Below are 57,671 nucleotides of genomic sequence, written 5' to 3' on the forward strand. Positions count from 1 at the left end.
GTTCTGAAATCTGGTACATCTAAGCACAGGAAAGGCTAAAGTTCTTGCATGACGATGCGGGAACTTTATTTGTATTATTTGATGTACCGCTCACCATCAAATAACAAACAAATGAACATCTACCCGCAGCGGATCTGCACGCTCAAAGAAGCCTACGAAGCCATTCACGAATTTTTCAGCTGTTATCATTGCCCCGAAGCACGGGAAGAAGTAGCACAACTGTTTGAATGGGCATGCAAAGAAAAATACTATAAAGGAGCTCCCCCGGTCAATATTGTTTTTCTTGCACAGCAATTGCACCGGTTGTTTTCGGCAGCCGAAATAATCAGCTACAGCCTCGGAAGAAAATTTTCGGCGGTATTAACCCCGGAGGTTTGGCCCCAACCTCCGGGGTTTGCCCATGGATGCCCCTTCAGCAACGAAAAATCCGATTCATCATGGGAATGCTTTCCCCGGCACCTTACCGCTGAAGAATACCTGAACCCTTATTTTGCCCTGGAAAAAATCAACCACATCCCGCAGTGGGAGCAAGTGCTGCAGGAACTGATGGAAGCTGCGCTGAGTAAAGGGAGCATTGATGGGTGGTATTCTATCGGCGAAGTGATGCAATGGAAGGAGCGGATGATGGGAGTTGTAGAGGGAGGGTGGCTGGTGGAGGAGAGGATTGCTTAATTGTTTAATTGCGAAATAGCTGACCGAAAGAGTTTCCCGCTTGGCCAGCCGCGAATTCGACTTTAAAGGGGACCGGCTGGCGAGAGGCCAGGCCGTGGGCGTTGTGAGGATGGAAATGGGCGTCAACCACGGTGAAAGATATTATGTGTTAAAAAAAGTTGTGATTAAATTTTTATTGTATTATGAATAATTAATCTAACATTCACCTCGTTTTTAAATTGTTCCATTTGTTCTTGATGTCCATATTGAAATTTCGGAAATTTTTTATTTGATAAAAAGGCTCTTCGTTTTCTTATATCAGTTAAAATATTATTTGCTGCATATAATGAAATTGTATGCTTTAATTGATCAATTCCAGCACTAATCCAGCCACCGGTTCTAATTTCCTTTAACTCTACAAAAATAATATTATTTGTATATGTTAACATTCCATCACAACGACTATCTAAATCGCCGTTCGAACGTAAGATGGTTATGCAATTATCAATAGCTGTAAAAGTAATTTCAATGCTACTTTCATTTTCTACAATGGCAATCCATTTATTTCTATCAACTGTATCAATATAAGCACGAGTATTATTTTGGTCATCGCATAAGCCAAATAAAATTTCATTTGTCAAGTCTTGGCAAGCAGCCGCATAAAAATTTATGCTCATAATAATTCTTCGATTTCTAATATATCATCAAATAATTGATTAGTTTCCGCTAATGACTGGTTTAAATAGTTTTCATCAGATGGAATTCCTTCATAATTATTTAGTTTAACAATTTTGCCATCTTCTGATAATTCATAAACAATTGCATCTTCAGAAGATATACAAGATTTTGTAGGCACAATCTTATTTAAATTAGCAATTAGTTCTAGTTGGCCTAATAAATTTCCTCTACTTGATGAGTTATTTATTTTTTTTAAAATTGAGTCAGCTTTTATAGCCAAGGTCAAATAATTAATAATATATGGACTATGGGTAGTTAATATTAGTTCACTCCCTTGCGAATAATTGGCGAATTCCAAAAGTTTAAAAAGGATTTCTTTCTGTGATTTCGGAAAGAGGTTTTGCTCAATTTCTTCAACAATATTAATAAAGCGGCTACTCTTATATCTTGCAGATAGTACTTCTAAGGCTGCTTTCTTTAGATCGTCCGATAGTTTATTATTGGATAGTATTTTTTTAATTTCTTCCCTAATTTTTTTTTCTTCTTCAATACTTATTTCTTTTCTCGAAGAATCTTTTTCTTTATTTATTGATAATGAAAGATTTCTTGATACAAGAAATAATGGAACGGAAGATTGAATTCCACTAGATGCGTCGAGTAATTTAATCTTATAATCATCGCCAATAATATTTGCTATCTTATTTAACTTTTGATATTGAAACTTTAAATTTCCAATCGGGAGGTCTAAGTTTTCTGACAATTCCTGCTGAGACCTATCAAATTCTTCCAAAAAAGTATATAGTGGAAGTGGCAAACCCTTCAATTTTTCAGGTCTACTAACTGCACTTAAAAAGTTGCGTTCAGCAGGAACATACATTATTTTAGGAATTAGAAAATTCGTATTCGAATGATTTGAAGTAATATTTAGTCTTCCAGATACATAATGAAATGAATATGCATCACCTTTGTATTCTATTTCTGTGTTTGGTTGAAAATAATCTTTCAGTCTATGATAATCACAATAGTTCTTTTCAAACTTATTTTTTCGAGTTACTTCATTTTCCGAAACATCTCCCCGATATAGAGCTTTTTCCAACCATGTGAACGTCGAAATCAACTTGGCGATACTACTTTTACCTGTTCCTTGGTTGCCAATAAAAACAGTTACTTTTTTTATAGATAAAAACCCACTATTTTCTGTGAATCCTATTTTTATTGGTCCAAAATCTTTTATTTTAATTCTTGCCATTAAGCTGTGATATTAAATTTAGTTGCTTTGTAAAGATAACATTTGTTTAATAATATTTAGATGACCGTTTCTAGGCAGATAAGCTAAATAAAATGATTTAAATCTAAGGTTTTTCAAATTGGTGGCAAACTCCCTAGGTTTTATAGATATTCTTGTCGGGTTATAATTGAAATAATTCCGAAAAACTGAAAACCTATTTTATTTTATTGGTAAATAAGATTCAGTGTAAGACAGCTTATAGTTAGTATACCACAAATCCCCCAACTAATATCATCTGTTCTCTTCATTCTTCCCAAACCCTTTCCCATAAACTCCTCTCCTCCCCACCCCAAAAAATCCCTACCTTCGTCCTCCAAATTCCACTTACATTTAATCAACCAAAAACAACCACCATGCAGGCTTGGAAAGATTACCAGGAAAAGAATAAAGACCGTTTTTTAGAAGAGCTGTTGGAGCTCCTCCGCATACCCAGCATCAGTGCCAAAAGCGAACATAAAGCAGACATGCTTAAATGCGCCGAAGCGGTGAAGGACAGGCTGCTGAAAGCAGGTGCAGACAAAGTAGAAATATTTGAAACAGAAGGCCACCCGGTAGTGTATGGCGAAAAGATCATCGACTCGGCAAAGCCTACCGTACTGGTATACGGCCATTACGATGTGCAACCCGCCGAACCGCTCGACCTCTGGAAAAGCGGGCCATTTGAGCCGGTGATCATCGATGGCAAAATATTCGCACGCGGCAGCTGCGACGATAAAGGGCAGTTTTACATGCACGTGAAAGCGCTGGAGATACTCACGCAGACCGGCACGCTCAACAACAATGTAAAATTCATCATTGAAGGCGAAGAAGAAGTAGGCTCGCCCAACCTGGCAAAATTTGTTTCCACGCACAAGGAACTCCTTAAATCGGATGTGATCCTCATCAGCGATACCGCCCTCATCAGCCTCGATACCCCCAGCCTCGACATAGGCGTACGCGGGCTCAGCTACATCGAAGTGGAAGTAACCGGCCCCAACCGCGACCTTCACAGTGGTGTGTACGGAGGCGCAGTTGCCAACCCCATCACCATACTGGCAAAAATGATCGCCAGCCTGCACGACGAGAATAATCACATCACCATCCCGGGTTTTTATGATGATGTGGCCGTGGCTACCGACGAAGAACGCAAACTGATGGCGCAGGCCCCGTTTGACGAAGAAGAATATAAAAAAGACCTTGGCGTAAAAGAACTCTGGGGCGAAAAAGGGTTCAGCACCAACGAACGCACCGGCATCCGCCCTACCCTCGAGCTCAACGGCATCTGGGGTGGCTACACCGGCGAAGGCGCCAAAACGGTGTTGCCTAGCAAGGCATTCGCAAAAATATCGGCCCGGCTGGTACCCGACCAGGGATCGGATAAGATCACTTCCCTGCTCATCAGCCACCTCGAAAAGATAGCGCCACCCAACGTAACCGTAAAAGCCAGCCTGCACCATGGCGGCGAAGCCTACATGACCCCCATCGACAGCATCGGCTACAAAGCGGCTTCCAAAGCCATGGAAGCTACCCTGGGCAAAGCGCCGATACCGGTACGTGGCGGCGGAAGCATCCCCATCTGCGCTTTGTTTGAAAAAGAACTGGGTGTAAAGATCGTTTTCCTTGGTTTTGGCCTCGATAGCGATAACCTGCACAGCCCCAACGAGAAATTCAACGTAGAAAATTTTTATAAAGGAATTGAAACGATCCCTTATTTCCACCAGTATTTTACGGAAATGAGCTAAAAACCCCGGAGGTTTTCTTCTAACCTCCGGGCGTTTTTGCTTATCAAACACTCCGGGGTTGAGCAAAACCCCGGAGGTTTTCTTCCAACCTCCGGGCGTTTCTGTCTGGCAAACGCTCCGGGGTGGAGGGTAAACCCCGGAGGTTTTCTTCCAACCTCCGGGAGTTTCTGCCCATCAAACCTCCGGGGTGCAGCAAAACCCCGGAGGTTTTCAAAGAAATATCCCAAATTCTTTTTCCATCTAACCAAATATCTTTATTTTTGCCGCCCATTAGATGGTACGTCGGGGTAGCTCAGCTGGTTAGAGCATCGGATTCATAACCCGAAGGTCGGCAGTTCAAGTCTGCTCCCCGATACAAAGCCCAATTCTCCTGTCAATAGTGATTGGGCTTTTTTTATTTTCAGTATTTTCGGTATTTGAAACAACCCTTCTTTTTAGGATGATTCCTATGGTAAATGTGCAATCATTATATTATTTAATGGATTGAGTGGCGTATGAAAACAATATAATTTACACATTGAATGGATACACGTGGAAACATTTTACACTTTACTCCCGTCTTAATAAAGCAAGCCGCGCTGGGCGATGATGCCGCTTTTAAAGAATTGTATGGGATGCTCTCTGGCAAAATGTACAGTTTATGCCTGAGGTACGCCGCCAATGCAGAAGACGCAAACGACCTGTTCCAGGAAGGTTTTATCAAATTATATCGAAACCTGGCCAATTACAGGTTTGAAGGATCTTTTGAAGGATGGGCCCGTACCATTTTCGTTACTACCTGCCTTGATGCGCTTAAGAAAAAGAAAGTGCAGTTTTCTGAAGTGAATGAAGAGCTTATCATCGAATCCGGTGTACTCGGTGCCAATGACAAGCTCGACCTGGACGACCTCATGAAGATCGTACAGGAACTCCCTGATAGTTACCGCACAATCGTAAACCTTTACATAATAGAAGACTACAGCCACAAGGAAATAGCTGATATACTGGGAATAACAGAAAGTGGCAGCAAATCGAAATTACACAAGGCAAGAAACCTGTTAAAACAAAAAATTACCGCGAATAATATATAGTGTCTTACCTGCATACCATATTAAAGAAATTACAAGACCACAGCATCACACCACCTGCGGAGGTCACGGATGCCATATACAGGAATATACAGGAAGAAAAAGCGGAAGCCGGCCTTAAAAAAGAATTTGAACAGGTAAGCGAACTGAAAAACAGGTCTGTAACACCCCCTGCTTTTTTACTGGAAAATATACTCCGCGAAGCAAAGCCTGCTAAAGTGGTTTCTTTCCGCCAATATATTCCCCGCATAGCAGCTGCCTTGTTAGTGATAGCAGCCGTAGCAGTCATCATCCGCCTTACCGGCAAAAAAGATGTTGCCAAAGAGACTGCCACCATTCCGTCAACAGAAAATAAATCGCTGGCTACCGATTCTCCAGCCAAAAAAGATTCGGTGATAGCCCCGGTTGTTTTGCCTAAACATTCCACTTACCTGGCATCCAACACAAAAAAGAAGATCCGCAGTAAGCCCGACAGCAAAACCGGGAAAGCCTGGATAGACGGACAAGATTTTGTGGTGCACAACAACGACCTCTTCTTTTCTTTTACTAATTTCAAGTACAACGAATTGCCTTCTTTCATCACCAGTGAAAGCACGGAGGCCGTAAAAGTAAACCTGGATCATTCGAGTTCCATCACCATTTCGGAAGGCATGGTGGGCATTATGAAAAGGATGTACCAGCAAAAAAAGAATGGCAAGCCTACTGCCAGGGCCCGCAGGGAAAGAAAGAAATTGCAGCGATGGAAAGATTCGGATGTAAAATTCTTTGATAAACATGTAGAGAAGAACCCGATGGATCCACTGGACCTGGCGGAATTCATTTTTTAGAAACAAACAAACTTTACCACCCATCATGCGCAGCGCATCTCTTTTTATCTTCTGTTTTCTATTCAGCGTAGCTGCCAAAGCACAATCAACGGCTGGCGAAAATGAATTTCACCAGAAGGATTTTACGATCACCTACGATATCAATATCATCAGCAATAAAAAAAAGACCATCGCCGAAACGTATAATGGCGCTGTAAAATCCGTGTATGTAAAAGGAAATTCCGTAAAGCTGCGCCTGGTAAGCCTGATGAGGATACAGAATATTTATTACACACATCTCACAAAAGATACTTCCGCTGTTGCTGTCATTGTAAAAGAATCGGGCAAGAGCAAATATAAATTCAAGCTGGGAAAGTCGAACTGGGAATTGTTCAATGCGAAATATGTTTCCGCTGAAATAAAATTATCGGAAGATAGCCTGCTCCTGCTGAACAGGGTTTGCAAAAAAGCGGTACTCACCTACCCCAACGGATCGAAGCTCACAGCGTATTACGTGCCCGGTACAAAAAACGAAGCGCTGGCTGCGGCAGAGCCGATGTTTGCCGGCTTGCCCGGCATCGTACTGCAGTACGAATACCACCAGGGAAAGAAAGGGATCCTGTACACCGCTTCCAACATCAGCTTTGAACCCCTGGCTGCTTCATATTTTACCATCCCCTCAAAAGGTTACCCTACAAAAAAATTCACCCCCGGAAAAACGTTCAAAGGAAATATTCCGGAAGACGAGGAGGAAGAAGAAGATTAGATATTAGTTGTTAGATGTTAGCCTCGTTCATCACGATTGTCAGCCTGAGCTTGTCGAAGGCAGGTTCGGTATGATGAGCTTAGCCTTCGACAAGCTCAGGCTGACAGAAAGGTTGGACGCAGGCTGCCAACATTCGTAATTTGTAATTCGTAATTATCAATTGACTCTCGGTTTCCATGCGACTTCCGGAACATTTAAAATATGCGCTGCAAAACGTGCCAACACAAATAAATAATCGCTCAGCCTGTTGAGATAGGTGATCACCAGCGGGTCTACAAAAACATTTTCTTCCTGCATGGCCACACAGATCCTTTCGGCCCTGCGGCAAACGCAGCGGGCAATATGAAAATTAGAGACCGTTGCATGCCCGCCCGGAAGTATGAACGATTTCATGACGGGTAATAGCTCATTCATCTTATCCATTTCCTTTTCCAGCAGCTGAACATCCGCCTGTTTGAGATCAGGTATTTTCATCAGGGGCTCTTTTTCGGGATCGCAGGCCAGGGACGAACCGATGGTGAACAAACGATCCTGTATTTCTTTTAAAATGAGATTGCTTTCCTCGTGAACAAACAGATCGTTCACCAGGCCGATAAAAGAATTGAGTTCATCTACCGTACCATAACTTTCTATGCGCAGATGGCTTTTGGGTACTTTGGTTCCACCGATGAGACTTGTTTTGCCAAGGTCGCCGGTTTTGGTATAAATTTTCAATGCCATGATGTAAAGTTGTAATTATGAAGGCAGGCTCGAAAGCACGGGCTTTTCGTTGCGTTTGTCGGTTTCTATCAACCCATCTTTCAACCGCACTACACGATGTGCGAACGCGGAAATATCTTCTTCATGCGTTACGAGTATCACTGTATTTCCATCGGCATGGATTTTACCAAGGATATCCATGATCTCGTACGAAGTTTTGGAATCGAGGTTACCGGTAGGTTCATCGGCAAGTATGATCGCAGGATTGTTGATCAGCGCCCTGGCGATGGCCACACGCTGGCATTGGCCACCACTGAGTTCGTTGGGTTTATGATCCATACGGTCTTCCAGCTTTACTTTACTCAATACACCCTCTGCCCTTTCGATGCGTTCTTTTTTGGAAACACCGCTATAGATGAGTGGTAATGCCACATTTTCAAGCGCCGTCAATCGCGGCAGCAGGTTGAATTGTTGAAATACGAAACCGATATCCCTGTTGCGCACCGCTGCAAGATCATCGTCGGGCATGCGGCTTACATCCTTTCCGTTCAGGATATATCTTCCACCTGTAGGTGAATCAAGGCAGCCGAGTATGTTCATCAGGGTAGACTTACCGCTACCGCTGGGCCCCATGAGCGCCACATATTCGTTTTTAAAAATATCCAGCGAAATGCCTTTCAATACAGGCAATTCCTGTTTACCCAAAAAGTAACTTTTGCGGATATTTTCCAATTGCAGAATAGATGAAGCCATAGGAGTAATTTATTTTTTGATCACTTTAGGAACTTTAAAAAATGTGCCATCGTTTACCGCTGCATTCTTCATCGCGTCTTCTGTGGAAAGCATTCCTTCCGTTTTGTCTGGACGCAATACGTTTTTGGAAGTGCCGATGTGCAGCAATGGTTCTACATGGCCGGTGTTTACTTCGTCCATCTTGTGTACAAAATCGATCATGCGCTGCAGGTCTTTTTTGATCGCCGCTTTTTCATCCTGCGCAAATTCCAGCCTCGCCAGTTGCGCCAGTTTGTCTACCATCTGGTCATTTACTTCCATATAACAAAAATAACGGTTTAGTATCACAGGCGTGGGGAAATTTTGTATGAGTGGTGGGGTTTCTTCACCGCGGAGAAGAGAGGTGGCAGCGCGTTTACGCAGAAATTTTTGATCCTCTGCGTAAACGCTGTTTTCTCTGGTTCTCTGCGGTGAAAAGCTTTCGCATTTTAGTATCTTCGCCGAAATTATTTTTGAGATGATAGATAAGAAAATTGTAATGAGCGGTATCCGTCCTACGGGTTTTTTGCACCTGGGCAACTACTTCGGCGCTATCCGCAATTATGTGAAACTACAGAATGAATTTGAATGTTATTTCATGGTGGCGGACCTGCATTCGCTTACCACGCATCCCGATACAAAAGAACTGAAAGGCAATGTACACAGGGTATTGGCCGAAAACATCGCCTGCGGCCTCGACCCTGAAAAAGCGGCTTTTTATTGCCAGAGCCACGTATACGAAACCGGTGAATTATACCTTTACCTCAACATGCTGGCCTATAAGGGCGAACTGGAAAAAACGGTGACTTTTAAAGAAAAAGCCAGGTTGAGCCCCGACAATATCAATGCCGGCTTGCTGACCTACCCGGTATTGCAGGCGGCTGACATCCTTCTCCACAGGGCGACTTATGTTCCCGTAGGGAAAGACCAGGAACAGCACCTCGAAATGGCACGTACCTATGTAAATCGTTTCAACCACCGGTATGGAGAAGTTTTTCCGGAGCCGGTGGCGTTCAATTATAACCTCGATCTCATCAAAGTGCCTTCATTGGATGGTACCGGAAAAATGAGTAAAAGTGAAAACCAGATGGCCACGCTTTACCTGGCGGACGATGATGATACGATCCGTAAAAAAGTGATGAAAGCCAAAACGGATGCGGGGCCTACGGAAAAGAATTCGGAAAAGCCGGATTACATCGCCAATATATTCCAGCTGATGAAACTGGTGAGTATCGAAGAAGTGATCGCAAAATTTGAACATGACTTCAATGAATGCACTATACGCTACGGCGATATGAAAAAGCAACTGGCAGAAGATATGGTGCAGTTCATTTCTCCTATCCGCCAGAAAGCCAGCGATATGCTCAACAATCCGTCCTACCTGCAGGAAGTGATGGAAAAAGGTGCTGAAAAAGCCCGGAAAAGTGCCGCCGCAACAATGTCGCTGGTGCGGGAATCGATGGGTTTAAAATATTTTTAATAAAGGGTGAAAACCTTGTGAAGTTTGACATAAATACGCTTACATTCGTAAGAAGTATCTCATAACACGAATATCGGATCATGGCCAAAGCAAAAAAACCAAAACACATTGCGATTGCAGGAAATATAGGTGCCGGAAAGACCACACTTACAGAAATGCTGAGTAAACATTACAAATGGATCCCTCAGTTTGAAGACGTAGACCATAATCCTTACCTCAACGATTTTTACGAGGATATGCCCCGCTGGAGTTTCAACCTGCAGATATTTTTCCTGAACAGCAGACTGAATCAATTGCTGGAGATCCATCGCGGTACAGAAACAGTTATACAAGACAGGACGATCTATGAAGATGCGAACATATTTGCCCCCAACCTGCATGACATGCAACTGATGGGTAAAAGGGATTTTGAAAATTATTATAAATTCTTCGAGACCTTGAAATCGATGGTGCAGCCGCCTGATCTATTGATCTATCTGAAAGCATCGGTGCCTACATTGGTAGCACAGATACAGAAACGCGGCCGTGAATATGAAGAAAATATCCGCCTGGATTACCTGAAAAAACTGAATGATTATTACAATAGCTGGATCGATACTTACAAAGAAGGCCCCTTGCTGATCATTGATGCAGATAATAATAAGTTTGCAGAAAATGATGAAGATCTGGGTAAGATCATTAACCAGATCGATTCGCAGTTGTTTGGATTATTTTGATTACACGAATTATAGCGAATTACACGAATTGGCGAAGATTGCCGCTGTAAATTTTATGAAAGAAACTATATCCTGCTTCGGCAGGATTTTTATTTAAAACACGAATTTCATGAAGGAAATGCAGCCCCATCTTTACACTTCATGTAATTGCGGAAACTAAATCCCTAAACCCTCTAAACTTCCTAAACTCCTAAACCCTAATCTATCAATTGGTTCTTCATGGCATAGAATACCAGCCCTACAGAGTTCTTTACGCCAAAACGTTCCATCAGCCTGTCTTTGATGGCCTCTACAGTACGGGCGCTGATGCTCATCTTCTGGGCAATTTCGGTAGCGGTAAATTCCATACACACCAATGTGAGCACCTCTTTTTCCCTGTCGCTGAGCACGACTTCTGTGGTAAGGGAAGGGTTGAATTTCTGTTTGCTGTAATTCTTTTTGATCAGCACCTTATTCACGAAAGGATTGAGGTAAAAACCGGTACGCATCACATCCATGATGGCACGCCTGATCTCGGCAGGATCGGTACTTTTTAAAAGGTATCCTGCGGCCCCGCAATCCATGAGGTGGCCTACGAAACGTTCGTCTTCATACATAGTGAGGATGATGACACGGATATTGGGGTAATTTTTGGTAATGACTTTTGTAGCATCGATGCCGTCTTTGATAGGCATTTTCAGATCACAAAGAATAACATCGGGTAAAGAATCGGGAACCTTCTGGATCAGGTCTTCACCATTATCAGCTTCCATTACAAAACGGATATTGGCATAAGGCCTGAGGGAGAGGATCACACCTTTCCGAAAGATCTTATGATCGTCTGCTATCGCAACTTTAATCTGTTCTGAAGACATACTTTGGGGGCTAATAATAATATAGTCGTTACAAAAATAAGGGTTTTGTAAACAGGGCTACGTAAATATACTTCGAAAAATTAAATGATCGATTCCTTAGGTATCTCTAATGTGACCTTGTAGTAGGTCTGGCTCGAATCGATTTCAAAGAGAATACGGCCATTCAACACCTTGATACGGCTGGCGATATTTTTTAGTCCAAGGCCGCTGGAAGTGTGGTTCAGTTTATCGAACTCAGATTGTACGATCCCTTTGCCGTCGTGGTGCAGGCGGATATAGAGATTGTTGGTGGTGGCGTTTTGTGTAAGATGTATGAAAGCGGAATTACTGTGTTTGATGATATTATTGACCAGTTCCTGAATAACCCGAAATACAAGGAGTTCCTGCTCTACTTTCAAACGTTCGCGGTAATCATGAAAACGTGCGCTGGCGTTGATGGTACCGCTGCCGCTGATCTTTTGGAAGAGATCGGTAGTAGCGCTTTCAAGGCCGAAATTCTTTAATGTAGGCGGCATCAGGCTATGGCTGATATTGCGGATGAGCAGGATGGCGTCATCCAGAATTTGTTTGGCGCTGAAAATACTTTGGAGTTGCTGAGGTTTGTCTTGGTTGACGAGGTTTTCGTTGAGATAAAGCCTTGCAGTTGCCAGCAATGGCCCTGCATCATCATGCAGATCAGCTGCAATGCGCTGCCTTTCTTCTTCCTGGAAACGAATACTTGCATTGAGATATATCTGCTGTTTCTCCGCTTCCAGCTTTTTCATCTGGATATGATAGCGGATAACTTTGCGCTGATGCATGATCACAAATACGATAATCCCCACTGCCAGAGTGATCATTCCTACCGACCCAATAAACATTAGCTTCGATACATCCGAACTTGCTGATACCTGTAGAAAAAACATCTGGCGTTACAATTTTTTAGAGTTAGTGACTGTAAATTCATCCAGGTTTATATCAGTAGGTATTCGTAATTCGTCATCGCTTATTTCTATGGGCTCGTTTGGCAATAATGACAAACTGAGGATAAAATTCTTAGTTATCGTAACAAAACTGTATATAAGTATCATTTGCTTTTTAAATTCTGGTGTACTTGCCGGGTTACTAAATAAGAAAAAGAAGAAATTTCCCGTGAAGTATAGAAAGAACGCTACACAAATCCAAAATGTTGTGGACTGATACAAAGGATAGATAATAACAGTCTTCATCTTTTCATAGAAAAAATAAATTATGAAGACAATAAACAGTAGAAATTCAATAACAGAAGGGTATTTATTTAGTTTATGTAAATCAGAAACAAAATAAAAATACACGGATATCAATGTAAAAGCTACTATTGAATATTTTAATAGAGTTATAATGAGTTGATTTTTTAGCACACTCATTAAGAAATAAGCAATGACTGCATATTCAAATATTGTATAAAACTTCAAAATCAGAATATAACTAGCTTGCGATCTAAAGATCTGAAGTGTGATAAATCCCGCAGAAGCAAATACTGCCAGGAAGATTGAATACATAAAAAAAACCTTTAATGCTTTTGTATTTAATTTTTTATAAAAAAAAATACAAAAGATCAAAGGTAGAATCTCGGTAGAAAATGTAATATAAGTAAGTGTATTTGAGATAAACAGTTATTTTAGTATGAAACAAAAATAACTAACTGTTTATCAAAATCAAAATATACTTAGAAACAAAACAATTCCAATAAATCCAACAGGTTTAAAACTCCGCTAAACATAATAAAATAAAATTTCAGTGGTTTACGATTAAATATCAGTACAAACTTGCCCCTATTTTAATTTTGAAACAATTGATGAACATCAACCCGTATTTATACGTTTGATATAAAACTCAATACCAGTAAGGATTTCACCTCCAAAAAAGGGAAAAAGCCCTGATTAAATTAAGGTAGATATACGATTCAAATATAGTAATTTTACTATTAAGTTTGACCGTAACTTTACGAGGGTAATTTTACTTATTAGACAAAATGTGGATAAACCTGTGGATAAGCGCCCTTTTTAGGGTCGAATTTATCAAACTCTTCAATTGTATGAGTGATTGGGGTAGAAACCGGTCACCATTCCAAGAACGAAACTTCTAAAAAAATATTTTACAAAAGTAGATATACGTATAAAAACAATCGTATTTTTACTATAACAAAAATTCTAAAATATTGATTATTAGTAACATATTCATCTACAAGGAAGTTTTTTTCTGTTAAGAGAAAGTTATTCCCTAACTTCAACCTGTTAATACTAACCCCCATAGTTAACAATGTCTACCGAGAACCTCATTAAGATCGCCATAGCCGACGATCATAAGATATTTAGAGATGGTATAAAAATGGCGCTATCCGGCAAGCCCAACCTCAAAATGCTTTGGGAAGCCGAAGATGGTAAGGATATGATGCATAAGATCGCCATCAAAAAGCCCGATGTATTATTAATGGATATCAGGATGCCCGAAATTGACGGTATTAATGGTATTCAGCTCATCAGGAAAGAATTTGAAGATATCAAGATCATCGTACTGACCATGTATGACGATCAGCAGATGATTTCCAAAATGATGGAAATGGGGGCAAATGCATACCTCACCAAAACAACAGATCCCGAGGAAATTTACGAAGCGATACTGACCTGCATGAACGACGATTTTTATTTTAACGAACTCGTTAATAAGGCCGTAATGGGCAGGTTGATGCAAAAAAAGAATGTACGCCAACATTACGGATCGAATACCCCTATCCATTTCAACGAAAAAGAGATCAAGATCCTTCAGCTACTGGCAGAGGATAAAACAACAGAAGAAATATCCAAAACCATTTTTCTAAGCCCGCGTACTATAGAAACCATTCGCCAGAATATGAAAACCAAGGTGAATGCTAAAACCATCGGGGGGCTGATCATGTATGGAATGAGGAATAAACTTATTGAATAATTTTCGAAAAATAAAGCAAATAATAATAGCCCAAAACTTGCATAATTTATTTTTTAGTACTTTATTGCGAAAAATAAATTATGGCTCCCGTACCCAATCCTCAAAAAAAGTCCGCTCCTGCGGATGACACTTCAGGCGTTCCAAATAAAATTCAACAATATCTTACCGGAGTAGTTACTTTATTCCTGTTTGCAGGCGTTATTATAATTGCGCTTTCACAAATGAGTTTTTATTCGCAGTGGTTCAATGATTTTACCGACCAAGCTATAAGAGCTAGTTTAAAATTAATTGGATCTGCATTACTGGGGAGTGGAGTATTTACCGCGATAATTAAATCAGATTCATATGCGAAAATATTTTCCAAAATTATTGGAGAAATAATATGGTCGAAGAAGTTTATTGAAAAAAGACAAGATAAAGAAGAACTTTGGAGTATGGTAAGCAGTGTGATGTATGAAGAGAAATTCCCAGATATAAATGAAGATTTGGAAAAGATTATTATGTATGAGTACTTACCTACAAACCAAGAATACTATATACAAGATTATAAATTCCTTGTTAATATTAACCATAAGGTTGGGGATTTTTGGCAACAAAATGAAACAATTTCGTTTAATATTATCCCAAAACAAAAGGGAATTAAGTTTACTCATGAGGTAATGACAAGTATCCAGCACCCTTTAGGAAATATACAAGGAAATGATTTAACAGCCTGTAAAGTCACTCGGGTTATGGTAAATGATGAAGATGCAAATATGACGATTCCTGATTCTGTTATAGAAGACGGATACACAAAACATTCAATGTCAATCCCTTTAGAATCGGATTGCGCTGAGTATAGGGTTCAAATTCAAAGAGAAAAAATGGTGGATTCAATTGCCAATAATGATAAAAGGATGTTTTCCACCCATATTGTAAAAGACATGGAGATTACTGTAATTTCTAGAGTGGGTATAAATATTGGATTACATCCAGGAGGAACCATTAATTCGTTTATACCATCAGACCCGGAAATTAATGGAAACTCAAAAATGATGAAATGGGCATATAAAGGACTAATTTTGCCTAAACAAGGGTTTATTTTGATATTTAAATAATATTATTATCTTTAACTACGTTTCTTAACCAATAAAAATAAAATTATGGCAACAGTTAAAACAGCAAGAATTTCTTCGATTTTGCGAACACCTGACGATAATTGGGGATAACAATCCCTTTTTTTAATCATATTAAGACCGTCTCATTGAGATGGTTTTTTGTTTCCGCTAATTCCTAATTATTCTTTCCTGATATTCTGCATTACCTATTCTATTTTATATCCCTTTAAAAATCTGCGGCATGTATTCAAGAAATCTTAAGCTATATAGTTTTGGTGGTTTTTGGCCACATATCCTTTAGCACTGAGACTGCACTAAGAAGTGCCTTCGTATACTCATAAAAATGCAACATACACTTTCTTTCCTCAGGAAGATTATTATAAGGTAAATGACTAGAGGTAAGTGCTCCACTAAATAAAAGCCATAATTCTCGTTCCGCCTCTTCATTTGTGTACTCCTCGAAAAAAGTTCTTACAATTTCCTGTACATCCTCGGGCGAAGCTGACTTTTCTAGGTTATAATAAATTTCTTGAATTTCTGCAGGTAGTGTTGTCATAATATGTTTATTAATAAGTGTACAAATAATTAAATAACGCCCTTGTTAAAGTTCCAAAAGCGTTATTTTCCTGTGCTTAGCATTTACCAGATTTCGAACGAGAGATAGTTGTAAACGAAATATGAAAAGTCTGTAAGACTTTGATTATTTTTCTTTTTATTTAATTTGTTATCACAATCTACAGAAAGAATAAATCTAACTTCGATATCAAGCAGGAGAAAAACACCAAAAAATTCCGGGATTTTTCCCTTTTTTATTTCTCCGGATTTTCAATACATTGGACAGTTTCGAACGTATGCTTCCCGGATTCATCCAACCAAATCAAAAAAACCTGATCCCCTTTTATCCAATACTTTTACTGTAATTGTGTGTACTACTCCTATAATTTTACGTAAATTCCCTATCCTGATTAACGGGTAATTACACTCTTTATTCATTTTCGTTATAATTTACACGTAAGCAATGCGTTATAGTATCGTACTCTTACTATTAAAAAATACATTAATTTCACCCTTTAAATCAATATGAAACAAGATTCAGAACCCATACAAGTCATTATAGCAGACGACCATGTACTTTACAGGGCCGGTGTAAAAACCGCCCTCAGCGCCAAAAAAGACATCCGCGTAATAGCGGAAGCCGATAATGGCATGCACCTCCTCAACCTGGTAAAAACCATCAAACCCGATGTGATACTGCTGGATATCCAGATGCCTATCATGGATGGGGTGACCGCTTTACCGGAAATAAAAAAACTTTGCCCGCAAACCAAGATCATCATGCTCACCATGATGGACGATCATAGTATGATCACCAAACTTATGGAACTCGGCGCCAACAGCTACCTTTCCAAAACAAGCGATAGCGAGATCATTTACGAAGCCATCAAAACATGCTTCGAACAGGAATATTATTTTAATTCTCTTACCAATAACGCATTGCTTTCCAACCTGAAACAACGCAATGCAGCTCCTCCGCAACAACTGATGCCCCAGGAAGTACACCTGAACGATAAGGAAACTACCATCTTAAGGCTGATGTGCGAAGAAAAAAGCACCAAGGAAATTGCTGATATGGTGGATCTGAGCCCACGTACCGTAGAAGCTATCCGCGACAAACTCAAAGTAAAGACCGGGGCAAAAAGCACCGCCGGGCTCATCATGTACGCGGTAAAAAATAAGATCATCGAAGAAATGTAACCCACATAAGATCATTCATTAAAATCTCCATTCTCATGGAGATTTTTTATTTTACACTATGCGTCATTTCATTTTTAACGGTAAATCATTTCCTGAAGGGCAGGCTGTATTAACCCCCGACAGCCGTGCTGCCCGTTACGGCGACGGCCTCTTCGAAACCATGAAACTGGCAGATGGCAAACTGATCCTCGCCGATGAGCATTTTTCCCGGCTGTGGAAGGGCATGCAATTATTAAGATTTGAAATCCCCAGGCTCTTCACCCCGGAAAAGATCTCGGGTGAAATATTTCAGCTGGCAAAGAAAAATAAGCTGACCAATGCAAGGATACGTATCGCGGTCTTTCGCGGCAACGGTGGCCTGTACGATGCCGAAAATATGCATCCCAATTATACCATCCAGGCATGGCCGCTCGCCTTCGGAAACGGGCAGCTCAATAACAATGGTTTACAGTTGGGCATTTACCGGGATGCCGCAAAAAGTTGCGATGCATTTGCCAATATCAAACACAATAATTATCTCCCCTACTTCATGGGCGCCCTGTTCGCAAAAGAAAATAAATTCAATGATGCGGTGATCCTTAATCAACATGGCCGGGTTTGCGACAGCACGATCGCGAATATCTTCCTGGTAAAAGATCAAACGGTCTATACGCCATCACTGGCAGAAGGATGCGTGGCCGGTGTATTGCGGAAAGTCCTTTTACAAACATTGCCTGCAGCTGGTTTTGAAATAATTGAAACAGAAATTTCGATAGAAATGCTGAAAGCCGCCGACGAAATATTTTTATCCAACTCTATCTACAATATCCGATGGGTGGGAGGTTTGGAGGATAATATGTATTCTCATGCATTTATCCTGAAGATAGACGCTGCTTTAAAGCAAACAAATGCCGGTGTTTTCTGTTAATATCCTGAAACAAAGGTATAATGAAGCAAAAGATCAACATATTCTGGTTCAGGCGGGATCTGCGGTTAACGGATAATGCAGGATTATACCATGCTTTAAGATCAGGCAAGCCTGTATTGCCCATCTTTATTTTTGATACGGAAATCCTGGAAAAACTGGAAGACAGGAACGACAGGCGGGTGAATTTCATTTATGAAACACTGGACGCAATGCAAACGGAACTTGTAGAGCTAGGTTCTACATTGCATATCCTGCATGGCACACCTGAAGACTGTTATGCTACTTTGCTGAAAAAATATTCTCTCGGAACGGTTTTTACCAATCACGATTATGAACCGTATGCCACCACAAGAGATAAAAGAATAGCCGCCTTGCTTAAAAAAGAGGGCGTAGATTTTCAAACATTCAAAGATCAGGTGATACTTGAAAAAGATGAAGTGCTGAAAGACGATGGCACTCCCTACACGGTGTTTACCCCCTACAGCAAAAAATGGAAAAATACATTGACTGATTTTCATCTGAAAGCTTATCCTGTAAAAAAATATTATAAAAATTTCCTGCAGATTTCCCCGGTGAAATTTCCTTCATTAAAAAGCATCGGCTTTGAAGCTGGTGAAAAAAATTATCCTCCCAAAACCATGCATGAAGAGCTGATAAAAAAATATGCGCAGCAACGCGATTTCCCAGGCATTCATGGAACATCTCACCTGGGTATGCACCTGAGGTTCGGCACAATTTCCATCAGGCATCTTGCTACAAGATCACAGGGATTATCGGAAACTTTTCTCAACGAACTCATCTGGCGGGAATTTTACCACATGATACTCTGGCATTTTCCGCAGGTGGGAAAAGGCAGATCATTCAAGCCGGCGTATGATGCGATTGAATGGGAAAAAGATAACGGCGAATTCGGCAAATGGTGCAACGGCCAGACCGGCTACCCCATCGTGGATGCGGGCATGCGGGAACTCAATGAAACCGGCTTCATGCATAATCGTGTGCGTATGATAACGGCCTCATTTTTATGCAAACATCTGTTGCTCGACTGGCGCCTCGGCGAAGCATATTTTGCCGCAAAACTCCTGGACTTCGATCTGGCTGCCAACAACGGGGGCTGGCAATGGGCCAGCAGCAGCGGTTGCGACGCGGCACCCTATTTCCGGATATTCAATCCCACACTGCAGATGAAAAGGTTTGACCCGGATTTTACCTACATAAAAAAATGGGTACCGGAGTTCCAGGAATTCGATTATCCAACACCTATCGTCAATCATGAATTTGCCAGGAAACGTTGCCTGGAAAGGTACGCCCGGGCCTTAAAAAAAGAGGAACAATGACCTTTTCCCGGCCGTTCACCAGGGGTGTACCTTCTGCACCTGCGTAAATTTGCTTACCTGTTTACTGCCGGATAAAAACTTTCTACAGCTTTTTTTCGCATAACCGGTTCATTCCCACTTTATTCAGGATCCATTGCTGAAATAATTGACGCACCGGAAAATTATCGTGCTTTTACGCTTGCAAATATTTTGAGGAAGATATATCTTTATGTAAGACTCAATGTGTATTTTTTACACAATAAAGTTTTCGATCCGCTTTGTAATTTAAACCTACACATATGAAAACGAAAATTCTATTCGTCTGCTTCGCCTGTCTATTTGCCTGCAGCCAGGTTTTAAAAGCCCAAAACGATGCCATGATGCAGGCCTTCTACTGGAACGTACCGGTGAATGAAACCACCAAGAACGGCAGTTGGTACGATACCATCCAAGCCAAGATCCCGGCGATGAAGACTGCGGGTATCACTGCCCTCTGGATGCCACCACCCAGCAAAGGAAATTTTGGGATTTCCGATATGGGTTATGGTATTTTTGATCACTACGACCTTGGAAACTATAACCAGAAAGGCACCACGGAAACACGTTTCGGCTCAAGGTCGGAACTGAACAGCCTGCTAACGACAGCACACTCCGTAACAGGGGGCGTTCCATACATGGATATTTATGCCGACATCATTCTCAACCATACTTATAACAATAATACAGACTCCGAGGAAAGCGGCGACAACCCTGCGGTGAAAACTTATGTATTCAACAAAGCTATCAGCAGCGGCGTACAACGCGTACCTTATCCCACCAATGAGATCCGCTGGATAATACCTTCTGCGGCCGCGGGCGATTATTATATACAGATCGCCGGTTATTTCCTCAACTACGCCGGCGCCGTAGGTGAAAGGGGGTATGATGTATCATTCAAATTCACCAGCAATGCACCTCCATCACCAGGATCGCAAACCTGGGAATTTGAACCTAACAACGGCAGCGGCAACTTCAATGTGGCGCTGGACCAAAAGGTTTACAGTGGCCATATGGCCAGCAATACCGATATTGATGAATACAAGATCACGCTGCCCGCCGGTCACGACATTGAAATAACGCTTACCGCAAAACGGGAAGGTACCAACTCGCTGGGTGCGTGGGAATGGCAATGGGCGGCACAGACAAACGGTTACTACCCCGTAGCTGTTTGGTATGGCTCCTCCAATTTAGCTACCTCTGTGATGAAGGCTTACACCGCTACCAACGTGGATTATGTAACACATACCGGCACCGGCGAACCTAATTACACATGGGGCTATACCAACTTTCACCCGGTGGACGCGGCCGATTACCTGGGTGATGGCGGCAGTTCGGAAGGTGGTTTTGAAGATCAACTGGTGCCAAATACGAAATGGTTTGGCAGCGATTTAAATACATTCGATACTACTGTGCAAGGAAGGCTTAAAAGATGGGGAACATGGCTCACGAACACGGTAGGTTTCGATGGGTACCGGCTCGATTTCGTGCGTGGTTTCCAGAAAGAGATGGTGTCAACCTGGGTAAACAATCTTCCGCTCAAATCGGGCAGCCAGCGCTTTATCGTGGCAGAATATTTTACGGGCTATAAATACCGGTTGAAAAACTGGGTGAACGATCTGGCCACACTTGGCTCGGATGTAGATGTATTTGATTTCCCTTTAAAAAACACACTTACCGAAATGACGAATGGCACCGGTTCAAGTTTCAATATGGCGTGGCTTAACAACGCCGGCATGGTTCGCGACAATACAGGCAACTCCTTGCCAGGCACTTCCGTGGTTACATTCCTGGATAACCATGATACGGGCAAAGAGCACGATAAATGGGTAACGCAGGATTGGAAATTAGGGTATGCGTACCTCCTCTTCGGCGAGGGCCGGCCATGCATCTTTTACCCGCATTATTATGGTGTAACCGAGGTGGATAATAATAATAACGCCCTTACCGTAACCCCGCCTGCATCTTTAAAAACAGATATCGATAAATTACTAAAAGTAAGAAACACATATCTCGACGGGTCTATGATCGTGCTTACCCAGCAAGGCAATCCTGTAACGGAGCCGTCGCCAAACGGCACCACTACTTTTGGAGGAGACACTTACAATGTATTTGTTGCCCGCCGCCAGGGCAATGGGACCAAATCAGGTGCCATCCTGGTGATGAACAATAACAATTCACTCACCCGGGGAATATGGGTGGATAATGATGGTTCGCCTAACGGCACAGCCACCTCAGGTTTTGCGGATTGGAAAAACCAGACATTGGTAAATCTCCTCAACACTTCCCAAACTGCCACGGTAGCGAGTGATGGCCGTGTTCACCTGTATGCGCCCGCAAGAGGTTACGCCATCTGGGTACTACAGTCGGAACAGATAGCACTGCGGCAGGTTCAGCCATCCACCCCGAAATCACTGGACGACAATACTGCCATTACCGTATACCCGAACCCGTCAAAATCTTTTATTAATATAGGTTTTGAACTGAAAGAAAAACAGGATGTAAAGCTGGATATCTATAATGCGGAAGGAAAATTAGTAAAGACACTGATCAACAGTGCCAGGAACGCCGGAAAACATACGGTTGTTTTCAGCAGTCCTGTTAGTGGTGTATATACTTATAGATTTATTTCGCCTGCGAAAAAAGAAAGCGGGCAATTCATTCTTCAACAATAATATTTGTATAAAAAAACCTTCCCATCCGGGAAGGTTTTTTTATACAAATATGTTATCGGTCACAATCTCCACTCCCGGATGAATATTGTGATAAACTTCCATCAATTTGAGCACAGCTTTTTTCCCTTCCCTGCCCAGATCAAGTGAAAATTCATTTACATACAGGTCAATATGTTTACGCATTACATCTTCACTCATCTCTTGCGAATGCAAACGTATGTAATCGTTTAATTCCGGGTATTTTGAAAACGCGAACTCAATACTTTTCCTGATCAGGCGATCTATCTTTTGTTGTAACGCAGGATCAATATTCCTGTCGATCACAATGCCACCTAACGGGATAGAATTACCCGTTTCTGTTTCCCAGTAATCGCCCAGGTCGGTTATCTTTTCCAATCCTTTATCCTGGTAAGTGAAGCGGTTTTCGTGGATGATCACTCCCAGCCCTTTTCCTTCCAATACAAAATTTTCAATCTCGTCATATCGAAGAAAAATCTTATTGACAGCTGTTGGATAAGCCAGGGAAAATAATAAATGCGCCGTCGTATTCTCCCCCGGGATGGCTATCAGAAAGTCTTCCACTTTTTTATTCCTTATTTCATCCTCCTTATTTCTTATTTCATCTTTCTTATTCCTTATTAACAAAGGCCCCACTCCTCTCCCCAAAGCGCTACCACTATTCAGCAGGTTATACTTTTCTGCTACGAGCGGCAAAACGCCGTAACTCAATTTTGTTACCATGAGTTTCCTTGCGATCGCCCACTGATTAAGAGTTTGCACATCTTCCAATACCGCAGCAAATTCCAATCCTTCCGTATCGATCTTTTGATTGACCAATGCATCAAAGATAAACGTATCATTCGGGCAGGGAGAAAACCCGATCTCTATTCTGTTGTTCATTATTATTCATTTAAAAGGCTGTTCACCATTGTTGACAATACCGCATTCAAATTAACCACAGCATCCCTGATCTTCCATTTTGCTTTGTCCCGCTCACCCACCACATTGCTGATGCTGCGCAATTGAAGAAAAGGAATATTTTCCTGCAGGCACACAAAATGAAGAGCCGCCCCTTCCATGCTTTCTATATCGGGTGAAAATTTATACAGGAATGTTTCTGCCTGGAAAGCTTCATCGCTCACTTTATTGACCGTTATGCCCGTGACTTTCTGAAGCGGAAGCTTTTCAAAAAACTCAAAATCATTGTTCAACCATCCATTTTTATACGGGAATTCGTCAGGAAGCGCAAAACCCAGGTCAAACAATGTCTTAAATGATTTTTTTTCTTCGATGCCGAGGTCCGCGAAGGTATCTTTACGCACCATTACCACGCTGGCCAGTTCGTAGGCAACGGGCGAAAAAACGCCTGCAATACCCGCCTGTATCACAAGATCGTATTGCTTTTCCTGTATTTTTTTTAACAGGTTATAGATCGTAGCAGGAACGCCCACTCCCGTAGTAAGTATATCTACCGGCAGGCCGGCTTCAATGAACGGCGTTATTTCCATTTCCGTAGCCGCGATGACCAATATTTGCATCCCACAAATTTCGTTGTTTGAAGGTACATTTAAGCCAATACGGGTTAACTTTGCAAAATATTATACAACAGGCAATGGTATACATCACCAGGATAGAACATTTCAACGCAGCCCACAAACTCTACAATCCCAAGTGGAGCAAGGAAAAGAACGAGGAAATTTTTGGCAAATGTGCCAACGAAAAATGGCATGGGCACAACTTCGAACTATACGTTACGATCAAAGGAATTCCGGATATCGAAACCGGTTTCGTATATGATGCAAAAAAACTCAGTGCTATCATCAAGGAGCACGTGACGGAAAAACTGGATCATAAGAATTTAAACCTTGATGTAGATTTCATGGAGGGAAAACTTTGTTCCATCGAAAACCTGGTGATCGGCATCTGGAACCAGCTGGTACCACACATTCCCCCATCGATACAGTTACATTGTTTGAAATTGTACGAAACCCCAAGGATCTATGTTGAATATTTCGGGGAATAATGATCAAACATTTACGGAATAAAATTGTTATCATCTTACAATTGGCACTATGAGCAATAAAGTAGCAGTTTACAGGAAAGAGCATTTCAATTCAGCACACCGGTTATTCAATGCCGATTGGGATGATGAGATGAATAAAAAGGTTTTTGGCAAATGCAGCAATCCGCATTACCATGGCCATAACTATGAGCTGATCGTTAAACTGGTGGGAGAGATCAATCCGAAGACAGGATTTGTGATGGATATGAAATTGCTGAGTGATGTTATCCAGGAACAAATCATCGAACGTTTCGACCACAAGAACCTGAATGAAGATTGTAACGAATTTGCACAATTGAACCCAACGGCCGAAAACATCGTAGTAACGATCTACAACATTTTATCACAACATATCGATCCTGTTTTGAAAATGACCGTAAGGCTTTATGAAACAGAAAGGAATTTTGTACAATACCCGGCATAAATAAAACTATTGACATGGCATATAAAAAAACAGAGCAGTATGACGAGGATGTAACTGCGGGCCTGATAAAAACATACAAAGAAAGCATCGACCTGCTGGGTGAAGACTCAGAAAGGGAGGGGCTTTTAAAGACACCTGAAAGAATGGCTAAAGCCATGCAATTCCTGACGCAAGGTTACCAGCTGGATGCCCATGCCATACTAGAATCCGCAAAATTTCATGAAGATGTAAATGAAATGGTGATTGTGAAAGACATTGAATTGTACAGTATGTGTGAGCATCATATGCTTCCTTTTTATGGCAAAGCACATATTGCGTATATCCCTAATGGTTATATTACCGGGCTTAGTAAAATAGCCCGTGTAGTAGATGTTTACAGCCGCAGGCTACAGGTGCAGGAAAGGCTCACACACCAGATACTGGATGCCATTAAGGATACCCTGAACCCCCAGGGGGTAGCTGTAGTGATAGAGGCATCGCACCTTTGCATGATGATGCGGGGAGTACAAAAACAAAATTCAGTAACCACTACTTCCGCTTTTTCAGGGCAGTTTGAAAAAAATGAGACCAGGAGTGAATTTATGAAATTGATAAGCGCGACATTACATTAAAGATAGCCCATTAAAAAGTTGAACGGATAATTGATAATGGATAATGTTTTCGGTTTGAATGTTCTTCTGTAAAATTGAAGTATTTTCGAATGGAAAAAATTATCCATTATTCATTAGCTAACTATCCATTTTTAAATTTACAACATGAAGCATGCATATATTTTTCCCGGCCAGGGAGCACAGTTCAGCGGAATGGGTAAAAACCTGTATGATACCAATGAACAGGCAAAACAACTGATAGAAAATGCGAACGAGATACTCGGTTTCCGTATTTCGGACATCATGTTTTCCGGTACGGATGAAGAACTCAAACAGACTGCCGTAACGCAACCTGCTATTTTCATTCATTCGGTAGCTGCTTATCTTACTATTGAAAATGCAGTACCGGATATGGTTGCAGGACATTCACTCGGAGAGTTTTCGGCATTGGTAGCTAATAAGACACTCAGTTTTGAAGATGCGCTTAAGCTGGTATCCATCAGGGCTACAGCCATGCAGAAAGCAACGGAGATCAACCCCTCTACTATGGCTGCTGTACTTGGACTGGAGGATACCAAAGTAGAAGAAATTTGTCAGCATGTAACTAACTCCACCGGCGAAATAGTGGTGGCTGCCAATTATAATTGTCCGGGGCAACTCGTGATCAGCGGTACGCTGGCAGGAATTGAATTCGCCTGCGGACAAATGAAAGAAGCGGGAGCCAAACGTGCACTGGTATTGCCGGTTGGTGGAGCCTTCCATTCACCTTTGATGCTGCCTGCAAAAGAAGAATTAGCAGCAGCAATCAACACAACAACTTTCAGCGAACCAAGCTGCCCGGTTTACCAGAACGTAGTAGCAGCCGCAGTTACAGACGCAACTGCTATAAAAGAAAACCTGATTGCCCAATTGACCGGCGCTGTAAAGTGGACACAATGTGTGCAGGCCATGGTAGCCGATGGCGCAACAAGATTTACCGAATGCGGACCAGGAAAAGTATTGCAGGGATTGGTGATGAAGATCAATAAAGAGATGGTAGTGGATGGAGTAAACTAAGACTGATGCTGGATAATGGATAATGGATATCTTAGCGAAGAGTTAAGCGAAGTTGAAAATTGACAAACATACCAGCAACCAGCATCCTGCATCAAAAAATATTGGATCAACCAAAAAGCCCTTCGCGATCGCAAAGGGCTTTTAATTTTTTATCACTTGAAGAAACTGATCTAATTAATATTCATCTTCATTGAAGAAAAAATCTTCCTGGCTTGGGTAATCCGGCCATATATCTTCCAACCCTTCATACAGGTCGCCCTCGTCTTCCAGTTCCTGGAGATTTTCAATTACTTCAATTGGAGCACCACTGCGAATGCTGTAATCAATCAATTCATCTTTAGTTGCCGGCCATGGAGCATCTTCTAAGTGTGAGGCCAATTCTAGTGTCCAAAACATCGTAAGAAAAGATTTAATTTTTTGCAAATGTATATGTTCGTACGAAATAACCAAAAGTGTTTTTCCAAACATAATATACCAGTTGCGCACATCCTGCATGCCAGATCATGCAAATTGCTCATATTCATGCAAATATTTAACAAAATATAGCTATAAATGGTTTATTTTCGGCGCATGTTAAGTGCAAGGAACATCGTTAAATATTATGGCGAACTGCAGGTATTGAAGGGCGTGGATATAGATATCGCCAAAGGCGAGATCGTAAGCATCGTCGGTTCTTCCGGTGCCGGCAAAAGCACTTTACTGCATATTTTAGGCACACTCGACAAACCCGGCAAAGGCGAAGTGAAATTGCAGGAGCAACGGATCGACAAACTTACCGGGAATGCCCTGGCAAAATTCAGGAACCTGCACATCGGTTTTATCTTCCAGTTTCATCACCTGCTTCCCGAATTTACTGCATTGGAAAATGTTTGCATCCCGGGTTGGATTGCCGGCAAAAAAAAGAAAGAAGTACAACAAAGGGCCGTCGAATTACTTACTAATCTTGGCCTTGGCCAGCGGCTGGAAAATAAACCACACCAGTTATCCGGAGGTGAACAACAACGTGTGGCTGTAGCCAGGGCGTTGATCAATAATCCTGCAATAGTGATGGCAGATGAACCTACCGGAAATCTCGACAGCACCAACGGGCGCGAACTCCACAAACTTTTTTTAGAACTTCGCGATAAATATCAGCAGACATTTTTGATTGTTACACACAATGAAGAACTGGCGCAGATGAGTGACCGCATTGTGCATATGAAAGATGGAAGGATCATTGAGCAATTAATAATTAATAATTAATAATTCAAAAGCTCTTTCAATCTCGCAGCTACTTTCTCCGCATTCGGCAGCATTGCCTGTTCAAGTATAGTATTCATAGGCACTGCAGGCAGATCCAACGCACCCAATACCTCCACTGCAGCATCCAGGTTTTTAAAACATGCTTTGCCCACTCTTCCTGCAAGCGCTTCAGCAAAAGAATTATTCTGTTGCTCTTCTGTCAGGATCAGGCACTTTCCGTGTTTTTTTACAGTAGCAAAAACGAGTTCTTCATCCAACGGAAATAATGTCCGCAAATCGATGATCTCTACCTGGCCGGCAAATTTTTTCGCGGCCGCTTTCGCCCAATACACCCCCATTCCGTAGGTGATCACACAGCAACTTCCGCCACTGTCAATTTTTTCCTGATCAGCATTCAATACCACATTTCCTTTTCCTAACGGAATGACATAATCCCTTCCCGGTTCAGTCATTTTAGCTTCTTCGGTTCCCGGAACCTTACTCCAGTACAATCCTTTATGCTCCAGCATCACCACCGGGTTTGGATCGAGGAAAGCTGCTTTCAGCAAGCCTTTCATATCCGCGGCGTTTGATGGGTAAACTATCTTGATGCCTTTGATGGTAAGTAATGTACTTTCGATACTGCCACTATGGTACGGACCGCCACCGCCGTAAGCGCCGATCGGCACACGGATCAATGCCTGTACCGGAAATTTACCACAACTGAGATAACTGCTTTTGGATATTTCCGTTACCAGTTGATTGAGCCCGGGATAGATATAATCTGCAAACTGCACTTCCACGATCGGCTTTGCACCAACGGCACTCATACCTACGGTAGAGCCGATAATGTATGCCTCCTGGATAGCGGTGTTGAATACACGGTGATCGCCGAATTGCTCAGCCAATGTAGCCGCTTCCCTGAAAACCCCACCCAGCCTTCGCCCTACATCCTGCCCGTATAACAATGCTTCCGGAAAATCTTCCATGATCTCCCTGATCGCAAACAATGCAGCATCTACCATCAGTACTTTTTCTTTTCCTGCTCCTGCCCTTTCGCCTTTTTCTTCGGTGATTTCCTGTGGGGCAAAAACAAAATCGCTCACAGTTTCGGGGGATGGTTCGGGTGCCGCAACTGCTTTATCAAAATCAATTTTTACCAGCGCTGATGCTTCTTCCTCAATATCGATTAATGCAGCTTCGTCTATCCCTTGCTGTAACAAAATTGCCCTGAGTTTCGGACCGGGATCATCCATATAATGTTTCGTCAGATCTTCATCGGTACGATAAAAATCTTTTCTGACACCGCTTGTATGATGCCCCAGCAATGGCACTTTTGCGTGCACCAGCCAGGGTTGCCTTTGGGTACGTACATCGTTTACCACATGTTCCATCACAGTAAAACTTTTGGCAAAATCACTACCGTCAACGGTTATACGATTTATCCCTTTGAAACCCTGTATAAACTCAAATGCATTGTTGGTGCGTGCTTCAGAACTTGATACACTGATGCCCCAATCATTGTCCTGCACCAGGAAAATGACCGGCAGCTGATGCAATGCCGCAAACTGGAATGCTTCGCTTACTTCACCTTCGGTAACTGATGCATCCCCTAAGGAACAGATCACCACACCGCCACGGCCATTCTCATCTTTTTTCAACAAAGAAGAGTTGATCCGCTCCAGGTATTTTAATCCCTGCGCTACACCGGTGGTTGGAATAGCCTGCATGCCTGTGGCGCTGCTCTGGTGAATGATATTGGGCTTATCATTACCTCTATAATTCGGGTGGTTGTAATATTCACGGCCGCCTGTAAAAATATCATCGCCCTTGGCAAGCAATTGCAGCATCAATTGATAAGGTTGAAACCCGAGGCCGAGCATGATACTTTCATCGCGGTAATACGGGCTTACATAATCGCAGGGTTGCAACTGAAAAGCTGTAGCCAGCTGAATGGCTTCGTGGCCGCGACTGGTACTGTGCACATATTTGCAGATGGGGCGGTTTGCTTCATAAATATCCGCCATCGCTCTGGCGGTACACATGAAGCGATAGGCTTTGAGCTGTATGTCGATGGAAGGGGTCAATGGGCAAAGTGAATGGTGAATGGTGAATAGTCAAATCATTGAACTCTTTTAATAATTCAATGCTTGGTTATTAGAAATTAAGTACAAAAAAACAAGAGCCGAAAAATTCCGGCTCTTATTAATTTTTTTATTGCATCGTAAACGTTTCCAAAAACTTTGTAGTAAAATTTCCGCTGCGGAAATCTTCATTTTGCATAAGCTGCAGATGAAATGGTATCGTGGTTTTGATACCTTCGATCACATATTCGCTCAGAGCACGGTGCATCGTGTTGATGGCTTCCTCACGGGTTTGTGCCACCGCGATGAGCTTGCCGATCATGCTGTCGTAGTAAGGAGGGATCACGTAGCCTGAATACACATGGCTATCCACGCGTACCCCATGTCCGCCGGGCTGGTGCAATACGGTGATCTTTCCCGGGCTCGGGCGAAAATCATTGTATGGATCTTCGGCATTGATACGGCATTCGATCGCGTGCATCTGCGGATAGTAAGCTTTTCCGACGATCTTTTCGCCTGCGGCGATCTTGATCTGTTCTTTTATAAGATCGAAATTGATCACTTCTTCCGTAACACAATGTTCTACCTGGATACGGGTGTTCATTTCCATGAAATAAAAATTGCGGTGTTTGTCTACCAGGAACTCGATCGTTCCTACACTTTCGTAATTGATGGCCTGCGCCGCTTTGATGGCCGCAGTTCCCATCGCTTCACGCAGTTCGGGGGTCATGAATGGTGAAGGGCTTTCTTCTACCAGTTTCTGGTGACGACGCTGGATGGAGCAATCCCTTTCGCTGAGATGGCAAACGTTGCCATACTGATCGCCGGCAACCTGTATCTCGATATGACGAGGCTCTTCTACAAATTTTTCCATGTAGATACCATCGTTCTTAAATGAGGCGGCAGCTTCCTGCTTGGCGGTATCGTATGCTTTTTCAATTTCACCATCAGACCATACCACTCTCATCCCTTTACCACCGCCACCGGCAGTTGCTTTCAGGATCACAGGATAACCGATCAGTTTGGCAGATTCTTTAGCATGCTCTACGCTTTGCAGCAAACCTTCCACACCTGGCACCACCGGTACACCGGCCTTGATCATAGTTTCTTTTGCTGTCACTTTATCGCCCATGGAATTGATCATTTCCGGCGTTGGGCCGATAAACTTGATCCCATGATCGCCGCAGATCTTCGCGAATTTTGCATTTTCTGCCAGGAATCCATAACCGGGATGGATGGCATCCGCGTTCGTAATTTCGGCCGCGGCCATGATATGAGCTACGTTGAGATAACTGTCTGAACTCGCCGGTTTCCCGATACAAACGGCCTCATCCGCAAATTTTACGTGCAGGCTGTCTTTATCTGCTGTGGAATAAACGGCAACGGTCTTGATGCCCATTTCCCTACAGGTACGGATAATGCGCAACGCGATCTCCCCCCTGTTAGCTATGAGTATTTTATTAAACATGATTTTCAAATTAACTGGTATGCCGGTATACCATATGAGAATATATGGCTACACAGCTTTTGCGAAATAATGTAAAGCGGTTGCTCTATTTATAATACCGGATGACTAATGGTGGATTATGCCGGTTCCACAAGGAACAGCGGCTGATCGTACTCCACAGGGCTGGCATCTTCCACCAATACTTTCACGATCTTACCTTTCACTTCACTTTCGATCTCGTTGAAAAGTTTCATGGCTTCGATGATGCAGACAACTTTGCCTGGAGAAACTTCGTCGCCGATATTGACGAAGATCGGTTTGCCCGGGCCTGCCTGGCGATAGAAAGTGCCGATCATCGGGCTTTTTATGGTAATAAGATTATCTGCTTTTGGAGCGGCTGCGGGTGTAGGGGCTGCCGGAGGTGCCGTGGTAGTGGCTGGAGGAGGTGTTGCTTGTGCTGGTGCCGGGGCTGCTGCTGCAAATCCACCACCGTTTGTATATATTTTCTGACTAGGGTCTTTCTTTTGTTTGATGGTGATCTTGGTCCCATCTTCTTCGATGGTAATTTCACCGATGGAGGTCTTGTTTATCAACTTTACAAGTTCCTGGATTTGTTTAATGTCCATGTTAAGATATTAAGTGATTAATTGTGCAATTGCAAACGGGCTGCTAAGATAGAAATACTACATCAATTAAACAGTCCATTTTTTAAAAAAAGTTTCAAATTGTGCCAAAATTGGGTAAAAATGCCCGAAATATGGGCAAAAATACCTGAAAATTGCCATTTTTTATTCGGGGTAAAATTAATGCCGCTTCTTCTTTTTCGCCTTTAATTCATTAGAAAGAGATTAAAATACTGTTCTTATCTCCAAAAAAAAGACCCTGAAACCAGGGCCTTTTAGGAAATATCGTAACTGATCATTTTACACGTTCGATGTATTCACCGGTTTTGGCATTTACACGGATCTGCTCACCTTCATTCACAAACAAGGGAACGTTTACGGTTGCGCCTGTTTCAACAGTAGCAGGTTTCAACGTTTTTGTAGCAGTATCCCCTTTCATGCCCGGTTCGCTGTAAGTAACGGTAAGAACGATCTTGTCAGGCAATTCTACCGACATAGGCTGATCTGTTTCCCCATTGATGGCAACAGAAACTTCCTGCCCGTCTTTCAAAAACTTAGGCGCATCCACCATCGTTTCGGGTACAGTGATCTGTTCGTAGGTTTCCACATCCATGAAAGTATAACCTGTATCGTCTTTATACAAATACTGGTAAGGCTTTTTTTCTACCCTTACAGGATATATGGTTTCCCCACTGTTCCAGGTAAGTTCGATGGTCCTTGTATTGTCTACGCCTTTCAGCTTAGCCCAAACTTTCGCCGCCGCACGGGCCGTTTTATTTTGGCCGAATTCAATTACTGAATAAAGGCTACCATCCACTTTGATGATAAGCCCTGAACGCATGTCTGCTGTAGTTGCCATTGTTGCTTTTTTATTAGGCTGCAAAACTAGGGGAATTTTGGTGAATGGAGAGAGACGCAACGCAGATTATTATGATTGCATATGATTTTCATAGAAAATCATATGCGGCAACGCATATTATTATGATGATTGTGATTGAGCATGATCTTTTTATCAATATCGTTATCAATCATAATAGTCTGCGTTCCGTCTTTTCCGCGAAGCGGAACAACCTTCACAATTCTTTGTGTCTTAGTCTCTTCGTGGTACCTTAGCTTTGAAAAAAAATCAATTTGAAAAAAATTCTCCTCGCTGTTTTATGGCTGCTGGCTTTTAAGGCCGGTTCAGCGCAAACGGACAGCCTGCCGATCTACAAACGTTTTCCTGCAGTGCCGCCTTTCAGCATTGTACGGTTGCCCGACAGCACGAGGTTCGTTAAAGCTGATCTGAAAAAAAAGAAAGCCACGCTCATCATGATATTCAGCCCCGATTGTGAGCATTGCCAGCACGCTACGGAAGACCTGCTGAAACATGCCGGGCTTTTCAAAAATGTACAGATCGTGATGGCTACGCCGCTCGAATACCAGTTCATCGTTCCTTTTTACGAAAAATACAGGCTGGCGGAGCACCCCAATATCACCGTCGGCCGAGATGCCACTTATTTCCTGGGTCAGTTTTTCAGCGTACACAATTATCCTTCTATTTTCCTGTATGATAAGAAAGGGAATTTTAAGGAGGGGTTTGAAGGAAGTGTGTCGTTTGAAAAGATCGCGACTTACTTGTAGTCAATAGTGAATAGTCATTAGTCAAATCTTCGTGAGGCTATACACTATTAGAAACTCTATATAATCAGCGTTTTAAAAAGGTTTTGATGGAAAGTCGGTACAAAAAACTTACAAACCTCAAAGGTTTGACTATTGACTATTCACCATTCACTTAATAAATCGCTGATTCCACACCACCCTGTTCTCTATCGATATCCTGACATCATACACGCCTTTGCCAAGGTTGCTGACGGGGATCTGGATCAGCCTGGTGGTAGACGCCACCCTTAATCTTCCTAATATCTGCCCGCTGGAAACGCTCTGGATGATCACTGATATTACCCCGGGGATCAGTTCGCTGCCATTATATTGCAGGTTGAGCATGGTGGTCACCGGTACGGGATACATGATCCAGTTGTTGCCCGGCTTGCCGATGATGACCATGATCGACGAACTATAGCGATAAACATTCGATGCGAGGAATATCTTCAGGCGGTAATAATTTTTTCCGGCGGCCACTTTTTCATCGGCATGTTTTACAAATTTTCCTTTGTTGGCAGTGGTTACATTGAGTACGGCAATGTCTGTCCAGGAAGAATTATCATTGCTGCGCTGCAACACAAATTTTATCACATCGGGATCGTTTTGCTGCCACTTCAGCTTTACAATATTTTTCTGCGGATCGTAAACAGCCGTAAGGCCCGGAGATGCTGAACCGCTTTCCTGGGCGTACGCACAGGTGCTCATTACAAAAAGAAAGATTGCTGAGAGGATTTTCAAGTCTGAGGGATTTTATTGACTTGCAGGAGCGAATATTACACCGCAATTTCTTACTAAACAGTTAAATAGTGAATGGTCAATAGTCAATAGTGAATAGTGAAAATATGAGGTTTGTAAGATTTTTGAAAGGTTGATCTGCCTGGGGCGTTGCTTAATTAAAAAGTTCGTGCCACAGGCATCCCTAAACTTCTAAACCTCCTAAATCCTAACCTCCTTCTAATCTCAAATCCCTAAACTCTAAACCATTTCCACTACCTTTGCCCCGCAAAATTCATCTTTAAAATAAATTGTTTTATATGAAAGTAACTGTAGTAGGTGCTGGTGCCGTGGGAGCTACCTGTGCCGATAATATTGCCCGCAAGCAATTGTGCGATGAACTGATACTGGTAGATATTAAAGAAGGCGTTGCCGAAGGTAAAGCGATGGACCTTATGCAGACTGCGCAGATCGAAGGTTTTGACACCAAGATCATCGGCAGTACGAATGATTATGCCAAGACAGCCGGAAGCACCGTTGCTGTTATCACTTCGGGCATTCCGCGTAAGCCGGGTATGACCAGGGAAGAACTGATCGGTATCAACGCAGGTATTGTAAAAACAGTTACTCAAAATATTTTACAACATTCACCGGACTGCATCATCATCGTTATCAGCAACCCGATGGATACCATGACCTACCTGGCATTGAAATCCAGCGGATTGCCAAAGAACAGGATCATTGGTATGGGCGGCATCCTTGATAGCGCACGTTTCAGGTACTACCTGAGCCAGGCGATCGGTTGTTCGGCAAATGACCTGCAGGCCACTGTTGTTGGCGGACACGGCGATACTACCATGATCCCGCTGACAAGGCTCGCTACTTACTGCGGCACGCCTGCGGCAAATTACCTGAGCGAAGAAGCATTGAAAAAAGTAGCAGCTGATACCATGGTTGGCGGTGCTACCCTTACCGGATTGCTGGGCACCAGCGCATGGTATGCACCAGGTGCTGCGGGAGCGGCACTGGTGGAAGCGATCGTAAGGGACGAAAAGAAACTGATGCCTTGCTGCGTTTCCCTGGAAGGTGAATACGGACAGTCGGATATCTGCATCGGCGTACCGGTGATCATCGGGAAGAACGGCTGGGAAAAGATCGTTGACTACAAACTGACGGAAGAAGAACAGGCTGCTTTCAATAAGAGCGCTGACGCGGTAAGGAACATGAACAGCGTATTATCGACCCTGGATGTATAATCGCTCGTTTTAATAAGCCTGAATAACATATTGAAGGCAGCCCCATTAATCGCGGGGCTGCCTTTTTTCATTTTAAATGCTTAATTTTAGTTTGCCAAACTAACTACCGACCATGAAAAGGATTTTACCCGGATTATTCTTCCTGTTATTTATTTTCATATTTAGTTCCACCCAGGCCCAACTAAACATTACCGCTCAAACGAATGCGGTAGATCTTGCACAGAAACTGGTGGGCGACGGGGTTAGCATCAGTAATGTAACTTTTACAGGCAATCCCTTGATGGCAGGCTTTTTCAAAAATATTGGCGGAACGAATATCAACATAGATTCCGGGATCGTATTGACCAACGGAAGGGCTAAAAGCCCGAATGGAAATGGTCAAAACAGGGGCGTAAATGGAAATGGGACCGTTACTGCAGAATTTGCAGATGCACACAATTCATGGAATTTACCTGGTGACGGCGACCTAAGCGTCGTTATTGGCGGCGGCGCTACCCGTGATGCATGTGTCCTGGAATTCGATTTTATTCCACTGGGCGACAGTATCCGGTTTCGTTATGTCTTCAGTTCGGAAGAATACAATCCTACTTTCGTTTGCGATTACAATGATGCTTTTGCTTTTTTCATTTCAGGGCCCGGTTTTCCTTCGCTCACCAATATAGCCCTGATACCAAATACCACCATACCTGTTTCGATCCTGAATGTGAATAATATCCTCATGGGAGGATGTGTCAATAACCCTGCTTATTATGTAGATAACCTCACCAATAAATTCTTTACACACGATGGCCATACAAAAGTATTGACCGCTTTGGCGAAAGTGCAGCCTTGCGTAACTTATCACCTGAAACTGGTGATAGCAGATGCGGGGTGGGATGATGATTACGACAGCGGAGTTTTCCTGGAAGCCAAAAGCCTTACCTCCAACGCATTTCAGCTGACCAATCTTACACAGAAAGACCCGGTGACAAACATGAGTTACCTGGTGGAAGGTTGCGCTACCGGCGCTCTGAAGATCAAGCGGCAATCGGCCAGTTCTTTCAGCCAGACCATCAACCTGGCGTATGGAGGCAGCGTGCTCAATTCGATCGATGTGCAGACATTACCATCTTCCGTCACCATTCCACCCGGGCAGGATGAAGTGTTGCTCAATATTTATCCGGTCATGGACCTGGCACCCGAAGGCATAGAGTTGTTGAAAATATATACATTGGCGCCTTGCGCAACAGGCACACCAACACCTACCGACAGCGTCGAGATCCAGATCAGGGATTACGATATCCTTGGCATCAGCCCCGACACTTCTTATATCTGCCGCGGCGCAAACATCACCCTGAATGCATCGGCAGGTTATTCCCTTTATAACTGGGATGTCAACAGCACGTTGGGCAGTACAGTTACAGCCAGCGCTGTCGCTACGCCAACGGCGACTGCTACCATGTATTACTGCACCGCCTCCGTTGGCACCTGCCAGGCAAGGGACTCGGCATTTGTAAAATGGAAAGACGTAGATTTTTTATCCAAAAGAGAATTATTGTGCAAGGATGCAGCGACCGGGCAGATAAAGGTTGCTACCGGGCCGGAATGGGCACATCCTGTTCAGCTTTCAATTAACAGTTCGCCTTATCAATCCGACAGCACTTTCAATAATCTTATCAAAGGAAATTATACCATTCGCGTAAAAGATGCCAGTGGCTGTGTAGATAGCATCGCGGTAACGCTGACTCAACTATTCCCGGATCTTGATGCTGGCCTGGTAACGGCTGCTGCAACCTGCACAGGCAATCCGGATGGCAATATTACGATCACGCCTACGGGGGGAAAAGCCCCTTACCTGTATTCGATCAATAACGGAACAAGCTTTCAACCGCTGAATAATTTTAATGTGCTGGCTGGTTTGCACAACATCATCATCAAAGACAATAATGGCTGTACCATCAGCAAGGCGCAGCAGGTAGCTTTCAACAATGACCTGGTAGTAGATGCCGGCTTGCCGGAACTGATCTGCGAAGGAAAAAATATCCGGTTGAATGCCGTATCGAACGGGCAGAGTTTTTCGTGGAGCCCGGCCAATACACTTACGGGAAGCAATTCTGCAAGTCCACTGGCAGCCCCAACTGTTACAACCAAATATTATGTAACTGCTGTAAAAGGAATTTGTATCAAAAAAGATTCTGTAACAGTAAATGTAAATGCGGCACCCAAGCCTGATGCCGGGGCTGATATCTCCATCTGTTATGGCGCCAGTACAAATCTTCATGCAACAGGAGCGGTGGAATATATCTGGTCGCCTGCTACTTATCTGCAAAACACAACAGATCCGGTAACACGGATAAACAGGCCGCTCGACAATATAACTTATTACCTCAACGTAAAAGATGCGAACGGATGTTATTCACTGAAACCAGATACTGTAAAAGTGAAAGTAACGCCTGCCGTCCGGATGTTTGCCGGAAGGGATACTGTTGTCGCCTTCAACCAGCCACTACAGTTGAAAGCTTATGAACTGGGTACCAGTGGCGTAACAAGATATACCTGGTCTCCATCTTACGGGCTCAACAACCCAAATATAGCCAATCCGGTAACCCGCCTCGACAGGGATATCACTTATGTGGTAACCGGTAAAACTCCCGCAGATTGCGAAGGCAGTGCCGAGATCTTTGTGAAAGCATACAAAGGGCCTGAGATATATGTACCCACCGCATTTACCCCAAATAACGATGGCCGTAATGATCTGCTGAAGGCTATCGCGATCGGCATGAAGGAGTATCATTATTTTATCATTTACAATCGCTGGGGCCAGCCAGTCTTTACCACTAAAGATTTCACAAAGGGATGGGATGGAAAAATGAAGGGCATGCCGCAATCACCGGGGAGTTACGTGTGGGTGGCTGAAACGGTGGACTTTACCGGGAAGATCGTAAAACGAAATGGCAGCACGATCCTTTTAAAATAAGATGGTTTTAATAAAAATTGCCCCGGTTTAGAGCGGGGCAATTTTTATTAAAACCTTATTAATTCTTCGTAAAAGTTAACAGATCGGTTCCGCCACCGCCTCCGCTCACATGCTTCAGCTGAACCTTAGTAGCCGAGATTTCCACCACTTCCCAATCTTCACTGATCTCTTCAAATTCTGCCGGTGTGGCGAAATCAAGAACCAGTTTCGAACGGTTGCTATCGTTTACCGCTGACCAGGTCCCGGTATGGGAAAGGATATCGTTAGCTGCGGAAACTATACCATTTGCCTGGAAAGTGAAATTATACCCGGTAAAATTGGATGTTTCCTCGTGGTCGGTATCATAATAATAAGACACTCTCCAGGTACCAGTTATCAAAGTATTTTTTACGTTTTCCGCTGAGATGACGTTGGATGGATTATCATCATCCTTGTCGCATCCCGTTGCTGCAAATAACATGACCGCCATGGCGGCAAAAAGAAAGTTTTTCATAAATTATCATTTAAGGTTGCTCTTCCAGAAACAATAATTATGCCCTTATTTCTCCATTTGCTCAATCACAGCGTGGCTTACCCCGGTATTGGAGAACCCTCCATCGTGGAAAAGGTTTTGCATGGTCACCATTTTAGTCATATCGCTGAACATGATAACGCAGTAGTTGGCACAGTCTTCTGCACTTGCATTACCGAGCGGGCTCATTTTTTCTGCATAGGTAATAAAACCGTCAAAACCCTTTACACCGCTACCGGCAGTAGTGCGTGTAGGTGATTGAGAGATGGTATTGACCCTTACATGTTTTTTTACGCCGTAGTGGTAACCAAAGCTGCGGGCAACACTTTCCAGCAATGATTTGGCATCTGCCATTTCGTTGTAATCCGGGAATACACGCTGCGCAGCAATATATGTGAGGGCTATTACACTTGCCCATTCATTCAAAGCATCTTTTTTCATGCAGGTCGCCAATACCCTGTGAAGGCTCATCGAGGAGATCGCGAAGGTTTTTTCATTGAATCCGTAATCGAGTTCGGTATAGGCTTTCCCTTTACGAACATTGAGGCTCATGCCTATTGAATGCAGGATGAAATCGAAACTGCCGCCAAAATGCTCCATCGATTTTGTGATCAGGTTATCTACATCTTCTGCATTACTTACATCGCAGGCGATCACGGGCGCATTGATCTTTTCTGCCAGTTTATTGATCTCTCCCATACGCATCGCCACCGGTGCATTGGTCAGTACGATCTCCGCACCTTCTTCATGGCATTTTATAGCTGTTATCCATGCGATTGATTTTTCGTCGAGGGCACCAAAGATGATCCCTTTTTTACCTTTTAATAAGTTATGGCTCATGATCAAAAATTAATGAGTGATTGATTTTGTGCGGTAAAAATAACCTTTATGTATGAAATAAGTATTTAGAAAAATGAAGGATAAAAAAATTCACCAGGAATGCCAAGGTGAAGATGGCGATGAAATGTGCCAGGAAAAACAGGAACAAATGATTTAACGATGCCCGCGGATTGATGAATTTCTTTATGAGCATGTGTGCTCCATACCCCAGGACAAGCACCAATATCAATACGGCCAGGATCTTTATTTTTATCAAATCTTATTTTTTACAAAAAAATTAAAGGCGATAATCCATAATGGAATATTTCAACCCGGTCAATTACTTACCATCTCGCGGGCATTTTCCAATGCTGCCGCAGTAGGTTTTTCGCCACTCAGCATTTTAGCAATGGCGGTAATCCGTTCGTCATTATCCAGCAAACGGATGGACGTAGCGATCTTATCTTTCACGATAGCTTTGTAAACAAAATAATGCGCCGATGCTTTCGCGGCAATCTGTGGCTGATGCGAAATGACGATCAGCTGATGGCCGGCAGAGAGTTCTTTCATGATGATACCTACCTGCCTGGCAGCTTCACCGCTGATACCCGTGTCGATCTCATCAAAAATGAGCGTAGGCAGCTGAAGTTTTTTCGCTACCAATGATTTTATGCTCAGCATGAGGCGGCTAAGCTCACCCCCACTCGCCACTTTATGCAATGGCTCAAAACGGTTGCTTTTATTGGCATCAAACAAAAACCCTATTTCGTCCATACCTGTTACCGATAATTTTGCCGGTTGTATCAGCACTTTCAATTGCGCATTCGGCATACCTACCTGCACCAGGAGCTTGTTCACTTTATCGGTAAACGATTTTACCTGTGCAGATCTCGCGGCAGATATTTTCCCTGCAATGCTTTCACATATTCCGTAAAGTGTTGCTGTTTCTTTTTCGAGTGCTTCTATAGTGGCAGATGCGTTCAACACGTCATCCAGCTTTTGCTGCAGTACCTGCTGAATTTCGAGCAGCTGGCTGGTTTCATTCACTCCATGTTTCTTCAGCAATTTGTACCCTTCCGAAAGCCTGTCATTCGCTTTCTGGATACGTTGGGCATCAAACTGGATGTTGCTATCTATCTGCTCAAGTTCTTCCGCCACATCCTGCAGCTCTAAAATAGAACTGTTCATCCGTCCGCACAAAGATTCTACGGAAGGATGGTATTGCTGCAGGGAATTCAATTTATGCTGCAAGACTTTCAGTTGCTGCACGATCGGCTCATCGCTGTCTTTTATTTCAAAATAAATGGCCCCAAGTTGCTGCTTGATATTTTCTGAATTATTCAGCAACTTCAATTCTGCTTCCAGTTCTTCCAGTTCGTTTTGCTTGAGTGAAAGCGTTTCCAGCTCTTCGAAAAGGAACTGGTTATAATCGAGCTCCTTATTGGCGGCCAATTGTTTCCGGTGCAACTCTTCCAGCTCGTTTTTTGTGGCGATATATTTACTGTAATTCTCTTTCAGTATAGCCAGTTGTGCTGAATTATTGGCCAATGCATCGAGTACTTCACGTTGAAAATTTTCGTTACCAAGTTCCAGCGTATCAAACTGCTGATGAAGATCTACAAGCAGAAGGCTCAGTTCTTTCAGCTGTGAAAGATTGACCGGTGTATCATTTACAAAACCACGCGATTTCCCATTCACCGCTATTTCCCTGCGTACCAGTATTTCTTCGGAAAAATCAAGATCGTTCTCTTTGAAAAACTGCTGCAACCGCCCGCTATCCTGTAATGCAAATACCGCTTCCACAATACATTTCTGCTCTTTATCCTGTAACACATTACTATCGGCACGCTGCCCGAGTATCAGGTTGAGGGCCCCCATCAGTATACTCTTTCCTGCCCCGGTTTCACCGGTAATGATATTGAGCTGTGGCGAAAAACTGATAGACAATTCTTCGATGATCGCGTAGTTCCGTATGTGTAGTCTTTGTAGCATGATGCAGCAACAAATTTAGGTAATGAATAATTAAGAATTGCTAATTAATAATTGAGTTTCACTTCAAATTTATTTAGCTGTCAATAACATTTCTGGAGTAGGATTAAAGTATTTTTCGTCTGTATCAAATAATAATGCCAACCATTTTAGTGTTGGGCATTATTAATTACTAATTATTAATTATTAATTAAGAGAACATATCACGAACCTTATCAAAAAACGATTTCTCGTTCTTATCCGGTTTGGGTTCGAAGTGCTCCGATTGCTGCATTTTTTCCAGCATATTTTTTTCCTCCGAACTAACATTCTGCGGTGTCCAGATATTTACCTGTATGAGTTGATCGCCTTTTTCGTAGCTATTCACCTGCGGGAAACCTTTTCCTTTCAGCCTGAATATTTTACCGCTTTGCGTACCGGCCGGGATCTTTATTTTGGCGCGGCCATCGATGGTAGGCACTTCTACCTGCGTTCCAAAAACTGCATCCGGAAATGAAATATGCAGATCAAATGCCACATTCAATCCATCCCTGTGCAATTGCGGATGCGCTTCTTCTTCTATCAGCACGATCAGGTCGCCGGCGCTGCCGCCACGTTCCCCTGCATTCCCTTTCCCGGAAATACTCAATTGCATCCCTTCAGCCACACCTGCCGGAATATCGATCGTTACTGTTTCTTCGCCATATACCCTTCCTTCGCCTTTACAGCTTGTACATTTATTGGTAATGGTGCTGCCTTCGCCATTACAGGTCGGACAAGTAGTTACGGTCTGCATCTGCCCGAGGAAAGTATTCTGAACTTTTCGCACCTGCCCGCTTCCACCGCAGCCGCTACATGTCTGTACACTGTTTTTATCTTTTGCGCCGCTTCCCTGGCAGGTAGTACATTTTACATGTTTTTTTACCTTGATGGTTTTGGTGGCACCTTTGGCGATCTCTTCATAATTCATTTTCAACTTCACCCGCAGGTTGCTTCCACGGCTGCCACGTCCCCGGCTGCCCCCGCCGCCTCTTCTTCCACCACCACCGAAAAAGCTTCCAAAACCCTCATCGCCAAAAATATCGCCGAACTGGCTGAATATATCATCCATATTCATTCCCCCGCCGCTGTATCCACCTCCGCCGCCACGGCCGTTGAAGGCATTGTGCCCAAACCTGTCGTATTGGGCTTTTTTATCCGCATCATTCAATATCTCGTAGGCTTCAGCCGCTTCCTTGAATTTTTCTTCGGAAGCTTTATCTCCAGGGTTCCTGTCGGGATGGTATTGCATCGCCACTTTGCGATAGGCTTTTTTGATCTCCTCCTGGGAAGCTGTTTTGCTTACGCCTAGTATCTCGTAAAAATCTCTTTTCATATACTTTATTTTCTCCCGCCACGATAACGGGAGAAAGAATTTGTTTGCCGGTCAGGCGTGTTAAAATCGAAGGGCTGTTATATTATTTACCTACCACTACTTTTGCGAAGCGGATAAGTTTGTCGTTGAGATAGTAACCTTTTTGTAATTCATCCACCACTTTGCCTTTTTGATCGGCGGGAACTTCAATCTCGGTAATGGCTTCATGTTTTTCTACGTCAAAATCTTCATTGATGCTGTTCATTGCTGATACGCCTTTTTGCTGCAAAATATTTCGTAGTTTATTGAATACCAGCACTGTACCTGTTTTAATCTGTTCGATATCGTCGGTAGACTGCATTTGTTTTTCGGCCCTGTCGTAATCATCCAATACATCCAACAGGGAAACGATGATATCCTTGCCGGCAGTTTGTACCAGTTCCATCCTTTCTTTGGCCGAACGGCGACGGAAATTGTCAAATTCTGCAACCTGGCGAAGGTATTTGTCTTTTTGCTCCTGCAATTCTGCCGAAACCTTTTCCAGTTCGGATGTTTCATCTAAAGGATTACTAAGATGCGTATCCCCGGGAATATCCGCGTCTGCGTTGATATTCATATCATTATTATCGATTGTAGTTTCTTTTTCTGCCATGGTCTCTTTTTAAAATGTTTGCAAAGGTACAATAGTCAAACATTTTGCCAATGAGGTTTTGCGGCCAAATTGACATTATTTGGGACGTTCAAAAAAGTTCAAGAGGTTCAAAAGTTTAAAATGTTAAGAAATTTGCTTGTTTTCAACCTTTTGAACATGTTAAACTGTTGAACTTATGAACCTTTGCGAAATAAAAAACCCGGTCATTGACCGGGCTGTATAAAAAAAATCTGACTATTTTACTTGACTACCTGAAACTTACCTGACTCAATGATCACACCGTTCTTATCTCTCAACTGGTAAATATAGATTCCACGGAAAAAATCTTCCAGGTTTACATTCAACCTGTTGGGTACATTTTTGTTTTCGTAGACTTTTTTGCCAATGAAATTGTAGATCTGTATGGAATACGACTTATCATAACCTCTTTGGAAATCAAAATTGATCACCGTGTAGGCCGGAATTGGGTAGACTTTAAGCAGCTTTGCCTGAATAGCGCCGTTATCGGCTGGTATTTTATTTTGAGCGAAAGATGTAAAGTTTAATCCAATAATAAAGATTAGTATAACAAAAATATTTTTCAACAAGGTAAAAATAACTATTTCTTTTACAATTCCAACTAAATTTATGCCAAATAATTTACAAAATGTTTTAATGGATCAATGTGTAAATGAGGCAATAAGTGAATGGTCAATAGTGAATAGTGAAACCTTTAAACTCTATAATTGGACCTCAGCTATTTATTATCAGAAATTATAAATATTTCTTACAAAATCGCTATTGATTTGATTTGCAAAAAAAATATAAACCTCGAAGGTTTCACTATTCACTATTGACCATTCACTTTTCTTTAGAAAGCCCCGCCTTTCGGCAGGGCTTCTGTTATCCAAACAATCCATAAAAACAAAAATCGTTATTGTTAGTACAGGACCTTTGAGGTGGATTGTTATTATTTTTTCGGCATACTGATGCCGGTCTGATAAATAGAATTCTTATATAATATTGAAACCTCTGAAACTGATAAGTTTACAGAACACACCAATGGCACAATAAAGGAATGGGAAGAGGAATGCAGTGAATGTTGCCTCATAAAATGCTCAGGTAGTTTTTTCATTAGATTTCAGATGTTACTATAACGCCGGGGATACTCTTTTATTATAGCGATCGGAAAAAATTGTGGGATTTGTTATTAACAATGGTGAATAACTTCAACAGTCATTTTTTACAAACGCCGCATATGGAGGATTTTGGGATCGGTGCTTCCCCACGGCGACAGTTTCATTACGGGCAGATCTTTGCTGATAAACCTCCACGAGCGGTTGATGAAGGTGAATTCGGCCGGTACGGGGGCCTGGTTGATATTGATGGTAAGTTTACTGTAATCGCTGTTGCTGCTCCAGGTGCCGGTATATGTATTGCCGCCACGGATTCCCGTCATTGGCCCATCGTACAATGTGTTTTTGAACAGCCTGAAAACATACCCGTTGTATTGTGCAGTAATGTCATTAGCCGTATCTATTGCCAGATCCACTACAAAATCGCGGTTGAGGATATTGCTTTCAAAATAATCTTCCAGCGTATTTCCGGTGATGCCGTTGATGTCTTTCTTGCTACAACTGTTGAGAAACAAAATGACAGCCGACAACAATAAAGCGATCAGGAAACGCCATTTAAAAAACGCCCCGTTAAAATTATCTCTTGCCCGTGTCATAGATCAGTGAATATTTTTTTGTTGCATAACTGATAAATGCACCCGCATCCAGCGTTTGGCCTGTAGCGAGCCTGCACAATTCGTCAGATAAATAATAACGCCCGTGCCGGTAAATATGTTGCTTTAACCAGTTAACAATTGTGCCATTATCGCCTGCCGCAACTTCCTTTTCCAAAGACGGGTTTTGCCCGGCAATAGCTGCATACAACTGGGCAGCATACAAACTGCCGATGCTGTAGGTTGCAAAATATCCGAAGCTGCCGTGGCTCCAATGCACATCCTGGAGGCAACCCCGCCTGTCGTCCGGGACTTCCACTCCGAGGTATTGTTTGTAAAGTTCGTTCCACACCGCGGGAATATCTCTTGTGAGGATACTTCCTTCGATCAACCCTTTTTCAATTTCATAACGGATCATTACATGAAAATGGTAGGTCAGTTCATCGGCTTCCGTACGGATCAGCGATGGCTGTACTTTGTTGATGGCTTTATAAAATTGCTGTAGTGTGATATTACTTAATTGTTGCGGAAAAACTTTTTGCAAGGAGGGATAGTTATGTTCCCAAAAAGCTATACCCCGGCCGATACAATTTTCCCACAACCTGCTCTGGCTCTCGTGTATACTCAGGCTGCAATACTCGCCTAACGGCAACCCATACTCGTTTTCGGGAAGGCCTTGTTCGTACAGGCCATGGCCACCTTCGTGTATGCAGCTCCACAACATATTGCTGAAATCGTTTTCGTCCACCCGGGTGGTGAGCCTTACGTCGTGGTTATTGAAGCTGGTGGTAAACGGATGTTCGCTCAGGTCCTGCCGCCCCGCTTCAAAATCGAACTGCATTTTTTTTAGTATCTCGATACCGAAATCCCATTGCGCCTGTTTATCAAAATGCTGAAAAAGGAATGAATCATCCACCTGCTCTTTTGTAGCAATATCCTGCAGCAGTGAACTCAGTTGTGGTTTCAACGAACCGAACAATCCATCTACTTTTTTTACTGTAAGCCCTTTGTCGTAATCGTTCATCAACGCATCGTAAGGATGTGCTGCAAACCCCAGCAGGTCAGCTTCCTGTTTTTTTAATTCAATGATGTCATTCAAGGGTTTTTCAAAAACAGCAAAACTATTTTCCTTCCTCGCCTGTATCCATGCATGAAAGCTCCTGTTGACAGCTTCGCTCATTTTTCGTACAAACGTTGCCGGTAGCTTCCGGCTTTTGTTGTAATCTTCCAGGCTCAGCTCTACATTGCGTTTTTCGTTTGCCGGCATTTCCTGCAAAACCAGCTGCTGCAATAAGTTTTCCGTGTGTTCGCTGGTAAATTGTTCATGCGCCAGTTCGCTCAGCGTGGCGATCTGCTGCCCGCGTTTATCATTACCTTTTGGCGGAAGATAGGTTTCCTGGTCCCACTGTAAAACTGCCGATGCGTATTTTACATCGGCGATTTTATGAAGAAGCTGTTTGTATTGGTCATATAAAACGGAAGACATTTTATCTTGCTTTAATGGTGTTTAAGTTAGATACGGTGATCGTTAAAACGCCCCGTATACAAAGATGACTTTGCACGCCTCTATGGAAGCTGAGCCTGGGTAGTTGATCTCTTTCGGATACCCGGTTGCGTTATAAGTATATTTACCCGTGAGATCTTCTTCGTACAAATTTATCGGGAACGAGGGCAATTGCGTGACTCTTACCAGTTGTTACCCCCATCACAATGTTTTGTAAATATAACTTTCGATATGGTAATAATTGGTACCCGACGGAAAAGCCAGCCTGTAAGGATAACCATTTGTTTTATACAGATACCTTCCTGAAAGATCTTCATCCAGCGTGCCTCCCTGGAATTCGTAATGTATCTTAAGTTTATTATTCTGGCTGCCCGACGCCATAGGGTCGAGCGTTTTAAAATTGCTGAGTTTTGCGAAAGGTGAAGGTTTGTTATCGTAAGTGTAAGTATACAGGTTGGTGAACTGGGATGCACCGCTGGGCAATATCGAGTAATGTTTATATCCCGTGATATTTCTGCCTGCATCCACCTCTGCGGTATCTACGGAATAAGAAGGCGTGGCGCTGACTGGTACGGTTCCTTCCAACACCTGCCGGGATGATAACCGAAAGATCCTCCCCGAAGCATATTCATACCGGTTAGTGATCTTTTGCAGCTGATAATAGGGTTGCCCGTTGTTCATATTATGCACGCTGTAAAAAGATGAATCATACAGGTTGCGGCCATCGGAGGTATAGAGATAAAAAGTACGGGTGGTATCGTTGCGTTGCGTAAGTGGCATACCGTTTTCAAAATCTACCTGTTGGGTCTTGTAGGGCAGCGTATCGTTTCCATTATAACTATATGTGTAGGTGGAGGCGAGTATGTTATGAACGTAAATTATTCTGGCGGTTACCCTTTTTGATGCATCATATACAAAATCCACGATCTGTGTAGTATCGCTGATACCCGAGAGGCTATCGATAGAAAATATTTTTTCGAGGTAATCCGTAGAGTCAATGGTCACGGGTGTCGGATCCGGCGGCAACACCGGACCTTCCGGAAGAGACAACTCTTTCTGGCAGGCCATGAAAAAAATAGCGGAAGCTGAAAATATTGTCAACAGTACTTTTTGTAGCTTCACAATGAACAACTTTTAGGTTAACTTTATCGAATAACTGAGCAGGAATGAAGATTAAAGATATAGCAAAAGCTTTAGAAAAAATAGCGCCATTATCCCTCCAGGAAGATTACGATAATGCTGGCCTGATCACCGGCAGCATGGATTGGGAATGTACGGGCATTATCGTTTCGCTGGATGCAACGGAAGATGTGGTGAAGGAAGCAATAGAGAAAAAATGCAACCTCATTGTGGCGCACCATCCCATCGTGTTCAAAGGTTTGAAAAAGCTCAATGAGAATAATTATGTAGAGCAAACGATCATCACTGCCATCAAAAACGATATCGCCATTTATGCCATTCATACCAATCTTGATAATGTGCTGATGGGGGTAAATGGAAAGATCGCCGATAAACTGGGGCTGGTGAACAGGAAAATATTAGCTCCGAAATCTAACCTGTTGCGTAAGCTCGCGGTATTTGTCCCGCTTACACATAAGGACATTGTGCTGGAAGCATTATTTGCGGCGGGCGCCGGGAACATCGGAAATTACAGCGAATGCAGTTTTGGTACCGAAGGTACCGGCACGTACAAAGCAGGAGAAGACACCCAGCCTTTTTTGGGCAAAAAAGGAGAAAGGCATACCGAAAATGAAGTAAAAGTGGAAGTCATTTTTCCACATTGGCTGCAAGGCAATATCATCAGCGAAATGATCAAAGCCCATCCTTACGAGGAAGTGGCTTATGATGTGTTCAGCCTGGAAAACAGCTACCAGGAGACGGGCAGCGGGCTAACGGGAGAATTGGAAAATGCCATCACTGAAACCGAAATGCTGTCTAAATTGAGGGGGATATTCCATATTCCCGCTATAAAACATACTCCCCTTACGGGTAAAAAAGTTAAAAAAGTAGCCATTTGTGGCGGAGCCGGCAGTTTCCTGATCAGACATGCAATCAATTCAGGTTCAGATATTTACATAACCGGCGACATCAAATACCATGAGTTTTTTGACGCAGAAAACAAGTTGTTACTGGCAGACATCGGGCATTATGAGAGCGAACAGTTTACACAGGAGCTGCTAATTGACATTTTAAGGGAAAAATTCCTTAACTTTGCCGTCCTAAAAACGGGCGTAAATACCAATCCTGTTCAGTATTACATCGGATAGGTAAATACCGAAAGCCCAAACCAAATCAAAAAACAAATAACACTATGGCTTCTGTTAAAGAATTTTCAGTAGAAGAAAAATTAACTTCACTGGTTCGCTTGCAAAAAATTGACAGCAAACTGGATGAAATTCAGATCTTGAAAGGCGAATTGCCGATGGAAGTAAAAGACCTGGAAGATGAGATCGAAGGGTTGCATGCACGCCAGACACGTGTGGAAGAAGAAATAAATGGTATCACAGAATTTATCCAGCAGAAGAAAGACGGGATTGTAGAAGCGCAGGCGCTGATAAAAAAATACGAAAAACAAAGCGAGAACGTAAAGAACAACCGTGAGTTTGAAGCGATCAACAAAGAGATTGAAATGCAGCAGCTGGAAGAAAAACTTTGCGAAAAACACATCAAGGACGCGACTGAAGAAATTGCTGAAAAAGCAAAACAACTGGAGTTTGCTAAAAAAGCGGTAGCTACCAAAGAAGCTAACCTGAACGGCAAAAAAGCTGAACTGGAAAAGATCATCAACGAAACTGAAAAGGAAGAAAAAGCTTACAACAAAGATGCAGCCGAAGCACGCAGCCACGTTGACGAAAGGTTGTTGCTGAGCTACGACCGTATCCGCAAAAACTACCGCAATGGCCTCTCTGTTGTACCGGTTGAAAGAGATAGCTGCGGTGGTTGTTTCCACGCGATCCCTCCTCAAAAACAAAGTGAGATCAAACTACGTAAAAAAGTAATGGTTTGCGAAAACTGCGGACGTATCCTGGTTGACAGCGAACTGAATGACAGCGTGGTGGTGAAATAATTATAAGCTTTTCAAAGGTTCAAAAAGTTCAAAGGTTCAAAAGGTTGAAATGCATTCCATTCGAATGTCAACCTTTTGAACCTTTGAACTTTTTGAACCTTTGAACTTTTGACCGGAGCTGTCACTCCTCATTCCCATCTTTTTTCTTCTTCTTTTTCTTTCCCGGATCGTAGATCTTTTGCGCTTTGTAGATCTGCATGAGGAATTCCTGCTGAAGGAAATTCGTTTCGTCTGCAGAAGAAAGGGCTACGCTTTTTATAAGCGGCCAGTCTATTTTTTTTGCATAGGGCGATTGTTTCAGTTTCAACGCAAAGGCCGTTACCGCTGCCGCGAATTTGAGTTCTTTATCTACACTGTCGATATGCTGGTAATTCGATTTTACATTATACCGAAGGTTATTGGTAGTAGTATCATTTATGGTTGTATAACGCAGGTCTACCGTAGCGATATCATCCGCAAGCGTGCTTGTTTTTGAGAGTTCATTCTGCTGTGTTGGTACCACCTGGAAAATAGCAAGGGTACTGTTGCCGCTTCCTATCTCTCCACCTTCGAGCTCGTTGGTAGATTCGTTGAGTGCTTCTTTTTTATTATCGAACCCTATCAGCCTGTATTCCTTCACCATCGAAGGATTGAACGTGACATTCATGAACACATCATTGGCAACGGCATACAGAGTTTGCGTCAGTTCCTTCACCAATACTTTTTCCGCTTCTTTGATATCATCGAGATAAGCGTAATTTCCATTTCCTTTTTTAGCAAGCGTCTGCAGTTTGGAATCTTTCAGGTTACCCATTCCCACACCCAGGCAGGTAAGGTATACACCTGTTTGTCTTTGCTTGGTCACTAATTCATCCAGGGCTTTTTCAGAAGTTTCGCCTACATTGAAATCCCCGTCAGTAGCAAGGATGATCCTGTTGTTGCCACCTTTTATAAAGGAGCTTTCCGCCAGTTTATAAGCCGCACGGATCGCTGATTCGCCCGGTGTATCGCCGGCCGCTTCGAGTTCCTCGATCGATTTTGAGATCTTATCCTTTTCGGCGCCTGACGTTGGTGGAAGCCAGATACCTACCGTTCCGCCATACATCACAATAGATACCATATCCTGCGGACGCAGGTTCTTAACGAACAACTGGAAGGCAGCTTTCAGTAAGGGCAGCCTGTTGGGCATATCCATACTTCCGGAAACATCTATGAGGAAAACAAAATTGCTTGGCGGAACTTTATCGAGATTAAGTTTTTTGGCACTTACATTCAGGAACAACAATTGGTTGGTAGCATCCCACGGACAGGAAGTAAGTTGCGATTCCAGCTTGAAGATATTTCCTTCTTCGGGCTGGCGGTAATGGAGGTTGAAATAATTCACCATTTCTTCCACTTTCACTGCATCAGGTGGCACAAGGCTTCCGCCATTGATGAAGCGGCGGACATTGCTATAAGAGGCTTTATTGACGCTCAGTGAAAAACCGGTGTTGGGATAGTTGGCCGTTTTGATGAAATCGTTTTCTACCAGTTGAAAATAAGTTTCGTTGCTGGCGGCCCAGCTGGGACGCGAACTCTGCTTAAGATCTTTCGTTACAGAAATGAGCTTGGGTTTGCTTTTGGTGGCAGCCGTAACCGATATTTTCAGCACGATGGTTTGCCATACATCTGTTTTTACCTTCACAGACCTGGTCTCATACCCGTCAAGCGAAAGTGTAAGCGAATCGTATAGCTGGTTGATGGTAATACCAAAACTGCCGGCGTTTCCCGAGGTATAGATAGCTTTTGCCCCATGTATGAATATCTTCACATTGGGCAGGCCATTGTTCTTTTCATCCTTTATTTCCCCGCGTAAATAGTATTGGCTGAATGCAGGAATTGCAAGAAGGCTAAGCAGGCAGTATATGATAAGCGGTTTCAATCAGGTCAAAAATAGCTAAAATACGGGTTTTGGTATCAATAGCTAACGAAGATACTTTTCGAATGTTGTAATCACCCCTCAATTAACTGGTAAATCTCTCTTAAATTTCTACCCAGCCCATCGTAATCCAGCCCATAACCCAGCAGGAACTTGTTGGGCACGCTGAACCCGAGGTAATCTATTTTGATGGGGTGCACCAGCGCATCGGGTTTGTGCAGCAGCGAAGCGATCTTCAAAGACGCCGGTTGCTGTGCCACCAGCTGCGGTAAGAACTCATTCAATGTTTTACCTGTATCAACGATATCTTCCACCACGATCACATGCCTGTCTTTCAAAGGCTCGTCAAGCCCGATAGAAGTGATCACATGCCCCGTGCTGCGGGTTCCTTTATACGAAGCCAGCTTGATGAAACAGATCTCCGCGTCGATCTCCAGTTCTTTGAAAAGATCCGATGCAAACATGAACGAACCATTCAGTATCGCGATGAACAACGGGCGCTTGCCTGCATATTCCCTGTTGATCTCCCCTGCCAGTCTTTTGATCTGCTCGTCTATCTGCGCTACCGTCAGGTAGGGTTGAAATTTCTTATCGTTGACCTGTATAACAGCCATGTTTATTTATTTAGATATGATCAATTTTTGTCCGATGGTAAGCTCATCAGCTTCCAGCCTGTTCCATTCACGGAGCTGCTGAACCGATACGTTGTATTTTCTTGCAATGGCATACAAACCTTCTTTTGGCTGTACTTCGTGGATCTTTGCAGCAACATCATTTTTGATCACGATGGTCTGCCCGATCGCGAGTCCCGGCCTGAGGTTGATCTTTGTGCCTTTTGCCACCACTGCATTTTCAGGCAGATTATTATACTGCATCAGGTACTGAAGCTGTACGGCATTGTTCTGGGAAATTTCATACAGGCTTTCCTTTTGCAAAGCGATATAATAATCGCGGTTGCCCTGCTTTGGTTTCTTTTCGAGGTAGATCCATTGGTCTTCTGCTACCAGGCCATCCTGTTTAAGATCGTTGTATTCCAGCAATTTTGCCAGCGCAATGTCATTGCGGGTAGCCACTGCCAGCAGCGATGTGCCTTTGAGCGCCAGCACGGCTTTAAGGCCATTGAACAGGCTCTTGCCTTTTTTGGAAGCGCTGTTGGTTTCAGTTTTTGTATCGGCATCTTCCACGATGATGGAAGGAGAGATCGTTATTTTCTTTTCTACATTATTACTATCTACTACCACCGGAGATATCACTACACTTTCTCCGGCCGCTTCCGGCGAATCGAATTGCTGCAGGTTGTTGGTCTCAATGTTTTTTATGAGGATCATCGGGTATTTCGGATTAGTAGCATAACCTGCTTTCTTCAATCCATAAGCCCATCCTTTGTAATCTGTAGGTTCGAGTTGAAAAAGCGAAGCATAACGTCCATTGTTGCGCAGGAAGTCGCTGTGATCGCGGTAGCTGTCTTCTGCATTCCTGTATTTCCGGAAACACTCATTGGGCGCATCATCGGTGTGGGTTACAGATTCACCCGTCCAGTTACTTTTACATTTTATGCCAAAATGATTGTTGGATCTTTTCACCAGGTCACTGTTGCCACTTTCCGTTTCGAGCAGGCCCTGCGCCAGCGTAATGGAAGCCGGGATACCCGAGCGTTTCATTTCCGCGATAGCGATATCCTTGTACGTATTGATGTATTCCTGTACGGTGATGGTCTGCCCGAAAGAACAGTACATCATTAAAGAACAGATCGCTACAGTAATAATTTTTTTCATTCCATCATTTTTTTCTGATCAGCATCAAGCCGTCCCTTACTGTTAGTAATACCTGTTGCACTCTCTGATCCTTTGCCACATGTGCATTGAATGCCTGTATGGCCAATGCATTTTTGCCTTTCACTTCTTCTTCCAGCACCTGCCCGTGAAAAAGCACATTATCCGCCAGGATATACCCCCCTGGTTTTATAAGCGGCAAAGTTAATTCGTAATAGTCAATATAACTCACTTTATCAGCATCAATAAAAACTATATCCCAGGCCTCCTTCAGTGTAGGAATGATGGTTCTGGCATCACCAGTGTGTAAGCGTATATTTTTTGTGGCGCCTGCTTTTTCAAAATTGGCCAATGATGTAGCTGCATCTTCTTCGCGTATTTCAATGGTATGCAGCAGGCCGTTTTCTTCCAGCCCTTTTGCCAGGCATAAGGCACTGAAGCCGGTGAATGTCCCTATTTCGAGAATGCGTTGCGGACGTATCATACGGCTGATTATTTCGAGAAAAACCCCCTGTACATGCCCGCTGAGCATGTGCGCATGCGGATGTTGCGCATAGGTTTCACGGGCAACTTCTTCCGAAACCGCATCCAGCGCCGAAGAGAATTTTTCTGAATATTGTTCCGCTTTTATATTTACAAGCTCCGTCATATTTTTTCAACCACTGTTTTCTTTGATACCAGCCATAGACCGATAAAAGTGAGCAGGCCGTTTACGATCAGCAGTTCGGAACCAATCTGGAAACCGCCGAGTAATTCTTTTTGAAATTTATCCAGGACAAAACAAATCAGCGGTGCTGCAATGCAGACAACCGGCACCAGTTTATCATGCACCTGTTTTTTAGTAAGAATACCGAATGTGAACAGCCCCAGTAACGGACCATAAGTATATGCCGCCACTTTCAGGATCACATTGATCATACTCGGATCGTTTACTTTGTAAAATACTAATACGAACAAAAGGAATACTGCTGCCACAGTAAGATGTATCCGTTGTCTTATTTTTTTCTTCTTCGCTTCGCTCCAATCTTCTCTTCTCTGCATACCGAGTATATCGATGCAGAATGAAGAAGTGAGTGCGGTGATGGCTCCATCTGCACTCGGGAACAATGCCGATATAAGCGCTATGATAAAAATGATTGAAACGATGGAAGGCATATGGTTCAATGCCAGATCGGGAAATAACTTATCTCCAGTACTGGTGACTGCCTGCTGTGCGCCATAAAGGTGCAATAGCCCGCCCAGGAAAAGGAAGATGAAGATCACCACTACCATGATGAGCGAAAGGGTGATGATATTTTTCTGCGAATCTTTCAGGCGTTTTACGGAGATCGTTTTTTGCATCATTTCCTGATCCATACCCGTCATGGTGATGGTGATGAATGCACCGGCAAGTATCTGTTTCACAAAAAACAATTTGTTGCCGGGATCGGTGAAGAATATTTTCGAATATCCTTTATCATTCATGGAAGAAATGGCTTCGCCAAAACTGAGCCCCATAGTATGTAAGATGTAAACCACGCAAACGATGAGCCCCGTAAGCATGAACGTTGTCTGAAGCGTATCGGTGAATACGATGGTCTTCACACCACCTTCGTAAGTGTAGATCAGGATCATCACCAGGATGATGAGAGTGGTAACCCAGAAGGGAACGCCAAGGCTGGATAAAATGGAGTCCTGCAGTATTTTTACAACAAGGTAAAGCCGTGCAGTTGCGCCAAGTGTTCGGGAAAGAATGAAAAAAGCGGCGCCTGTTTTGTACGATTTGATACCGAGCCTGGTGCTTAGGTAATTATATATGGAGGTAAGATTGAGGCGGTAATAAAGCGGCAGCAGCACATAGGCTATCACGAAATACCCGATAAGGTAACCGATCACGATCTGGAAATACGCGAAGGAATCTTTTCCTACACCTCCCGGGACGCTTACAAATGTTACTCCCGACAGGGAAGTTCCGATCATCCCGAATGCCACCAGCATCCAGTTGGAGTTCCTGTTGCCAATGAAAAAAGATTCGTTATCGGAATTCTTACTCGTGTACCAGGCCACACCAAGCAATAAAAGGAAGTAACCAATCACAAAAGCGAGCAAAACTGTAGGAGACATAAAGATATATTTACGTAAAAATAAGCTTGAAAATAGAAAAAAACTTTGTGTCTTTGCTCTTTATTAATTTTTAACTTATGCAGATAAGATCCATTGCTGTTTTTTGCGGCAGCAAAACCGGTGCAAACCCTTTGTTTGAAGAACATACCAGGCAACTCGGAAAACTTTTGGCAGAGCGGGAGATCACCGTGATCTATGGTGGTGGAAATAAGGGCCTGATGGGCGCTATAGCAAATTCCACCCTGGAAGCAAATGGAAAAGTGATCGGCATCATCCCGAAGATGCTGAGCGAACGGGAGCATCAGCATTTCGGGCTTACAGAGATAACCGTGGTGGAAACCATGCATATCCGCAAACAAATGCTCTATGAAAAAAGTGATGCGGCTATCATTTTACCCGGCGGGTATGGCACACTCGATGAAGTATTTGAAATGCTCACCTGGAACCAGCTGAGCATTCACGATAAACGTATTTTCATTTTGAACAGCGGCGGATTTTACGATCACCTGATCGCACACATCCATGCCATGGACAAGGAGATTTTTTTATACAGCCACCCGGATAATCAGATGACTGTATTGAATACGCCGGAGGAATTGCTGGGGTATATTTAAACCCGCCTTCGACAGGCTCAGGCTGACAGACAACCACCTTCAACAGGCTCAGACTGACAGACAACCACCTTCAACAGGCTCAGACTAACACAAACGCCTTCGACAAGCTCATCCTAACAGTAACTGTCAGCCTGAGCTTGTCGAAGGCGGGTTAAGTACTCTACAGCAAGGCATTCGAAGCCAGGCCAAAGAAAATTTTAATCGTCACTGGTGCGCCTGCCGCGTACTACCTTGTTTTGAAACAAGGCGATGTTGTATCCTGCACGGATGATCGGTATCACCCTTTTGCCGCCACCGCTGGTATTATAATCTATATAAGGAGAATTTTTTGAACCGGCTACATCGAAAGCCACTGAGAAATAATAAAATGAATTACTGCCTTCTTCCCTGCCGCCTGCATAACCTGCACCCAGCAATAAACTACTGGCATTGTAATTAAATTTATCAGTCGGCTGACTGTTAGCATAAATGAGTTTATATTTGATGATATTGTATTCGTACTGTGCCTGAAGGAACAGAAACTTTAGCGGAAACACCCGCACAAATGCACCCGGGCCATAAATTGTCTGCCGAACCTTTCCCAGATAATTATAATAGTATGGATCGTATTGCCTTTGCGAAATATAATTGATACCAGCGCTAACCGCAACATCCAGATATCTATTTACGCTATAGCCAAAATAAGGGCTGATACCAAGTGCGGTAGTTCCTCCACCCAATGAAACATTCACCGATCCTCCTGTAAACAGGTTTTCTTTTTTGAATCCTCCTTTTTGATCATCATCGTCATCGGACTCCTTCTGTGCAAAAGCATTAACAGAAAACAATGTTACTAACAGTAAAGAATAAACGCTCTTCATGGTTATTATTTTATAATGAATCAAATATCTTCCCTTTGTTGAGTATGTTGTTGGGATCAAATGCTTTTTTTATTCCCCTCATCAGTTCCAGGTTGGCCTCTTCAAATACGATGTCCATGTATTCCTTTTGTATCAACCCTATTCCATGCTCGCCACTGATGGTGCCGCCGAGTGAACTTACCAGCCTGAACAAAGCTTTCAGGGCAGGTATCACTTCAGGATTGTTGAGACTGTAAATGCTGCCTTCTTTTTTGATGCGGATATGCAGGTTACCATCACCCGCATGGCCGTAACAAACTACCTTGAAATCATATTCTTTACCCAATGCCTTCACCCCATGGATCAATGCCGGAAGGTTTGCCCTTGGTACCACCGTATCTTCTTCGATGGTGTAACCAACGAGTTTAACGGCTTCGGCAACACGCCTGCGCAATTTCCAGAGCTCGGCTTTTTGCTGGGCATCGTCTGCAAAGAATATCTCCCCGCAATCGAAGTCGAGCAACACTGTTGAAATGGCTTCCATCTCCGCCATCAAC

The 57,671-nt window shown here is 43.0% G+C and carries 57 protein-coding genes and 1 tRNA gene (1 of these 58 running past the window's edge); 25 read left to right on the plus strand and 33 right to left on the minus strand.

The features are described 5' to 3' along the window. The first annotated feature begins 111 nt into the window (after positions 1-111). On the plus strand, positions 112-672 hold the full coding sequence (locus EGI32_RS04340; protein ID WP_255154147.1) for a hypothetical protein: 561 nt from the start codon (positions 112-114) through the stop codon (positions 670-672). A 164-nt stretch (positions 673-836) separates the two neighbouring features. Here EGI32_RS04340 and EGI32_RS04345 read toward each other — a convergent pair whose 3' ends face one another. Beyond that, a complete protein-coding gene (locus tag EGI32_RS04345; RefSeq protein WP_255154148.1) occupies positions 837-1,328 on the minus strand; it encodes a hypothetical protein in 492 nt (163 codons plus the stop codon). After that, positions 1,325-2,578, minus strand: coding sequence for an ATP-binding protein (locus EGI32_RS04350; protein ID WP_255154149.1), 1,254 nt, complete (start codon positions 2,576-2,578; stop codon positions 1,325-1,327). Before EGI32_RS04350 ends, EGI32_RS04345 begins: the two co-directional genes overlap by 4 nt. Positions 2,579-2,970: 392 nt before the next feature. Here EGI32_RS04350 and EGI32_RS04355 point away from each other — a divergent pair, with 392 nt between their 5' ends. The 5 genes from EGI32_RS04355 to EGI32_RS04375 all read left to right on the plus strand — a co-directional run bounded on the left by EGI32_RS04355 (position 2,971) and on the right by EGI32_RS04375 (position 6,977). Beyond that, positions 2,971-4,338, plus strand: coding sequence for a dipeptidase (locus EGI32_RS04355; protein WP_255154150.1), 1,368 nt, complete (start codon positions 2,971-2,973; stop codon positions 4,336-4,338). 281 nt (positions 4,339-4,619) lie between these two features. Continuing rightward, positions 4,620-4,693 (plus strand) — tRNA-Met (locus EGI32_RS04360). Positions 4,694-4,859: 166 nt separating this feature from the next. Beyond that, positions 4,860-5,408 (plus strand): RNA polymerase sigma factor, encoded by a 549-nt coding sequence (locus EGI32_RS04365; protein ID WP_255154151.1) that lies wholly within the window; start codon positions 4,860-4,862, stop codon positions 5,406-5,408. Then, positions 5,408-6,232 carry a hypothetical protein gene (locus EGI32_RS04370; RefSeq protein ID WP_255154152.1) on the plus strand — a complete coding sequence of 275 codons (825 nt, stop codon included), beginning with the start codon at positions 5,408-5,410 and terminating at the stop codon, positions 6,230-6,232. Before EGI32_RS04365 ends, EGI32_RS04370 begins: the two co-directional genes overlap by 1 nt. A 25-nt stretch (positions 6,233-6,257) precedes the next feature. Then, on the plus strand, positions 6,258-6,977 hold the full coding sequence (locus EGI32_RS04375; RefSeq protein WP_255154153.1) for a hypothetical protein: 720 nt from the start codon (positions 6,258-6,260) through the stop codon (positions 6,975-6,977). Between the two features lie 156 nt (positions 6,978-7,133). On the opposite strand, the gene EGI32_RS04380 is transcribed toward EGI32_RS04375, so the two are convergent. The 3 genes from EGI32_RS04380 to gatC are packed head-to-tail and all read right to left on the minus strand — an operon-like array spanning position 7,134 to position 8,729. Then, a complete protein-coding gene (locus EGI32_RS04380) occupies positions 7,134-7,697 on the minus strand; it encodes a cob(I)yrinic acid a,c-diamide adenosyltransferase (protein WP_255154154.1) in 564 nt (187 codons plus the stop codon). Between the two features lie 15 nt (positions 7,698-7,712). After that, a complete protein-coding gene (locus EGI32_RS04385) occupies positions 7,713-8,429 on the minus strand; it encodes an ABC transporter ATP-binding protein (protein WP_303626607.1) in 717 nt (238 codons plus the stop codon). A 9-nt stretch (positions 8,430-8,438) separates the two neighbouring features. Next, positions 8,439-8,729 (minus strand): Asp-tRNA(Asn)/Glu-tRNA(Gln) amidotransferase subunit GatC, encoded by a 291-nt coding sequence (gene gatC / locus EGI32_RS04390; RefSeq protein ID WP_255154155.1) that lies wholly within the window; start codon positions 8,727-8,729, stop codon positions 8,439-8,441. A gap of 196 nt (positions 8,730-8,925) precedes the next feature. Between gatC and trpS the strand changes: the two genes are divergently transcribed. Together trpS and EGI32_RS04400 are read left to right on the plus strand one after the other, a co-directional pair. Then, complete coding sequence (trpS, locus tag EGI32_RS04395) at positions 8,926-9,927, plus strand: tryptophan--tRNA ligase (RefSeq protein WP_255154156.1); 1,002 nt, start codon at positions 8,926-8,928, stop codon at positions 9,925-9,927. Positions 9,928-10,007: 80 nt separating this feature from the next. Beyond that, positions 10,008-10,643 carry a deoxynucleoside kinase gene (locus EGI32_RS04400; protein ID WP_255154157.1) on the plus strand — a complete coding sequence of 212 codons (636 nt, stop codon included), beginning with the start codon at positions 10,008-10,010 and terminating at the stop codon, positions 10,641-10,643. A 197-nt stretch (positions 10,644-10,840) separates the two neighbouring features. Here EGI32_RS04400 and EGI32_RS04405 read toward each other — a convergent pair whose 3' ends face one another. Continuing rightward, entirely contained in the window at positions 10,841-11,497 is a 657-nt protein-coding gene (locus EGI32_RS04405; protein WP_255154158.1) for a response regulator transcription factor, read from the minus strand. Between the two features lie 80 nt (positions 11,498-11,577). Beyond that, on the minus strand, positions 11,578-12,402 hold the full coding sequence (locus tag EGI32_RS04410) for a sensor histidine kinase (RefSeq protein WP_255154159.1): 825 nt from the start codon (positions 12,400-12,402) through the stop codon (positions 11,578-11,580). 1,375 nt (positions 12,403-13,777) lie between these two features. Here EGI32_RS04410 and EGI32_RS04415 point away from each other — a divergent pair. Together EGI32_RS04415 and EGI32_RS04420 are read left to right on the plus strand one after the other, a co-directional pair. Next, complete coding sequence (locus EGI32_RS04415) at positions 13,778-14,443, plus strand: response regulator transcription factor (RefSeq protein ID WP_255154160.1); 666 nt, start codon at positions 13,778-13,780, stop codon at positions 14,441-14,443. Positions 14,444-14,523: 80 nt separating this feature from the next. Further along, positions 14,524-15,540, plus strand: a complete 1,017-nt coding sequence (locus tag EGI32_RS04420; RefSeq protein WP_255154161.1) for a hypothetical protein — start codon at positions 14,524-14,526, stop codon at positions 15,538-15,540. Between the two features lie 262 nt (positions 15,541-15,802). Here the strand turns inward: EGI32_RS04420 and EGI32_RS04425 are convergent, their stop codons facing one another. Continuing rightward, the gene (locus tag EGI32_RS04425; RefSeq protein WP_255154162.1) at positions 15,803-16,096 is read right to left on the minus strand and encodes a hypothetical protein; all 294 of its coding nucleotides are present in this window, start codon (positions 16,094-16,096) and stop codon (positions 15,803-15,805) included. A 524-nt stretch (positions 16,097-16,620) separates the two neighbouring features. Between EGI32_RS04425 and EGI32_RS04430 the strand changes: the two genes are divergently transcribed. The 4 genes from EGI32_RS04430 to EGI32_RS04445 all read left to right on the plus strand — a co-directional run bounded on the left by EGI32_RS04430 (position 16,621) and on the right by EGI32_RS04445 (position 22,229). Further along, positions 16,621-17,295, plus strand: a complete 675-nt coding sequence (locus tag EGI32_RS04430) for a response regulator transcription factor (protein ID WP_255154163.1) — start codon at positions 16,621-16,623, stop codon at positions 17,293-17,295. 58 nt (positions 17,296-17,353) lie between these two features. After that, positions 17,354-18,202 carry an aminotransferase class IV gene (locus EGI32_RS04435; protein WP_255154164.1) on the plus strand — a complete coding sequence of 283 codons (849 nt, stop codon included), beginning with the start codon at positions 17,354-17,356 and terminating at the stop codon, positions 18,200-18,202. A gap of 20 nt (positions 18,203-18,222) precedes the next feature. Further along, a complete protein-coding gene (locus EGI32_RS04440; RefSeq protein WP_255154165.1) occupies positions 18,223-19,539 on the plus strand; it encodes a deoxyribodipyrimidine photo-lyase in 1,317 nt (438 codons plus the stop codon). Positions 19,540-19,817: 278 nt separating this feature from the next. After that, positions 19,818-22,229 carry a T9SS type A sorting domain-containing protein gene (locus tag EGI32_RS04445; RefSeq protein ID WP_255154166.1) on the plus strand — a complete coding sequence of 804 codons (2,412 nt, stop codon included), beginning with the start codon at positions 19,818-19,820 and terminating at the stop codon, positions 22,227-22,229. A 39-nt stretch (positions 22,230-22,268) separates the two neighbouring features. Here EGI32_RS04445 and EGI32_RS04450 read toward each other — a convergent pair whose 3' ends face one another. Both EGI32_RS04450 and mqnB read right to left on the minus strand, forming a co-directional pair. After that, positions 22,269-23,129 carry a 1,4-dihydroxy-6-naphthoate synthase gene (locus EGI32_RS04450; RefSeq protein ID WP_255154167.1) on the minus strand — a complete coding sequence of 287 codons (861 nt, stop codon included), beginning with the start codon at positions 23,127-23,129 and terminating at the stop codon, positions 22,269-22,271. A gap of 2 nt (positions 23,130-23,131) precedes the next feature. Then, entirely contained in the window at positions 23,132-23,767 is a 636-nt protein-coding gene (gene mqnB, locus EGI32_RS04455) for a futalosine hydrolase (RefSeq protein WP_255154168.1), read from the minus strand. A 17-nt stretch (positions 23,768-23,784) separates the two neighbouring features. Here mqnB and EGI32_RS04460 point away from each other — a divergent pair, with 17 nt between their 5' ends. The 4 genes from EGI32_RS04460 (at position 23,785) to fabD (ending at position 26,361) form a co-directional block, all read left to right on the plus strand. Further along, positions 23,785-24,252, plus strand: coding sequence for a 6-carboxytetrahydropterin synthase (locus EGI32_RS04460; protein ID WP_255154169.1), 468 nt, complete (start codon positions 23,785-23,787; stop codon positions 24,250-24,252). 49 nt (positions 24,253-24,301) lie between these two features. After that, entirely contained in the window at positions 24,302-24,715 is a 414-nt protein-coding gene (locus EGI32_RS04465) for a 6-carboxytetrahydropterin synthase (protein ID WP_255154170.1), read from the plus strand. Between the two features lie 14 nt (positions 24,716-24,729). Next, positions 24,730-25,326: a GTP cyclohydrolase I FolE gene (gene folE / locus EGI32_RS04470; protein ID WP_255154171.1), complete on the plus strand. Its 597-nt coding sequence runs from the start codon at positions 24,730-24,732 to the stop codon at positions 25,324-25,326. 144 nt (positions 25,327-25,470) lie between these two features. Beyond that, a complete protein-coding gene (gene fabD, locus EGI32_RS04475; protein ID WP_255154172.1) occupies positions 25,471-26,361 on the plus strand; it encodes an ACP S-malonyltransferase in 891 nt (296 codons plus the stop codon). Positions 26,362-26,535: 174 nt separating this feature from the next. Here the strand turns inward: fabD and EGI32_RS04480 are convergent, their stop codons facing one another. Beyond that, complete coding sequence (locus tag EGI32_RS04480) at positions 26,536-26,757, minus strand: DUF2795 domain-containing protein (RefSeq protein ID WP_255154173.1); 222 nt, start codon at positions 26,755-26,757, stop codon at positions 26,536-26,538. A gap of 174 nt (positions 26,758-26,931) precedes the next feature. On the opposite strand from EGI32_RS04480, the gene EGI32_RS04485 reads away from it, so the two are divergent. Next, positions 26,932-27,603 carry an ABC transporter ATP-binding protein gene (locus tag EGI32_RS04485; protein WP_255154174.1) on the plus strand — a complete coding sequence of 224 codons (672 nt, stop codon included), beginning with the start codon at positions 26,932-26,934 and terminating at the stop codon, positions 27,601-27,603. Here EGI32_RS04485 and EGI32_RS04490 read toward each other — a convergent pair. The 4 genes from EGI32_RS04490 to efp form a co-directional block, all read right to left on the minus strand. After that, positions 27,600-29,669: a thiamine pyrophosphate-dependent enzyme gene (locus EGI32_RS04490; protein WP_255154175.1), complete on the minus strand. Its 2,070-nt coding sequence runs from the start codon at positions 29,667-29,669 to the stop codon at positions 27,600-27,602. The genes EGI32_RS04485 and EGI32_RS04490 overlap by 4 nt on opposite strands. 127 nt (positions 29,670-29,796) lie before the next feature. Further along, entirely contained in the window at positions 29,797-31,134 is a 1,338-nt protein-coding gene (accC, locus tag EGI32_RS04495; RefSeq protein WP_255154176.1) for an acetyl-CoA carboxylase biotin carboxylase subunit, read from the minus strand. A gap of 116 nt (positions 31,135-31,250) precedes the next feature. Then, positions 31,251-31,739: an acetyl-CoA carboxylase biotin carboxyl carrier protein gene (gene accB / locus EGI32_RS04500; protein WP_255154177.1), complete on the minus strand. Its 489-nt coding sequence runs from the start codon at positions 31,737-31,739 to the stop codon at positions 31,251-31,253. A 292-nt stretch (positions 31,740-32,031) separates the two neighbouring features. Further along, complete coding sequence (gene efp, locus EGI32_RS04505; protein ID WP_255154178.1) at positions 32,032-32,595, minus strand: elongation factor P; 564 nt, start codon at positions 32,593-32,595, stop codon at positions 32,032-32,034. A gap of 272 nt (positions 32,596-32,867) precedes the next feature. On the opposite strand from efp, the gene EGI32_RS04510 reads away from it, so the two are divergent. Then, positions 32,868-33,359 carry a thioredoxin fold domain-containing protein gene (locus tag EGI32_RS04510; RefSeq protein ID WP_255154179.1) on the plus strand — a complete coding sequence of 164 codons (492 nt, stop codon included), beginning with the start codon at positions 32,868-32,870 and terminating at the stop codon, positions 33,357-33,359. Positions 33,360-33,506: 147 nt separating this feature from the next. On the opposite strand, the gene EGI32_RS04515 is transcribed toward EGI32_RS04510, so the two are convergent. Next, positions 33,507-34,118 carry a T9SS type A sorting domain-containing protein gene (locus tag EGI32_RS04515; RefSeq protein WP_255154180.1) on the minus strand — a complete coding sequence of 204 codons (612 nt, stop codon included), beginning with the start codon at positions 34,116-34,118 and terminating at the stop codon, positions 33,507-33,509. A 296-nt stretch (positions 34,119-34,414) separates the two neighbouring features. On the opposite strand from EGI32_RS04515, the gene mdh reads away from it, so the two are divergent. Further along, positions 34,415-35,350: a malate dehydrogenase gene (gene mdh / locus EGI32_RS04520; protein WP_255154181.1), complete on the plus strand. Its 936-nt coding sequence runs from the start codon at positions 34,415-34,417 to the stop codon at positions 35,348-35,350. A 112-nt stretch (positions 35,351-35,462) separates the two neighbouring features. After that, complete coding sequence (locus EGI32_RS04525) at positions 35,463-38,306, plus strand: choice-of-anchor L domain-containing protein (RefSeq protein WP_255154182.1); 2,844 nt, start codon at positions 35,463-35,465, stop codon at positions 38,304-38,306. A gap of 58 nt (positions 38,307-38,364) precedes the next feature. On the opposite strand, the gene EGI32_RS04530 is transcribed toward EGI32_RS04525, so the two are convergent. The 10 genes from EGI32_RS04530 to EGI32_RS04570 form a co-directional block, all read right to left on the minus strand. Next, positions 38,365-38,799, minus strand: coding sequence for a lipocalin family protein (locus tag EGI32_RS04530; RefSeq protein WP_255154183.1), 435 nt, complete (start codon positions 38,797-38,799; stop codon positions 38,365-38,367). A gap of 45 nt (positions 38,800-38,844) precedes the next feature. Further along, positions 38,845-39,657, minus strand: coding sequence for an enoyl-ACP reductase (locus EGI32_RS04535; RefSeq protein ID WP_255154184.1), 813 nt, complete (start codon positions 39,655-39,657; stop codon positions 38,845-38,847). Positions 39,658-39,703: 46 nt separating this feature from the next. Next, complete coding sequence (locus EGI32_RS04540) at positions 39,704-39,913, minus strand: hypothetical protein (RefSeq protein ID WP_255154185.1); 210 nt, start codon at positions 39,911-39,913, stop codon at positions 39,704-39,706. 59 nt (positions 39,914-39,972) lie between these two features. Beyond that, positions 39,973-41,628 (minus strand): DNA repair protein RecN, encoded by a 1,656-nt coding sequence (gene recN, locus EGI32_RS04545; protein ID WP_255154186.1) that lies wholly within the window; start codon positions 41,626-41,628, stop codon positions 39,973-39,975. A 187-nt stretch (positions 41,629-41,815) separates the two neighbouring features. Next, on the minus strand, positions 41,816-42,979 hold the full coding sequence (gene dnaJ / locus EGI32_RS04550) for a molecular chaperone DnaJ (protein ID WP_255154187.1): 1,164 nt from the start codon (positions 42,977-42,979) through the stop codon (positions 41,816-41,818). 82 nt (positions 42,980-43,061) lie between these two features. Then, entirely contained in the window at positions 43,062-43,610 is a 549-nt protein-coding gene (locus EGI32_RS04555; protein ID WP_255154188.1) for a nucleotide exchange factor GrpE, read from the minus strand. Between the two features lie 239 nt (positions 43,611-43,849). Continuing rightward, complete coding sequence (locus EGI32_RS21280; protein ID WP_369681625.1) at positions 43,850-44,197, minus strand: T9SS type A sorting domain-containing protein; 348 nt, start codon at positions 44,195-44,197, stop codon at positions 43,850-43,852. Between the two features lie 635 nt (positions 44,198-44,832). Then, a complete protein-coding gene (locus EGI32_RS04560; RefSeq protein ID WP_255154189.1) occupies positions 44,833-45,321 on the minus strand; it encodes a hypothetical protein in 489 nt (162 codons plus the stop codon). Next, a complete protein-coding gene (locus tag EGI32_RS04565; RefSeq protein ID WP_255154190.1) occupies positions 45,302-46,804 on the minus strand; it encodes a carboxypeptidase M32 in 1,503 nt (500 codons plus the stop codon). The genes EGI32_RS04560 and EGI32_RS04565 overlap by 20 nt, the downstream gene beginning before the upstream one ends. A 219-nt stretch (positions 46,805-47,023) precedes the next feature. Beyond that, the gene (locus tag EGI32_RS04570; protein ID WP_255154191.1) at positions 47,024-47,923 is read right to left on the minus strand and encodes a hypothetical protein; all 900 of its coding nucleotides are present in this window, start codon (positions 47,921-47,923) and stop codon (positions 47,024-47,026) included. A 65-nt stretch (positions 47,924-47,988) separates the two neighbouring features. On the opposite strand from EGI32_RS04570, the gene EGI32_RS04575 reads away from it, so the two are divergent. Continuing rightward, the gene (locus tag EGI32_RS04575) at positions 47,989-49,089 is read left to right on the plus strand and encodes a Nif3-like dinuclear metal center hexameric protein (protein ID WP_255154192.1); all 1,101 of its coding nucleotides are present in this window, start codon (positions 47,989-47,991) and stop codon (positions 49,087-49,089) included. A 44-nt stretch (positions 49,090-49,133) separates the two neighbouring features. Continuing rightward, complete coding sequence (locus EGI32_RS04580; protein ID WP_255154193.1) at positions 49,134-49,889, plus strand: zinc ribbon domain-containing protein; 756 nt, start codon at positions 49,134-49,136, stop codon at positions 49,887-49,889. Between the two features lie 121 nt (positions 49,890-50,010). On the opposite strand, the gene EGI32_RS04585 is transcribed toward EGI32_RS04580, so the two are convergent. The 5 genes from EGI32_RS04585 to EGI32_RS04605 form a co-directional block, all read right to left on the minus strand. Then, the gene (locus EGI32_RS04585; protein ID WP_255154194.1) at positions 50,011-51,789 is read right to left on the minus strand and encodes a VWA domain-containing protein; all 1,779 of its coding nucleotides are present in this window, start codon (positions 51,787-51,789) and stop codon (positions 50,011-50,013) included. A gap of 71 nt (positions 51,790-51,860) precedes the next feature. Continuing rightward, complete coding sequence (hpt, locus tag EGI32_RS04590) at positions 51,861-52,400, minus strand: hypoxanthine phosphoribosyltransferase (protein ID WP_255154195.1); 540 nt, start codon at positions 52,398-52,400, stop codon at positions 51,861-51,863. Positions 52,401-52,406: 6 nt separating this feature from the next. Beyond that, a complete protein-coding gene (locus EGI32_RS04595) occupies positions 52,407-53,561 on the minus strand; it encodes a glucosaminidase domain-containing protein (protein WP_255154196.1) in 1,155 nt (384 codons plus the stop codon). 4 nt (positions 53,562-53,565) lie between these two features. After that, on the minus strand, positions 53,566-54,207 hold the full coding sequence (locus EGI32_RS04600) for an O-methyltransferase (protein WP_255154197.1): 642 nt from the start codon (positions 54,205-54,207) through the stop codon (positions 53,566-53,568). Continuing rightward, a complete protein-coding gene (locus tag EGI32_RS04605; RefSeq protein WP_255154198.1) occupies positions 54,204-55,661 on the minus strand; it encodes a sodium:solute symporter in 1,458 nt (485 codons plus the stop codon). Before EGI32_RS04605 ends, EGI32_RS04600 begins: the two co-directional genes overlap by 4 nt. A 77-nt stretch (positions 55,662-55,738) precedes the next feature. Here EGI32_RS04605 and EGI32_RS04610 point away from each other — a divergent pair, with 77 nt between their 5' ends. Beyond that, on the plus strand, positions 55,739-56,275 hold the full coding sequence (locus tag EGI32_RS04610; protein ID WP_255154199.1) for a TIGR00730 family Rossman fold protein: 537 nt from the start codon (positions 55,739-55,741) through the stop codon (positions 56,273-56,275). Between the two features lie 197 nt (positions 56,276-56,472). Here EGI32_RS04610 and EGI32_RS04615 read toward each other — a convergent pair whose 3' ends face one another. Both EGI32_RS04615 and EGI32_RS04620 read right to left on the minus strand, forming a co-directional pair. Further along, positions 56,473-57,135, minus strand: coding sequence for a hypothetical protein (locus EGI32_RS04615; protein WP_255154200.1), 663 nt, complete (start codon positions 57,133-57,135; stop codon positions 56,473-56,475). A 10-nt stretch (positions 57,136-57,145) separates the two neighbouring features. Further along, on the minus strand, positions 57,146-57,671 hold the 3' end of the coding sequence (locus EGI32_RS04620) for an FAD-binding oxidoreductase (protein WP_255154201.1). It continues 896 nt past the right edge of the window; the window shows 526 of its 1,422 coding nt (coding positions 897-1,422); its start codon lies beyond the right edge, outside the window; its stop codon occupies positions 57,146-57,148.

Source organism: Ferruginibacter sp. HRS2-29, from assembly GCF_024343615.1.
Classification (GTDB): Bacteria; Bacteroidota; Bacteroidia; order Chitinophagales; family Chitinophagaceae; genus Ferruginibacter.

What these genes read in the sequence shown, in the direction of transcription:
- EGI32_RS04340 (WP_255154147.1), top strand. Translation starts at nt 112, where the DNA reads ATGAACATCTACCCGCAGCGGATCTGCACGCTCAAAGAAGCCTACGAA.
- EGI32_RS04345 (WP_255154148.1), bottom strand. Translation starts at nt 1,328, where the DNA reads ATGAGCATAAATTTTTATGCGGCTGCTTGCCAAGACTTGACAAATGAA.
- EGI32_RS04350 (WP_255154149.1), bottom strand. Translation starts at nt 2,578, where the DNA reads ATGGCAAGAATTAAAATAAAAGATTTTGGACCAATAAAAATAGGATTC.
- EGI32_RS04355 (WP_255154150.1), top strand. Translation starts at nt 2,971, where the DNA reads ATGCAGGCTTGGAAAGATTACCAGGAAAAGAATAAAGACCGTTTTTTA.
- EGI32_RS04365 (WP_255154151.1), top strand. Translation starts at nt 4,860, where the DNA reads ATGGATACACGTGGAAACATTTTACACTTTACTCCCGTCTTAATAAAG.
- EGI32_RS04375 (WP_255154153.1), top strand. Translation starts at nt 6,258, where the DNA reads ATGCGCAGCGCATCTCTTTTTATCTTCTGTTTTCTATTCAGCGTAGCT.
- EGI32_RS04380 (WP_255154154.1), bottom strand. Translation starts at nt 7,697, where the DNA reads ATGGCATTGAAAATTTATACCAAAACCGGCGACCTTGGCAAAACAAGT.
- EGI32_RS04385 (WP_303626607.1), bottom strand. Translation starts at nt 8,429, where the DNA reads ATGGCTTCATCTATTCTGCAATTGGAAAATATCCGCAAAAGTTACTTT.
- gatC (WP_255154155.1), bottom strand. Translation starts at nt 8,729, where the DNA reads ATGGAAGTAAATGACCAGATGGTAGACAAACTGGCGCAACTGGCGAGG.
- trpS (WP_255154156.1), top strand. Translation starts at nt 8,926, where the DNA reads ATGATAGATAAGAAAATTGTAATGAGCGGTATCCGTCCTACGGGTTTT.
- EGI32_RS04400 (WP_255154157.1), top strand. Translation starts at nt 10,008, where the DNA reads ATGGCCAAAGCAAAAAAACCAAAACACATTGCGATTGCAGGAAATATA.
- EGI32_RS04405 (WP_255154158.1), bottom strand. Translation starts at nt 11,497, where the DNA reads ATGTCTTCAGAACAGATTAAAGTTGCGATAGCAGACGATCATAAGATC.
- EGI32_RS04410 (WP_255154159.1), bottom strand. Translation starts at nt 12,402, where the DNA reads ATGTTTTTTCTACAGGTATCAGCAAGTTCGGATGTATCGAAGCTAATG.
- EGI32_RS04415 (WP_255154160.1), top strand. Translation starts at nt 13,778, where the DNA reads ATGTCTACCGAGAACCTCATTAAGATCGCCATAGCCGACGATCATAAG.
- EGI32_RS04420 (WP_255154161.1), top strand. Translation starts at nt 14,524, where the DNA reads ATGGCTCCCGTACCCAATCCTCAAAAAAAGTCCGCTCCTGCGGATGAC.
- EGI32_RS04425 (WP_255154162.1), bottom strand. Translation starts at nt 16,096, where the DNA reads ATGACAACACTACCTGCAGAAATTCAAGAAATTTATTATAACCTAGAA.
- EGI32_RS04430 (WP_255154163.1), top strand. Translation starts at nt 16,621, where the DNA reads ATGAAACAAGATTCAGAACCCATACAAGTCATTATAGCAGACGACCAT.
- EGI32_RS04435 (WP_255154164.1), top strand. Translation starts at nt 17,354, where the DNA reads ATGCGTCATTTCATTTTTAACGGTAAATCATTTCCTGAAGGGCAGGCT.
- EGI32_RS04440 (WP_255154165.1), top strand. Translation starts at nt 18,223, where the DNA reads ATGAAGCAAAAGATCAACATATTCTGGTTCAGGCGGGATCTGCGGTTA.
- EGI32_RS04445 (WP_255154166.1), top strand. Translation starts at nt 19,818, where the DNA reads ATGAAAACGAAAATTCTATTCGTCTGCTTCGCCTGTCTATTTGCCTGC.
- EGI32_RS04450 (WP_255154167.1), bottom strand. Translation starts at nt 23,129, where the DNA reads ATGAACAACAGAATAGAGATCGGGTTTTCTCCCTGCCCGAATGATACG.
- mqnB (WP_255154168.1), bottom strand. Translation starts at nt 23,767, where the DNA reads ATGCAAATATTGGTCATCGCGGCTACGGAAATGGAAATAACGCCGTTC.
- EGI32_RS04465 (WP_255154170.1), top strand. Translation starts at nt 24,302, where the DNA reads ATGAGCAATAAAGTAGCAGTTTACAGGAAAGAGCATTTCAATTCAGCA.
- folE (WP_255154171.1), top strand. Translation starts at nt 24,730, where the DNA reads ATGGCATATAAAAAAACAGAGCAGTATGACGAGGATGTAACTGCGGGC.
- fabD (WP_255154172.1), top strand. Translation starts at nt 25,471, where the DNA reads ATGAAGCATGCATATATTTTTCCCGGCCAGGGAGCACAGTTCAGCGGA.
- EGI32_RS04480 (WP_255154173.1), bottom strand. Translation starts at nt 26,757, where the DNA reads ATGTTTTGGACACTAGAATTGGCCTCACACTTAGAAGATGCTCCATGG.
- EGI32_RS04485 (WP_255154174.1), top strand. Translation starts at nt 26,932, where the DNA reads ATGTTAAGTGCAAGGAACATCGTTAAATATTATGGCGAACTGCAGGTA.
- accC (WP_255154176.1), bottom strand. Translation starts at nt 31,134, where the DNA reads ATGTTTAATAAAATACTCATAGCTAACAGGGGGGAGATCGCGTTGCGC.
- accB (WP_255154177.1), bottom strand. Translation starts at nt 31,739, where the DNA reads ATGGACATTAAACAAATCCAGGAACTTGTAAAGTTGATAAACAAGACC.
- efp (WP_255154178.1), bottom strand. Translation starts at nt 32,595, where the DNA reads ATGGCAACTACAGCAGACATGCGTTCAGGGCTTATCATCAAAGTGGAT.
- mdh (WP_255154181.1), top strand. Translation starts at nt 34,415, where the DNA reads ATGAAAGTAACTGTAGTAGGTGCTGGTGCCGTGGGAGCTACCTGTGCC.
- EGI32_RS04525 (WP_255154182.1), top strand. Translation starts at nt 35,463, where the DNA reads ATGAAAAGGATTTTACCCGGATTATTCTTCCTGTTATTTATTTTCATA.
- EGI32_RS04530 (WP_255154183.1), bottom strand. Translation starts at nt 38,799, where the DNA reads ATGAAAAACTTTCTTTTTGCCGCCATGGCGGTCATGTTATTTGCAGCA.
- EGI32_RS04535 (WP_255154184.1), bottom strand. Translation starts at nt 39,657, where the DNA reads ATGAGCCATAACTTATTAAAAGGTAAAAAAGGGATCATCTTTGGTGCC.
- recN (WP_255154186.1), bottom strand. Translation starts at nt 41,628, where the DNA reads ATGCTACAAAGACTACACATACGGAACTACGCGATCATCGAAGAATTG.
- dnaJ (WP_255154187.1), bottom strand. Translation starts at nt 42,979, where the DNA reads ATGAAAAGAGATTTTTACGAGATACTAGGCGTAAGCAAAACAGCTTCC.
- EGI32_RS04555 (WP_255154188.1), bottom strand. Translation starts at nt 43,610, where the DNA reads ATGGCAGAAAAAGAAACTACAATCGATAATAATGATATGAATATCAAC.
- EGI32_RS04560 (WP_255154189.1), bottom strand. Translation starts at nt 45,321, where the DNA reads ATGACACGGGCAAGAGATAATTTTAACGGGGCGTTTTTTAAATGGCGT.
- EGI32_RS04565 (WP_255154190.1), bottom strand. Translation starts at nt 46,804, where the DNA reads ATGTCTTCCGTTTTATATGACCAATACAAACAGCTTCTTCATAAAATC.
- EGI32_RS04575 (WP_255154192.1), top strand. Translation starts at nt 47,989, where the DNA reads ATGAAGATTAAAGATATAGCAAAAGCTTTAGAAAAAATAGCGCCATTA.
- EGI32_RS04580 (WP_255154193.1), top strand. Translation starts at nt 49,134, where the DNA reads ATGGCTTCTGTTAAAGAATTTTCAGTAGAAGAAAAATTAACTTCACTG.
- hpt (WP_255154195.1), bottom strand. Translation starts at nt 52,400, where the DNA reads ATGGCTGTTATACAGGTCAACGATAAGAAATTTCAACCCTACCTGACG.
- EGI32_RS04595 (WP_255154196.1), bottom strand. Translation starts at nt 53,561, where the DNA reads ATGAAAAAAATTATTACTGTAGCGATCTGTTCTTTAATGATGTACTGT.
- EGI32_RS04600 (WP_255154197.1), bottom strand. Translation starts at nt 54,207, where the DNA reads ATGACGGAGCTTGTAAATATAAAAGCGGAACAATATTCAGAAAAATTC.
- EGI32_RS04605 (WP_255154198.1), bottom strand. Translation starts at nt 55,661, where the DNA reads ATGTCTCCTACAGTTTTGCTCGCTTTTGTGATTGGTTACTTCCTTTTA.
- EGI32_RS04610 (WP_255154199.1), top strand. Translation starts at nt 55,739, where the DNA reads ATGCAGATAAGATCCATTGCTGTTTTTTGCGGCAGCAAAACCGGTGCA.
- EGI32_RS04615 (WP_255154200.1), bottom strand. Translation starts at nt 57,135, where the DNA reads ATGAAGAGCGTTTATTCTTTACTGTTAGTAACATTGTTTTCTGTTAAT.